The following is a 54,377-nucleotide window of genomic DNA, read 5'->3' on the forward strand; positions in this document are numbered from 1 at the left end:
GTCACCGATCCCGGCGGCCGGCTGCTGTGGCTCTCGCCCGCCCTGCCGGGCCGCACTCACGACCTGACCGCCGCCCGCACCCACCGGATCATCCGCATCTGCGAGCGCCAGGGCGTTCCCATCGTGGCCGATCTCGCCTACCAGGGCGCCGGTCCGTGGCTGACCACGGGCATCAAACGCAGGCCCCTGCAGGAACTGACCCCCACTGAGAAGACCCGCAACCGTGCCCTGGCCGCCACACGGGCACCCGTCGAACGCGGCGTCGCCCGCCTGAAGTCCTGGCGGATCTTCCGCAGGTCCCGATGCAGTCCCAACCGCATGACGTCAATCGCCAAGGCCGTCCTCACACTGGAGCTGCAACGCTGAAGAAGCTCAGTGATGAATTCGGAGGCCGGTCGGAGGCAGCGGACAGGCCGCCGGCCGCTGGAGGGATTTACTCGCAGGGAAGGTTGACGATGCGGACGGTGTACGCCGAGGAGACCCAGCGGTTGGTGCCCACCTTGCGGAAACCGTTGGTGGTGGACGCCGACGCGAGGATCGTGGAGCCGTTGGCGTAGGAGCCGACGACCGAGTAGCCGGTGCCGGGACCGCTGCGGATCAGCAGACCGCCGCTGGCGTTGACCTTGTAGTAGCACTGGGTGGCGAGCGCACCGGCCGGCGCGAGCTCCACGGCCGCGCCCGTCGTGCGGGCGGGTGCGGCGGCCTGGGCCGTGAGACCGCCGCCGAGGAGCGCGGCGGCGGACAGGGCCGCCACGGCCGCCGCGCGGGCGGCGGAGCGACGCGGTGACATGGTGCGGTGTGCTGCTGTGACGGTCATGGAATCGATTCCCCTTGCGTCGTCGGTTCTAGGTGCGGAACACGTACGTAGGAGCAGGCCCGGGCCGGCCGAGCGGTGTCACCGCTCAAAGACACCGGAGCCGCGCACGACGTTAGCGCCATCGGGGCGAAATCAGCCGCCTGTCACACGAGAACTCCCCAACCGGAACGGGGGAAGTGGCCCGTTCCGGTTGGGGAGTCCGTAAGACGCTAAATCAACGTAATTCAGACGTCAGACATCTCGATCAACAGCCCGGGGGCCTCGCTCGTTTCGCTTCACGGACCGTCACCCGATCGGTGGCCACATCGAAGAAGCTCAGTGAAGCAAGAGTCTGATCCTGCTGGGCATCAGCCAACGGATACGTCGAGCAGCTACTGGATGCTCCAGCGGTGCGGATGCCCGGGATCGGTGGGACAGGCGAAGAGGTTGAGCTCGCCGAAGCGGCCCACGATGATCTCGGTGGGGGTAGCGGCACCGTATGTGGGCCGGCGCCGGTCCTCCCACGGCCTCCAACTGCCGCTTCCGCCGTCCCACTCGGAGCTGTCGATGGTCAGCAGCAGGCGCATCGGTGTCCTGCAGGCCGGGCAGTCCATGGGGTACGGGTCGGTCGCGTGCCAGGAGGCGAAGCCGCCCACACGCCAGCCGGGCGGGATGGACAGGTCGTACTGGTAGGCGACGGGCTCGGCCGAGTCTTCAGCGGCCTCCTCCTCCCAGGCGTCGATCCGGGCGCACAGCTCCTTGGGCAGCAGACCGGCGAACGGGTAGGTGACCACCTGCTCCGGGTACAGCACGCAGGGCTCCGGCACGAACCTCGCCGCCCCAACGACCAACGGCTCCGGCGGCGAAGCCGGCACCTCGCCGACCTCCCAGGAGCGCCGCCAGCGGACGTGCAGATCCAGGTCGTAACGGCTCGGGCCGTGCGCGTTGAAAGGGCACCAGAACACCTGGAGCAGATCACAGTCGTCCGGCCCGGCCGCCAGATCGGGGACATCCCGCCGGTACAGCTGCGCGACGCCGATCAAGGGCAGCACATCCGTCTCGGACACCCCTGGCAGCCGGTGCTCCCGGCTCAACGCTTCCAGGAGACCGCGCTCCTCGTCCGTCGGACCCGGGTCTTCCTCGCGGTTCCATACGGCGGCCAGAACCCGCCGGTGCCGGCGGATGTCGGCCGGCTTGCGCCCCTGCCCGCGGCCGTGAGCCTCGCTGCACACCGGCCAGGGCTCGTCGGCCGGCCACAGCATGGGACCGCCGACGGAGCTGGCCGACACCTCCGGGCTGCCCGGCCGCGGGTGGAGCCGCGTCGTCGTGCCCCGGTACAGGGCCAGTTCCGGGAAGAGTGCCTCAACATCGAGCGGGCGCGGGGGAGTGGTCCTCGTCATGGACGCGACCTTAGACACCTGCCGGCCTCGGTCACCCGGCCGCAGGGCGTCGACGCCGAGTTCGACGAGGCGGTACGACGGCAACTGGCCTCGCTGCAAGCTACGGCATCGCCGTCCGCAGTCCGCGGTTGCTGCCCGGCTTCCCCGCTCGGACGGTCGTCCGGTGGGCCGACATCGCCGAGCTCACCTTCGTGGACGGACAGAACTACGCCCTCCACCTCCGCCTGCGCCACGGCGCGGAACTTCCGGGCCGGGAGTGGGGGGTGCGCCCGAGGACCCCGCACCGCGTCGTGATCCGGCTGCCGCCGCAGTTCGGCACCGGGAAGAAGCGGCAGCGTGAACAGACGGACTCCGCGCTCCGCCGCTTCGCGCCACACCTGGATGCCCACCTCCCCTGACCCGCCCCGGCCCCTTGCCGCGAGCACCAAGGGGCCGTTGACCGGCGTCGTGACCGGCAGGCCAGGGATGGAGGCTGGAGAGTCGGCGGTTTTCTCAGGAGAAACCCTGCCGCCGCGTCAAGGTCAAGCAAGGCCCATAACGAGCGGCAGCACCGACACCGTGCCCCCGTGGATAAGCCGCTCTGCCTCAGCGGAACTCGTGGACCACCTCGATCGCGCCGACGATGTGAGCGTTGAAGTCGTCCAGCTCCTCAGCAGGAACCCACAGCTCGAGGATCGTCCGCCCCCCGACCTGCTGGACGGGGTAGCGGCTCAAGAACTCCGACTCGACCTCGAAGCGGGTAACGAAGCCGACACCGCTGTGCTTGACGTTCCAGTCCCTCGCGATCTTGATCGCGTAGTCCTCGTTGAGGACGGGGTAGAAGATCGGCTGCTCGGGGAGCCGAGGCGGCCAAGCACGCCAGTTCAGCTCGCGGACCAGGTCCAGCTCCTCGGGGCCGGTGGGGCGCCATAGGGTCGTCGTTGCGCGCCGGCTGGTCATGTGAATCGCTCTCTGAACGCGGGAGGCCGCTGATGCGGCTGGTCTGAGACCGGACGATACCGGCGCCGGGAACTCAACAGCCACGCAGTTTCCGCACCAGGTCATCGCGTGGTTCGGGGAGGACGTCCTCCGCATGATCCCATCGGGCCGGCTCGGCAGACCTACACTGAGCTGCGAGAACGCGACGGGGGAGCAGAGTCATGGGCGTTGGCGAGGGTGCGAGCGGTTCGGCGGGCGGCGAGCCCGCCCTGATGTCCGCGGTGCGGACCGGAGACACCGCCCTGGTCGAGAGCCTTCTCCGGGAGGACGGCGATCACGATGCGCGGGACGTCGCGTTCTGTCTCGCGGTCCGGATGTACGCCGGGGACATCGCCCAGCTGCTGCTCCAGTACGGTGCAGATCCCGGCCAGTGCGGACCGGACGAGCTGCTGCCGCTGCGCGCAGCGGTCGATTCGGGCTCGCCCGCGCTGGTCGAGGCGCTCCTGGACAGCAGGATCCGGGGCAGGTACGGCGAGTCCGAGCTCCTGGAGATGCGGGATCTCGCGCGCCACTGGTACGAGACGGGCGTCGACACCGAAATGCGGCGCCGCACGGGTTGCCAGGACGGCCTCGTCCGCACCCGGGTCCAGGACGACGAGTACTGCAGCGTCGACGAGTACGTCCTCGGGGGGATGACCGTTCGCGAGGGACACGCGGCGATTCTCACGGACCTGGAGGAACTGCTCCGCATCCGCACCTCCTTCGAGGAGCTGACGGCACGCGCGCTGGCCCACGACCCGGACCACCCCGCATGGGGACGTGCCACCATCCTGCTGGCCCACCGTCGCGACCAGGAGACCTGGGCGGCTGCCGCGGCCCTGCGCACGCATCCGGAGGCGGCCCACCGGCTGTTCGGCGCCGAGTTGCTACGGCTGACCCACCTCTTCGACGACAGTGACGAGGACGCGTTCGCCGGCCCCGCCCTGGACCTCTTCACCGACTGGTCGACCGAGGAAGAGGACCTCGCCGTGCTCGCCGAAGTGCTGGTCGCTCTCGGAGAGCACGGCGATCCGCGCGCCGACGCGGCCCTCCTGCCCTACGCCGGCCACCCCGACGCCCGGCTACGGTGCGCGGTGGCGCGAGGGCTCGGCACATGGCCCGAGCTGCCTGCCTTCTCTGCCAGTGCTCGTGCGGCGCTGTTGGTACTGATGACGGACACGGACACAGTGGTGCGACGGAGCGCCTGCCTGGCGGTTGCCGAGGGCAGGGACCGCGATCCCGTCTTCACCGATGCCATGGCCGCTCTGCTGGACGACGCGGACCGCCGGGTCCGGGTCGTCGCCGTGTACGGGCTCGCCCTCCACGACGACGAGCGGTGCGTGGAAGGGGCGCGCCGCCTTCCGCCCGCGCCGCCCGGCACCCCGCACGAATACGAACTCGACGCGGTGTGGCGATACGAGCGGCGCCGCGACGGCCACTGAGCCACCGCCCGGGAGTACAACGGTCAGCGGCGTCACCAGGGGATGGGCGCCGGATCGCCGAAGAGGGCGAACGGTGCCCACGCGACCGGCTCCGGGTAGCGGCGGCGGACGGCCTGCTGGGCGCTGCGCAGGGCCGCGGTGCGCGGCCGGCCGCGCAGCAACGCGCGGTAGAACTCGCGCATCAGCAGGGCGGTCGGGGCGCTGGGGACGTCCCAGAGGCTGACGAGTACGGATCTGGCCCCGGTGATCTCGAACGCGCGGCGGAGGCCGAAGACGCCCTCTCCCGGCTGGTACCGGCCGAGGCCGGTGCCGCATGCCGACAGCACCACCATCTCGGTGCCGAGCAGGTCGAGGTCGTAGACGTCTGCGGCGGTGAGGATGCCGTCCCCGGCGGATTCCACGGGCTGCTGCGCGACCAGCCAGGTGTTCGCGCCGGCGAGTGCGAGGCCGGAGCACAGCATCGGGTCCGTCTCCGGGGCGGGCTCCGGTGGCGGGCCGTCCGTCGGCGGGTGGCCGCCGGGACGCAGCGGTTCGTGTGACGCGTACCCGTGGGTGGCCAAATGCAGCACCAGCGGCGCCCGCACCGTCCGGAGGCGTGATTCCGTCGCCTCCGGCCCGGTCCACAGGTCGGCGCCGATGCGCTCGGCGATCCACCGCCCCTCGTCGCGGGCATGGGGCAGCGGCTCGAACAGCGCGGGGCCGTCGCCGGTGCGGCCGGCGTCGTAGTCGGGGTCGGCGAACACCACGGGAGGCGACGGGCGGTGGTGGGAGCGGCCGCGGAGCAGGTCCCGGCCGGTGGTGACCAGCCCGATCTCGTACGTGTCGATCAGGCGGGTGCCGTCGCCCGAGGGAAGCGCGGCGAAGGGGAGGCGGCCGAAGCCGCTGTCCGGGGAGATGAGCAGCTTGGTGATGCCCGTGAGCGCGGGGGCGATCCGGTCGATGAGGACCCGGTGCAGCTCCGCGCCCAGGGCGGGCTCCCGGATGTCGCCGCGGATCAGGAGGTCCCGCCAGAGATCGATGGCTTTGTCGAGATTGCTGGTGACGTCGTGCAGGAAGAGGCGTGGCGGTGACTGGGCGGTGAGTACGAGGCTCAGGCACACCGCGTCGTCCTCGTCCAGTGTCATCTGGTGGTACTCGACGAGCGCGGTGTCCGGGGGCAGCGCCGCCGCGACCGCCTGCCAGGTCGGCAGGGTCGGTGCTTCGCCGGTGTCGGTCCGGGAGAGCCGGTCGGTCAGCAGCATCTCCAGGCGGCGCCGGCGGTCCCTCAGCCCGGCCTCTCGTTGTGGGTCCGGGCTGTTGAGCGCCAGGTGTTGCAACTCGTGGCGTATGACGGTCAGTTCGTCGGCTATGGCCGCGATCCGCTCGTCCGGGCCGTTCGTCAGCATGGTGCGGTCGCGGGCGACGGCCTCGGCGACGATCGCCTTCCTCCGCAGCACCGCGTTCGCCAGTACCTCCACCAGCTGGGGCGCCGGGTCGTAGTCGCTGGTGACCAGCAGCTCGGGGAGCAGGCGGTCGAGGTCGGCCTGCAACATGCGGGCGAAGGCGAGGCGTTGCTCCTCGGAGGATGATCCGAAGACCTTGAGGAGGTGGATGTCCTCGATGTCGAGGTGCTCCTGCAAGTACGTGGCTGCGGCTACGGACCGTCCTGTCCTGAGGCACAGCCGTCCGAGGAGGAACAGGGGTTCGGCCACGCTCCGCGGCGGGGCGTCCGTCCGCTCCCGCAGGCGCGCGGCCACCAGCCGGTACAACTGCTCGGCCTGGTCCGGCTCGCCGAGGGCCTCGTGGGCGGCGGCCAGCAGGGTGAAGGTCTTGAGTACCCGTGCGTCAGCCTCGCGCGGATCGAGGCCCTCGACGGCAGTCCTGAGGCATGCCATCGCGTCGGCGGCTCGCCCCTGGCCGAGGCGGTACGCTCCGACCGCGCCCCACATCGAACGCAGCAGACCGGGTGCGCAGTCGGGGTCGGCGGCCGCCGCCGCCAGCGCTTCGGCGAGCTGCTCGTCGGTGACCGGTCGGCCGTAGCCGGCGAGCATGACGGTGACGACCGCGGCCCGGTGCGGTGAGCGTGCGGGCATGTGCCGCTCCACCTCGGCGGCGCGCAGGATGAGATCGACGGCCAGAGGGAGGTTGCCGAGCGCGCTCTCGGACTCCGCCTCCATGACCAGGAGCTGGAACGTAACGGCGGGATCGTCCGGCCCGGCGGTGGGCTCCGCGGGCGCGTCGTGCGCGAGGTCGAGCAGCATCCGCTGCCGGGCGAGGTCGCCGGTGTCCTCCGACAGACTCGCGTAGTTGTGCAGCACGGACGCCGGCTGCGCCCCCGCCCCGAGCAGGTCCTGGTAGATCCCTCTCGCGGTGGCCGGGTCGCCGCTCGTCTGGTGGAACGCGGCGAGGTTGGCGCGCGCGCTGTTCAGGTACTCGGACACGTCGTAGCCGCCCGCTTCGGGGTGATCCGCCGCCAGGATCCGTATGGCTTCGAGCAGTACTGCCTCCGCCTCCGGCTCACCCGCCATCGCCAGCAGCTTGCCCAGGTTGCCGAGCATGACCCCCAGATCGGTCTCCCGTACGCCGCCCGTGCGCGCGAGCGCGACCGCCTCCTCGCAGAGCGACCGGGCAGCGGTGTCGTCGCCGATCCGGTGCAGGGTGAGGCTGAGTTCGTTGAGCGTTCTGGCCAGCTCCGCCGGTTCCCGGGCGAGGATCTCCCTGGCGTACCGTGCGGCGGCGGCCGCGTACTCGGGCACCCGGTCGGGTCCCTCGACGCGGCGCATGCCCTCGGTGTAGGTGGCGATCCAGTGCGGGAACAGGCGGGACGGTCCGTGTTCCATGGCGTGCTGCGTGGCCATGCCGGCGACGGAGAAGGGGTTCTCGGGGGACGCGCCCGGCGCGTCGGCGATCCGGTACATCTCCTGGATGCCGTGCATGCAGCCCAGGCCGTCGTGGCAGCGGTGGAACAGCTCCTGCGCGGTTTTGGCCCACCGCCACGCGTCCGCCGGCCGACCGAGGTGCCGGGCGGCCCGCCCCATGCGCAGGTGGCAATGGGCCAGGCCGAAGTCCGCCGGCTCGGACAGCTCCGTGCCACCGGACACCAGCTCGCTCAGCTTCGCGAGCACGGCCTCGTGCCTGCCCTGTCCGTGCAGCACGTCGCATTCGCCGAGGGTCCGCTCAAGCTCCTTGGAGATCTTGATCTGTGGCCCGGCGGCCATCTCAGACCCCCAGGTCTTCGTAGGTGAGTTCCGCGAAGACGTGGTCGCCCGCCCCGCCTCCGCCCTGCGGGGTAGCCGCGGTACCGCGGTTGCCGAACGCCTCGCCACCCAGCAGGCGCCGCCGGACCCCCGACACGCGGAACAGCGGCGTGAGGCCGTCCGGTGCGATCACCTTCACGCCGATGCCCTTGGACCGGATGACGTTGAGTCCGACCGACAGGGAGGCCAGCGGAAGCACACCGGCCACTGCGGTCAGATCCGCTTCGAGGTCCACCCGGGCGTCCTGCTGCTGGGAGATGAGCACCACCGCCGGGCCCGTGGTGACCACCTCGGTGATGACCACCTGACCGGCAGGCCAGTCGGCCGTACGCGACCGTTCCAGCACGCGTCTGCCGAGCTCCGCGCGGTCGGCGATCTCGCTGATCCGGCACGCCCTGGCCTGGAAGACGATCCCGTGGCGGCGCGTGAACGACACGCTGATCTGCGCCATGGCCGGGGCGGCCGCGCCCACCTCGGCGATGTCGATGCTGGCCGCCGAGCTGTACTCCAGGTCCACGCCCCGCTCGCGTACTCGCTCCTCGTACGGCATGCCCAACTCGGCGAGAGAGGTGACCCGTTCGAACCTGTCCCGGTGCAGTCGGCCGACATCGCCCAGTTCTATGGGGGAGTTGGGCAGCCAGGTGGACAGATAGTCGAACTCGGACCGCAACTCCTCCGAGTAGCGCTCGTGAATCGCAGGCACATGCCCTCCCGTGGCCGGTAGGCGGCCAGGCTACCTCCTGCCCATCTGGCAAGCGGATGGGGGCCGTAGCCGAGCATCGTCAGTTCCGTGATGCCGAGGATTGGCGGATGACGTATGACGTATATCGCGGGCGTATCGAAAATCGCATACGCCACCGCAACGGCCCTCCGTCTCCCATGGGGACATGAACCACAACGCACCGCTGCCGGCACCGCCCCGCCGCACGCGCAGGATCGTGCTCCTCGGCCTGGCGGTCCTCGCCCTCGCGAGCGCCGCGTTCGTCGTGCGGGGGCCGCTGATGATGTCCGCTCCGAGGTGCATGGCAGGGCGGTGGCACGGCTGCTTCGACACCTTCAACGGTGTGGTGCTCATGACGCTGATCGCGCTGCCGTTGGCCGTGCTGGTGGCGTGGGCTCTGGCGCGGCGTCGGCGTGCCGCCGGCGTCACATCGGCGTGGCCGATGTCGCTGGCCGAGGTGGGCATGGTCCACGGGACGGTGCCGTTCGTCTGGATGACCATGATGCCGGGCGGCGGGGCCGGCATCGTCCCCGCCCGGGTGAGCCTGGTACCGCTGCGGGACCTGGTCACGATGGGCTCGCTCGGGATCGTCGGCAACCTGTTGGTCTTCGCGGCGCTGGGGTTCTTCGCCCCGATGCGGTTCGCGGCGCCTGCGTCCTTGCCGCGGGTCCTGGCGCTCGGGGCGGGCTGCTCGGTCCTGGTCGAAACCGCACAGTACGTCCTGCGGCTGGACCGGGTGTCCTCCGTGGACGACGTACTGGTCAACGCCGCCGGGGCCGTGCTGGCCGGGCTGGCGTCGCGCCGCTGGTGGCGCACTACGGCGGAAGCGCCCTCGGACCGGCCTCGCCCCGTGCCGGCACCGGCAGGCTGAGCCGCGTGTCCGGCGTGCACACGCGTCTTTGAATACGTCGGCGATATGCCCTGGTGCTTAGGCTTCTGACATGCGTGTACTGATCGTGGAGGACGAGCCCTACCTGGCCGAAGCCGTCCGTGACGGTCTGCGGCTGGAGGCGATCGCCGCCGACATCGCCGGCGACGGCGACTCCGCCCTGGAACTGCTCAGCGTCAACTCCTACGACCTCGCGGTCCTCGACCGCGACATCCCCGGCCCCTCCGGCGACGAGGTCGCCCGCCGCATCGTCGCCTCCGGCAGCGGCATCCCGATCCTCATGCTCACCGCCGCCGACCGGATCGACGACAAGGCTTCAGGATTCGAGCTCGGCGCCGACGACTACCTCACCAAGCCGTTCGAGCTGCGGGAGCTCGTCCTGCGGCTCAGGGCGCTCGACCGCAGACGCGCGTACGCCCGGCCCCCGGTCCGTGAGATCGCGGGCCTGCGGCTCGACCCCTTCCGCAGGGAGGTCTTCCGCGACGGACGCTACGTCGCGCTCACCCGCAAACAGTTCGCCGTGCTGGAAGTCCTCGTCGCCGCCGAGGGCGGGGTCGTCAGCGCCGAAGAGCTGCTGGAACGGGCCTGGGACGAGAACGTGGACCCCCTCACCAACGCGGTGCGCATCACCGTCTCCGCACTGCGCAAACGGCTCGGCGAACCATGGATCATCGCCACCGTTCCCGGTGTCGGCTACCGCATCGACACGCAACCAGAGGCCGGACCCGGGGGAAGGGACCGTGGCTAGAGCGCGTGGGTTGAGCGTTCGCTCCAAGCTCGCCCTCAGCTACGCCGGATTCCTCATGCTCGCCGGCGTCCTGCTGCTCGCGGCGGTGTGGGTGTTCCTCCTGCGTTACGTCCCCGAGCGGGCGACGCTCATCGTCCCCTCCGGCATCCCCGGCGACGGCGTCTTCCCCATCCGGTCCAGCCTCCTGCGCGTCTTCGCGCCGAGGGCAGCCGCAGTCCTGGCGTTCCTGCTGGTGCTCGGCCTCGTAGGAGGGTGGATCCTCGCCGGCCGGATGCTCGCACCCCTCACCCGGATCACGGATGCGGCAAGGACGGCCGGGAACCGGTCGCTGTCCCACCGGATCCGCATGAAGGGCCGCCAGGACGAATTCCGTGAACTCTCCGACGCGTTCGACTCGATGCTCGAACAGCTCGAATCCCACGTCGCCGAGCAGCAGCGGTTCGCTGCGAACGCCTCCCACGAACTGCGCACCCCGCTGGCGATCTCGCGGGCGCTCCTCGACGTCGCCCGCAAGGACCCCGCGCGGGTCCGGGGCGAACTCGTCGAGCGCCTGTACGAGGTCAACGCGCGGGCGATCGACCTCACCGAGGCCCTCCTGCTGCTCAGCCGCGGCGACGGCGGAAACTTCGCGCGCGAGGGCGTCGACCTCTCCCTCATCGCCGAAGAAGCCGCCGAAACGCTGCTTCCCCTCGCGGAACAGCGCGGGATCACGTTCGACGTCACCGGCGGGGCGGCCCCGACCAGCGGCTCCGCAGAGCTCCTGCTGCGGATGGTGACGAACCTCGTCCAGAACGCCGTCGTCCACAACCTCCCGACCGGGGGCGCCGTGACGGTCCACACCGAGGCGCAGGGCGACACGAGCGTGCTGCGGGTCGAGAACACGGGCCGTCGGCTCCCACTGGAACTGGTACCGACCCTCACCGAACCCTTCCAGCGCGGAACGGAACGCGTACGCACCGACGAGCACGCCGGAGTCGGCCTCGGTCTGGCCATCGTGCACAGCATCGTCCGCGCCCACGACGGAACCCTCGACCTCGTCCCCCGCCCCGCCGGCGGCCTCCTCGTCACGGTCCGGCTTCCCGGTACGCCGTAGCCACCGTCCCCGGGCGGTCCCTTGTCGCCCACATCGTCTAGGCCATGTCTGCCGACCGCTCGGCTTCGGCCACCTCGTCGACGTACGGCGGTTGCGCCCCCGCCCGTGCGCAGGTGAGTGCGGCGGCGCGGGCCGCGAAGGTCAGAATGTCCTGCCAGTCCTCCGCGGTCGGCTCCGTGTCGCCGGTCAGGGCGCCGTGGGCGTCCAGTCGGTGCAGCAGCGCGGCGTTCACGGTGTCGCCCGCGCCGATGGTGTCCGCTACCTGCACGGGGTGGCCCGGCACCGAAAACGTCGCTCCCGCGGCGGTCAGGACGGTGAGTCCCGCGCCGCCGCGGGTCAGCACGATGGCCCGCGGTCCGGCCGTGCGCCACGCGTCGAGTGCCGTCTCCAACGGCGTGTCGCTCGCCAGCCATTCGGCGTCCTCGGTGGAGAGCTTCAGCAGGCTCACCGACGGAAGCCAGGACCGGAAGCGGGCGCGGTAGGCCTCCGGATCGGCGATGAGCCCGGTCCGGATGTTCGGGTCGAGCGCGGTGAACAGCCCGTCCCCGTACGCCCGGTGCAGCAGCTTCTCGTAGGCGCCGGCCCCCGGTTCGAGCACCAGCGAGCAGGTCCCGAACGACACGGCCCGTACCTGCGGGGGCAGGGCGTCCGGCAGTTCGAAGAGCCGGTCGGCGGTGCCTTCCGTATAGAAGCCGTACGAGGCCGAGCCGCTCTCGTCGAGATGCGCCACCGCCAGCGTGGTGGGCTCGGGGCCGCGCTGCACCAGTGAGAGGTCGACCCCGTCGGCGGCCAGCGCGTCCAGGAGCGCCTGCCCGAAGTGGTCGGTGGACACTCGGGAGCAGAACGCGGTGGGCGAGCCGAGGCGGGCCAGGGCGAGGGCGGTGTTGTACGGGCCGCCGCCGCGTCTGGGCTGCAGCGCGCTGAGCTCGCCACCGCCCAACGGCACGAGGTCGATCAGGGCTTCTCCGGCAATGATGATCATGGCCTGCCTTTCCACGGTTCGGCGAGCGCCGAGGCTACCGCCGGCTCGCGGGCCGAGCCACGGGACTGGAGGCGTCAACGCTCAGGACGACGCTCCATAGCGGGTGGCGATCTCGGCGGCGCGGTTGCGCAGGGAGGTGCGCAACTCCTGCGGGGCCAGGACTTCCGTGCTCGTGGCGACCTGCCACAGCGCCCATTCGGCGTGCCTCGAATCCTGGAAGGTCACCTCCAGCCGCAGCCGGCCGTCTGCCTCGGGTTCCTCGGCGAGGACGGCCAGCGCGGTGCCCACCAGGTCCTCCCGCCGCGCCGGATCCACCCGTACCAGCACGGCGACCTGGTCGTCGCCGCCGGTCCGAAACCGGCTGCTGCGTTCCTGCCAGGCCCGGTCCAGATCGACCCGGTCCGGTCGCTGTGCGGGTTCGTCGAGTTCCTCGGCGGCCATCACCCGGGACAGCCGGTAGGTGCGGTCCGCGCCGGACCGTGTGGCCAGCAAGTAGACCTGCTCGCGCACGGTGACCAGGCCGATCGGGTCCACCGTGCGCCACTTCGGGGTCTGGTCCACGGCCGCGTAGTGGATGCGCAGCTTGTGTCCGGCGAACACCGCGCGAAGGACCTCGGCCACGATGGCGTCGGGCACCTCCTCCGCAACCAGTCGACGCGAGAGGAGGTCGGTCTCCGGGTCGATGAGCAATCGCTGAGTCGCACCGGCCGCGGTGGCCCGATAGCTCTCGGGCAGCGCGTCGACCACCTTGCGCATGGCCGAAGCGAGCGCCGAGCCGAGGCCGAACACCTGCGCGCCGCGCCGTGATCCGGCGACCAGCAGGGCGAGCGCCTCGTCGTGGTTCAGGCCGGTGAGCTCGGTCTGGAAACCGGGCAGCAACGCGAAACCGCCGTGCCTGCCGCGTTCGGCGTAGACCGGGACGCCGGCCGCGGACAGCGCCTCGATGTCGCGCAGGACGGTGCGAGTGGACACCTCCAGCTCGTGGGCCAGCGCGGTCGCGGAGAGCCGGCCGTGCTGCCGGAGCAGCAGGACCAGGGAGACCAACCGGTCGGCGCGCATGCGAAAACCTTACAGAAATACGCGACACAGGATGTCGTGATTTGCTGGAAGGCTCATCAACACGACGTCGAAGAGGCGGCTACCGCGCCGATGGACGTACGAACTGTCGATGAATCGAATGGAGCTCAAGTGGCTGTGGAACGCACGACGGTCAACCCGTGGACCTGGTCGAAGGAGTTGGGGTACAACCAGGGCGAGATCGTCTCCGGGCACACACGGACCCTGTACATCTCGGGGCAGACCGCGATGAGCAGCGACGGCAAGCCCCAGCACGACGGTGACATGGCGGCGCAGTTGACGCTGAGCCTCGACAACCTGGAGGCCGTTCTCGGCGAGGCCGGCATGTCCCTGTCGAACCTCGTCCGGCTCAACGTCTACACCACCGACGTCGATCTGCTCTTCCAGCACTACGGCGTGCTGGCGTCGCGGTTGGGCGCCGCCGGGGTGGCGCCGACCACCACGATGCTCGGGGTGACACGGCTGGCGATCCCCACCCTGATGGTCGAGGTCGAGGGGACCGCCGTCGGGTGACGTGACCTCGCGCCTCCGCTGCTCGTGCCGGCTCAAGCGGCACGAGCAGCGTGCAGGCGGGTGAGTCCCGGATGCCGACCAGGTTCGGGGCGCCGCCCACCTGGCCACCCCGAGCAACGGTGTCAGACCTCACGACTAGGGTTACTGAGCACCTACTCAAGGGGGACCCCCGCCATGGGCATTCATCCTGACGTGGCCGTATTGCTCGATCTTGTGCCGGCAGACTTGGCGGGCGGCGAGCGAATGGACTGGAACGCGGCCGAAGTTGCGCTGGGCACCAAGCTGCCGAGTGACTACAAGGCTCTGCTGGATACGTACGGCGTGGGCGATATCGGAGAACTCGTCATTCTGCCTCCGCTCCCGAGTGATGTGCGCGGGTGGGAAACGTGCCACATCGGAAGCATGACGGTCGGCCTGCGCCGGCTCTGGGACGAGGACGCACGCGTCCCGGGCGTGACGCTTGGTGCAGAGGCCGTTCTGCCCTGGGGCTCCGGGATGAATGCCAACGAGATGGCCTGGCTCATGAACGACCCCGATCCGGACAAGTGGCCCGTCATAGCCTGGCGTCGGCACCACTCGTGCGGCGAACCACCGTGGGCCTTGTTCGACTGCGGCATGGTCCAGTTCATCACCCGCATGATGCTGGGGCGGTTCGACGCCTGCCCGCTCGGCGATGCGTCCCTCTGGAAGCGGACGGACACCTTCGTCAGCCGGCGCGTGCAACGGCGACGGCTTGTGGCCGGGCTGGACCCGCAAACCGGCGAACCCAATCCCTATGCCTCCATGTACCCCATCACTGATGACTAGGTCTGTTGCCCAACAGATCGCACCTGACCGGCATGAAGGGGCAGCCTGTGTTTGATCACGAGCAGGTACGCATACACGGATTCGAGCCGTACGAGGGAACCCCGCTCGACGTGCGTGCGGTGATCGCTGCGATGCCGAAGGACGTCAAGGACGGGTTCCGGTTCGGGGAGGTGCCCTGGAGCCGCTTCGGGCATGCCCACGGGTCGGGTGACGACGTACCTGAGCTACTGGCTCGATTGCGTTCCCCGGACGCCGAGCCGGCCGGGCAGGCGCTGGGGCAGCTGTGGGGCAGCGTGGTCCACCAGGGCACGGTTGGCTCCGTGGCACCGCTGACCGTGCCGTTCCTCGTGCGCCTCGCTGCCGACCCGTCGGTGCATCACCGCGCACGCATGCTCGACCTGGCCGCCGCGGCGGCCCGACGAGAGCACTGGGGATACGGCACTCGCGACACCTTCCTCAAGGTGGCCACGCAGGAGTCGCTCTGCGACTGCGGCGGCTACGCGATGAACTGGTCCATCGAGGCGTCACGCCACGCGGTCACCGCCGACGTCGACCTGCTTCTCCCGCTTCTCCACGACCCGGACCCCGGGGTCCGCGCCTCCGCCTGCTACGCCCTGGCCACTGCCTCGGGCGAGGCCGGGCGCATCACGGAAGCCCTTCGTTCCCGCCTCGCCACGGAACAGACCGCCGTGGTCCGCGCGAGCCTCGTGCTGGCCGTCGCGGAACTCGGCCGTGAGCACGCCGAGCCCCGGACCGCCGCCTGGGCCCATGCCCTGTGGGTTGATCCCGCGCAGCCCGCGGACGTCCGTGTGACCGCCGCGCTCGCCTGGCTCTGCCTCGTGGACGACCCGGTCCCGGACGAACTGCGCACGGCGCTCGATGCTTTGGTCACGGATGACCTGGCCGGCGTCCTCGATGGCGTTCCGTGGCTCGCACACGTCGATGAGAAGGGGCTCGCTCGTACCCTCGACCAGATGCTGAACAACGCCGAGCCGGGTGTCCTCTGCGACGACCCCTGGGCCTGACTCGGACGTCGCGGCGCGGGCGCACCGAGAACGATGGAGGACCGTCGCAGCCGACTGACCGCCGGTCCCGGGCAACCTGCCGGGAGCCGTTCCGCCGATGAGCGGGACGCAGTACGGCCGGTGCCGGTGCCGTGGCCTGGAGCAGGGCGGTCGCGTGGCCCGAGGCGCCGGGCCGCGGGTGCGCCCGCCCCGTCAGCCCGCCCCGTCAGCCCAACGCGTCCGCCAACAGCCGCGCGGCCCTGGCCACCAGCTCGTTGTCACGCGGCGCGGCCGGCTCCGCCTTGGTGGTGAGCACCGACAGGACGATCGGCGGCCGCCCCGGCGGCCAGGCGATCCCCGCGTTGTTGTTGGTCCCGTACGACCCCGCGCCGGTCTTGTCCGCGATGGCCCAATCCTTGGGAAGACCCTTCCGGAACCGCTCCCCACTGGTCGTGTTGGCCAGCATCCACCCCGTCAGCAGCTCTCGGTGCCGAGGGGCGAGCGAGTTGCCCAGCACGAGCCGTGCGTACGTCCGCCCGATGGCGCGCGGGCTGGTGGTGTCCGTGACCCGCGCGGGCTCGGCCGAGTTCAGCTTCGGCTCCCACCGGTCCAGCCGCGTCGTAGGGTCGCCCAGGGAACGGCAGAGCCGGGTGATCGCGGTGGGCCCGCCCAGCTCACGGAGCAGCAGGTTTCCGGCCGCGTTGTCGCTCTGGGCGATCGCGGCGGAACACAGCTCCGCCACCGTCAGACCCCGCGCGATGTTCGCCTCCTGCTGCGTGATCTCACCCCCGCCCGCCTTCGTGACGTCCTCCCGCGTGTAGAAGACGCGCTTCGCGAGGTACTCGCCGTCCCGGCCGAACTCCCGCATCACGGCCGCCGCGGCCAGTGTCTTGAACAGCGAGCACATGGGGAACGGCTCGTCGGCCCGGTACGCCACCGTCCTGCCGCTGGCCGTGTCCCGCGCGTACACCCCCAGACGCGCGGCGTGCTCCCGCTCCAGTTCCCGCAACTGCCGTACGACACCCGGGCCCGCGGCATGGGCGCCGCCGGCCGGCAGGGTGGCGGCCACCGCCGCCCCCGCCCCCAGAGCCAGTACTGCACGGCGTGTCTTCACGTCGGCCTCTCCTCACCTCGGCGATCACATACGCCCACGGAGACGCCAAAGGTGATCAAAAGGGTTCCCGGTCGGCGGATGGTGGCGTCCTCTGCCGGGGTTCGTTGGAGGCAGGCCCGCCGTCAGGCCTCGGTGACCGGGATGTCGTCCCCGAAGCCAAGGCGGTCCGCGCGGCCCCGGCCACGCGCCATGCTGCCCGACCCTGCCAGGCGCGGGACGGCACTCGCCAACCGGCCCCGCCGACGAGCCACTTACCTTCAGGGCGGTGGCGGGGTACGGGACCCACTCGGCCCGCCGGTACCCGGTCTGACTCCGAGCCCGTCAGATCTGGGCGAGGCGGGGGATGAGCAGTTCGGCGTTGCCGCGGTTGATGGCGTGCAGTTGTCCGTCCTGCCAGTGCTGGTACTCGTCCAGGCCGGTGTCGAAGCCCGTACTCCAGTCCTCGGGGAGCATGGGGAAGTCACTGCCGTACAGCACGTGTTCGGGCGCGGCGAAGGCGAGCAGGGACGGCAGGGCGGCAGGGCCGGCGGAGAGGGCGGTGTCGAAGTAGAAGCGCCGGAGCTCGCTCTGCAGGCTCTCGGGGGTGGATCCGGGGTGCAGGTGGGCGGCGACGGCGAACCGCTGGGCGGCGAACGGCAGAAAGCCGCCGGCGTGGGGGAGGATCAGCTTCATCCGGGGGTAGCGGCCCGGAACGCCGTTGACGGCCATGTGCAGGGCGGTACGGGCGGTGTCGTACGGGAAGTCGACCAGCGGGCTGGGCAGGCCCGGAACCATCGTGCCCGGCGGCGCCGTGGGGTGGACGAGGACGACGGCGGCACGGGCGTCCAGTTCCGCCCACAGCGGCTCGAACGCCGGGTCGCCGAGGTAGCGGCCCTGGGCGTTGGACAGGACCATCACACCGTCGGCGCGCAGTACGTCCAGTGCGTACGCGGCTTCGGCGAGCGCGCCGTCCACGTCGGGCAGGGGCAGTGCGGCGAAGTGACCGAAGCGGTCCGGCCGGTCCTTGACCAGCTCGGCGGTGAACTCGTTCACGCTCCGGGCCCCGTCCCGGGCGCCGGCGGGGTCGTCGGGGGCCGCGAGGGGGGCGGCGTACGACAGGACACCGGTGGCGATCGACCGCCGGTCCATCATCGCGATCGCACTCTGCTCGTCCCATGCGGGCGCGGGCCAGCCGAGGGCCGCGGCGCGGTCGGCGATGGCGCGACTGCGGTCCGGTGGGATCACGTGCTGGTGGACGTCGATGCGTGCGGGGGGCGTCATGTCTGACTGAGCCTCCTCGGATGCGGGGGACAGGCGGGGGCGGGGCAGCCCGTCCATGAGAAGGGACAGCGCGGGTGGCGGGGTCTGCCAGGCCGGAACGCGGGCGCGTCCGCCCCGGAGATCACCTGAACGGCCGCACCAAGACCCCGTCCCGCCCGTCCATCGAACGACTGTACGTGCCATCCGTATGCTCCAGGGATGAAGCTCTTCCGGCCGCCTCCGCAGCCCCAAAGGCTTGCCACGAAGCGAGGCAGTAGCCGTCAGATGGGCTTCAGCTGCCTGCGGCAAACGCCGAGGACATCGCACCAGAGCGCGGCCGGCAGGCCGGGGTCATCCGCGTCGATGACGAGTTCGCTGATTCGGGATGCCATGCCGCGAGCATGGGTGCGCCGACCCGGCCCCGGCCCGAGCGGTCGGAAGGCTCACTCTTCCGGCCGGATCCTGCGGTCCCCATGGTCGAAGCCGGAAGGCCGTCCGCGGCCTTGTCGGGTGGTCAGGAACTCCCGGAAGACTCGTGCGGAGCGCGGGTTCTGCCCGCACTGCCACACACCGTGCGGGCAGTAGTCGGTGATGCTGTGGTACAGCGGCCTGTGCTCGGCGATCCACGCCAGCATCCGCCGCATGTATTCGGGGTTGTCGCCGTTGCGGAACAGCCCCCATTCGGGGTACGAGATCGGTTTGCCGTGCGCCTCGGCGAAGTCGACCTGCTGCCCGAGTCCGTAGGGCTGCTCGACCTGCTCGTCGAAGGTATGGCCGGGCGGCTGGTCATAGGTGTCCATGCCGACGATATCGACCACGTCGTCGCCCGGGTAGCAGCTGGTCCAGGCGATCGCGTCGATGCCGCGGTTGGGAGCGAAGTCGAACTGGAACCGCTGCCCGTCCACGGAGCGCATGGCGGCCACGATGCGCCGCCAGTACCTCTTCCAGTTCTCGGGGTCGGGCCGACACCGGTGGGTGTAGTTGAAGCCGTTCATCTCCCAGCCGAGCACGATCACCGTGTCCGGCACCCCGAGGTCGACGAGCCGCTCGGCCAGCCGCCGGAAATGGTGGTCGTACTCACCCCGCGCCCCCGATCGGATCAGCTCGGCGACCCGCCCGTCGGGAACGCCGGCCTCGTTGCGCTCCTGCATGGGCACGTTCAGTACGAACAGCCGATCCGCTCTCGCGTTGCGCCACCGTGCCCAGCTGCCCAAGGAATCGGGCGCCCCCTCGATGTTCGACCAGGTGTCACCGGGCAGGTAGGTGTGCCCGGCGCGCAGCTCGGTGCCCCCGAGCCAGTGCGAGAGTTCCCGCATCCTCTCGACGCCGGGCGAGCCGTAGTGGAGATAGGCGCCCGTTGCGATCTCGGACCCGGCATCGTTGCCGGAACGCTCGTGCGGCGGTGGGGCGAGGGCGCCTCCCGTAACGAGCAGGCCGACAGCGACCGCGCTCATGCAGGCGCCCGCCAGCCGGCGGCCCCGATGGGACATGATGCCTCCACAGGCTTCGCGAACCGATCCGTCTGAGAGCGACGTTAGGCACCTCATCCGATTCCTGGCCTGTCGGGTGTCCCCATGCTGGGCCATTCGCGGCGACGGGCCGCCTTCGCTTGGCCCGACCAGGCGAATGCCGCGACCCCCGTGCCGGCCGTGTGCGGCAGCGGCTGCCTGCCACGGCCGGCGGGGTATCAGCGGGTGCGGCCGAAGAGGCGGCGCAGGAGGGAGCGGGGCTTTCGGTCCTGCGTGGCGTCGGTCGGGTGCGGTGCGGTCTGGCGGGCCTCCAGCGCGGCCGTGATGTCCGACCGGCGTTCCGCGTCGTCCGGCGGGGTCTCGGCGTGGAACTCCGTTGCAGCCGAGAGCATCTTCCCGGCCAGGTCGAGGAAGGTCTCGGGCAGCCACGGGCAGGCCAGTACGAGATGGCTCAGGGACGCGAGGATCGTCGCGTCGCGCTCCTGCCAGGCCTTGCCCACGGCCATCATGCGGTCGACGAGGCGGGCCCCGATGTCCTCTCGGGACGCGGGGTCGGTCCAGGCGATGGCGAGGAGTGCGAAGCCGGCGGCCTCGTTGGTCCAGTCCTCGGGGCCGAAGAGCAGGTCCAGGAGCAGGGCCCGGCGCCGGGACTCCTGCCAGGGCTCGTCCGCGCGGTGATGGGCCAGGCCCAGGCACGCGAAGGTCTGGACGGCCCGGACCCACATCTCGGGCCGGCGGCCCAGCAGATACGCCCCCTGCTCGTCCTCCCGGGGCAGCGGCGGGTGCACGCACACGGCCAGCAGATCCTCGGCGGACAGGCCGGAGAGCCGTACGGAGTGGTCGTACGCGGCGCCCGGCGCCGACCAGCTCAACGCGGCGACTTGGCGTACGAGTTCAGCGGCCTCGGGCGACGGCGGGTCGATCGCGGGGTGGGCCTCGACGCCGTCGAAACGCCACAGGACGGTGTCGACCCGGTACTGCGGAACCCGGGGATCGGGCTCGGGCACCCCTTGGTAGTCGATCGTCGAGCGAGGGAAGCCCATGCGCAGGGCAAGGCGCGTACTGGGCGCCTCCAGGGCGGAGCCCAGCAGTTCTATCTCGTGGTCGCGGGCGCTCTTGGGGTTGCCGAGCATCTGGTGCAGCACGTTGACGCTCGCCTCGAGCGCCTCGTGCACGTGGCCGAGCCACGGCTTGTCGTCGCAGAGCCTGTCCAGGAGGTGGGCCGCGTAGCCGTGGTCGGGGTGGGTGCGCAGGTGGTCGGAGAGCGCGAGCAGGTGCGCCGTACCGCCGTCGACGGCGTGGCGCAGGGCGAGTACGGCGGGTGCTGCCTTCGGGTGGTCGGGTTCCGCGGCCAGGGCGCGGTCGAGCCAGGCCAGGCCCTCGGCGGGGCGGCCGGTCTTGCCGTAGAGCTCGGCGACGTCGACGTACAGGTCGAGATCGGAGGGGTCGCGGGCTATCTCCGCCTCCCACACGGCCAGGGCGTCGTCGGGGCGTCCGGCGGCGTGCAGGGCGGAGCCGAGGATGACCGCCTGCGAGTGGCCCGGCTCGAGCTGTTGGGCGCGCTCGGCCCATGCGACGGCGTCGGCGGTGTCGCCGAAGCGGCGCGCGAGTGTGGAGGCCATCGCGTGCAGCAGTGTGTGCCCGGGGTGGGCGGCGACGCCGGCTCTGACCAGGGTGTAGAAGGGCTGGACGCCGTCGCGGAGCTGCGGTGGCAGTGGATCGGGCAGGTTGCGGGAGAGGCCGGCGACGGCTCGGGTGACGGCGTCGGGCGAGACCCGTCCGGGCAGGTCGGGGTCGGCCAGCCAGGCGACCTGCGCCCAGGGGCGTTCGGGCTCGGCGCCGATCACCGTGGCGAGCGCGGACAGAGCGGGTTCCCACTGTCCGGCGGCCGCGTGGAGCTGGGCGACGCAGGCGATCGAGCCGATGTAGGGCTCGTCCGCGGGGAACAGCTCCAAGGCGGCGGCGTGGCCACCGGCGGCCGCGACGAGCTCGGCCAGGGCCTCGTAGGCGTCGGGGCATCGGGGGTCGGCGGTCAGCGCGTTGCCGAGGTGCTTCGCCGCATGCCCCAGGTCCCCGCTGTCGATGGCGAGGCGGGCAACCGCCACCTCGCCTTCGGCTTCGAGCCGCTCGTCCATCTGTATGTCTCCCCCTGCCGTGGTGATCGCTACGAAGGTAGCTCTCGGCAGGATCGGCTCCACCACGGGGTCGGGCGCCGGACCTCCATCTGCCGGTTCGCCTCCGTGCCCGCATGGTGTTCAGTGTTCCAGTCGGCCGGCTGTTGACCCTCGACTTGGTGGAGGGCTCAGGGTTGTGGGTGTGGAGAGCGAGATGCGCAGTATTGGTGAGATGGCCCGGGACAGTGGACTGAGTGTGAGTGCACTGCGGTTCTACGACGGTGCCGGCGTGCTGGTGCCGACTTGGGTGGATCCGGTGAGCGGCTACCGCTGGTACGGCCCCGAGCAGCTTGAAGAGTCCCGGTTGCTGGCCCGGTTGCGTCGGGCGGGTATGCCGCTGGCGGACATTCGGCTGGTGCTGGCCGGCTGGTCCAGTGCGGACACCGACCTGGTGCGGAAGCTGCTTCAGGCACACCTGCGCCGTCTTGAGTCGGGGCTGTCCGATGCCCGCACCGAGTTCTCCACGCTCCGATTGCTACTCGAATGCAGGGAGAAACCCATGACCATGCTCCGTACCGCCACCGCCCGGCCGGCTGTCTCCGCGCCCGAGCTGGCCGCCGCGTTGGACGCGGTCCGCTTCGCCGCCAGTACCGATCCGGAGCTGCCGATGCTCGGCGGTGTGCTGTTCGACATCGAGGGTGAGGTACTGCGTGTCGTGGCCACCGACCGGTATCGGATGGCTGTCGCACAGGCCGGTGCCACCGGGCATGACGGGCCCCGGGTGCAGGCCATCGTGCCGTCCCCGCTCGTCGACGCGATGCGGGCGCTGCTGAGCGACGACGCGTCCGTACGGCTCACCGTGGACGGTGACCGCGTGGCTCTGGAGACGGGGGACCGGCAGGTGGCCGGCCAGTGCCTCGATCACGACTTCCCTGATTACCGGCGCCTCGTTCGGCTGCCGGCGGGGCGCCGTGCCCTCGTCGATGTCCCGGCCTTCCGGGAGGCGCTGGAGACCGGCCCCGTCCGTGCGAGCGAGGTGCGCGAGCAGGACGGCATGTCCTGCGACCTCAGCGTGCTCAAGGTGGCGGCCGACGGCTCGGTGACCGTCTGCGAGGACGGTGACGACGATCGGGACCGTGTCGCCGTCAACCGCGAGTACCTGCTGCACGCCCTCGCCGCCGGCGCCCAGGACCAGCTGATCCTGGAGTTCGGCGCCCCTACGGCGCCCATCGCGATCCGCCGGACCGACACCGAGGACACCTTCTCGATGCTGATGCCTGTGCGCCTGGAGAACTAGCCGGAGCACGCCGACCGACGCCGGGCGGGAGCGGAGCGTTCCCGCCCGGCGTCGGCCGTACTCAGTACAGCTTGGTCACCGCTTTCCGCAGGGTGTTCTTCCAAGCGGCCACGGGCGGCTCGCCCCAGTAGCTCGACCACAGGACCAGCGTGACGGTGTCCCCGTCGCGGCCCACACCCCACAGGTAGTTGAAGTCGGGGCGCTCTTGGGCGTTGGCATTGAAGGTGTGCATCCCGTGGAGGGTCGCACCCTCCTCCACGTCCAGCACGCCGTGGTCATAGCCGGTCGCGGTCACGCCCGGCTCCTGTGGGCCGTTCGCGCAGTTGGCATAGCGCTGCCGGGTGGCGTCCGCGAAGGCAATGGCCTCGGCCTCCGTGGCGAAGACCACCACCTTCTGCTGGGCGAACGCGGTCTCGGCGGTGGTGAATTCCCGGTTCCAGACGTTCACCTCGGGCCGACCCTCCGGCCAGCCCACCTGGCAGTCCTCGTACGCACTGCCCCAGCCGCGCGCGATCGGTGCGGCGCGCCACGACTCGGTTGTGGGGAGGTCGGAGATGTACAGGCTCCCCGGCCTCGGCCGCCACTGGTCGGCACCCGTCGCCGGGCCCGACGCCACCCCGACCGCCAGCACCGCGGCCCCCAGCGCGATGCCGCCCCCTCGCATCCGTGTACGGACCCCCATGGTTTCCCCTTCCCCCTGTGCGTTTGGATCGCGATGCCCCGTCCTGGCAGGGACGGGACGCCGTTCCAGCGTCGGCTGCCTCCGTCCCGGCGGCCGGGCCTTCGGTCACAATGACCTGAAATCCGTTCTCATTGACTGAAAACGACAAATGCCACTAAAGGGGAGTCGTACCCTCCGGGCAGGCCGAACCCGTGGGGGCCGGCAGGGGTGGTGCGGGCGCTCACGTGTCCTGCCCTGCGGTGCGCGCGGAGTCCAGGAACGCGGCGATCTGGGACGCCCCGGTGTGCCCCAGCCAGATGTCGAAATCCATCGCGGCGGGGTGGATCTTCCGGGTGGCGGAAATGTCGGCGCGGTAGCCGAGCGCGTTGAGCCATTCGTTGGCGTAGGCGAAGTCTTCGCTGAGGGCCCGGATCGCGTCGATCGGGACCTGAACGTAAGGCAGCGGTATGCCGAGTGCCGTGCCGATGGCCGCGGCGATCTGAACCGGCGTGAGTTCGTCCCCGGCCAGGGAGACGGCCCGGCCGATCCATTCCCCGGGCCGGGAGAACGCCAGCGCGGCGATGGCGCCGACATCGTCGACGGCCATGATCTGCTGGGGGACCTCCGGTGCGAGCCCGGTGGACAGGTTCCCGTTCCGCAGCGCGTATCCGCCGGTGAAGTTCTCCATGAAGGACACCGGCCGCAGGATCGTCGCGGGCAGGCCGAGCGCGGCGATGTGCTGCTCGATCCGCCACTTGCTGACCAGGTTCACCGGCACCTTCTCCGCAAGGTGCCGGTCCGCTTCGGCGACCGAGGTGAAGACGAAGTGCCCGATGCCCGCGGCGTGCGCGGCCTCGGCGACGTTCACGCCCCAGCGCACCTCGTCCTCGGCGGTGAAATCCGGCGCGGTGCCGGGCGAGCCGACGGTGGGCTGGACGCTGAACATGCCCCAGGCGCCCTCGGCCGCGGCGGTCAGGGAGCCGACGTCCTCCATCTGCGCCCGCACCACCTGCGCCCCGGCCTGCGCCAGCGCCCTGGCCCCTGCCCCGCTCGGATCCCGTGTCAGTGCGCGCACCTGCCAGCCGTCCCGGAGCAGGTGATGCGTCACGGCCCTGCCCTGCAGGCCGGTCGCGCCCACCACCACGACGCTCTTCTGCGTCAACTTCACATTCATCTCCATCGCATCCATGCGGAAGGGGAGCCATCCCGTAAGTGGGGTGGCCCTCCATTTCTCGTTCGCTACGATATGGAGGGCCACCCCACTTATCAAGTTTTCAGGAGCACCCGTGCCGAAGGACGCCACCACCCCGCCCCGCCGGCCGATGCGCGCCGACGCCCGCCGAAACCTCGAAAAGATCGTGGCCGCCGCCGGCGCCCTGATCGCCGAACACGGCGCCGACGCCTCCCTGGAGGAGGTCGCGCGCCGCGCCCAAGTCGGCTCGGCGACCCTGCACCGCCACTTCCCCTCCCGCCAGGCGCTCTTGGAGGCCGTCTTCAAGGACCGCGTGGAGACCCTGTGTGCGAAGGCCGGCGATCTACTCGCCGAACCCGACCCGGGCCAGGCCCTGTTCACCTGGCTCCGCGCCGTCGGCGCACACGCCGTGGCCAACCGGGGACTGGGAGCGTCCCTGATGCGCGACGCGGCCCCGACACTGGGCGAGACCTGCCACGACATGATCACCACCGCCGGAGACGCCCTCCTCGCGCGCGCCCGGGCGGCAGACGCCGTCCGCCCCGAGATCACCATCACCCAGCTGCTGAAACTCGTCGGCGCCATCGCGCTGGCCACCGAGCAGGACGTCGACGGCCCGGCCGAGGCCGACCTCCTGCTCGCGATCGCCATCGACGGCGTACGCCCGCGCTGACCCCCCCCCTGGGATTCCGGAGAGGCTCTGAGGGCCCAGTGCAACTGGTAACAGCGCACTGAAGGGAGCCCGTCAGCAGCACACGGGCGGGCACCCACGCCGGCCCGTCACCCGCGAGGCTCCTCGGGAGAAGCGGACGGCAGCGAGGGGCCCGCGGGCGCCGTCCCCCGCCGGTTGAAGGGAAGCCTGCCGAGCACGACCGCCATGCCGCAGGTGTTGGTGAGGGCGGAGAAGACCAGGCCGGCTGCGATACCCGCGGACAGCAACAGGAAGGCCGGATGCACGAGGAAGCCGAGGGCCAGGCCGAGGAGTACGACGGAGCCCGCGGTGAACCGGACTTGGCGCTCCATGGCCCAGACGGTCCGCAGATGGCCTTCGGGGTGGTCGAGCGGGTGCCCCGCGGCCGCCCAGGCGGTGGTGCCGCCGGTGAGGATCGACGCGTCGACGCCGTGGGAGGCCAGGGTGGCAGCGGCGTTCTCCGCCCGTGCGCCGGAGGCGCACACCACCAGCAGGGGCTTGTGTTCGGCGGACTCCCGGAGGTCCGGCAGCGCCCGCCCGATGCGGTCGAGGGGGATGTTGACGGCGTCCGGCAGATGGCCGGACGCGAACTCGCCCGGAGTACGGACGTCGACGACGGTCAGCTCGTGGCGGCGTGAGAACGCCTCGCTCACGCTCAGGGCGGCGGAAACAGTCATGGTGGATCGTGGTCCTTGGCATAGGGGGGAGGGCTTGTGCGGAAGGCCGGAGGCACGTGCTGGGGATCCTGTGATCCTGGACCTCGCAGCACCCTTGCGGCCGCTGCCCGGCACGACTGCCATACGGTTGCCATGCTGTGGCAACAACGGACGGCACGGTCGCCTGGTAACGCCGGGATCCCCGGGGCCGCCTTGCGGGTTGCGAGGCCGAAAGGAAACGACCTCGCGGTGTCGGGTCGGTCAAGAGGTCACCAGCCGGGGCCTCATCTACTACCCCAGACGGGTACACCCATCCCTGCGGAGAGGTGCAAAGGATGTCGATGGACCGACGACCGATGGATCTTGAGGCGTATGTGGAGCGCACGCGGAGTGGCCCGTGCTTCGTCTGTGCGTTCCTCGCCGGGGACCCGGGCTACGCGCACGAGACGGTTTTCGAGGATGCCGCTCACGTCGCGTTCCTGGACAGGTGGCCCACGCTGCCGGGCAAGGTCCTCGTCGCGCCGAAGGCGCACGTCGAGCATGTCGTGCGTGACCTGGACGAGGGGGCCTACCACCGGCTCATGCTGTTCGTCCGGGAGATCGCCCTCGCCGTCGAGGCCGTCTGCGAGCCGGAGCGGACGTACCTCTACTCGCTGGGCAGCCAGCAGGGCAATGCGCATCTGCACTGGCACGTCGCCGCTCTGCCGTCCGGCGTCCCCTATCCACACCAGCAGTTCCACGCTCTGATGACGGAGAACGGTGTCCTGCCGCTGCCGCCGGACCAGGCGGTCGAGATGGCCATACGTCTGCGCGAGGCGGTCAAAGCCCGGGGCGTCCTCAAGGAGGGATGACCGGCGGTGTCCTGCCTGCTCCCAGCCGGCCGCACGGCTCACCGGCCGGCGGCTGCGCCACTGTTCGCGTCCGCGGCGACGCGGAAGCCGATGTTGCCGGTGGAGCTGTCGGGCGTGTTGGAGCTGCGGGCCGCGACGCGGTAGCGGTTGCAGTACGAGTCGTGGCAGAGGTAGGAGCCGCCGCGCATCACACGGCTGGTTCCGGGTGCGAACCAGTCGGCGCACCATTCCCATACGTTGCCGACGGCGTTGTAGAGCCCGAAGCCGTTGGGGCGGAACGACTTCGCCGGTGCCGTGCCCTCGTAGCCGTCCTCCGCGGTGTTCAGGGTGGGGAAGTCGCCCTGCCAGATGTTGCACATGTGCCGGCCGCCGGGGGTGAGGTCGTCGCCCCACGGGTAGCGCCGTTGCTCGAGCCCGCCGCGGGCCGCGTACTCCCATTCGGCCTCGGTGGGCAGGCGGGTGCCGGACCATGCGCAGTACGCCTGGGCGTCGTTCCAGGAGACGTGGACGACGGGGTGGTTCTGGCGTGCGGTGACGGACGAGCCGGCGCCCTCGGGGTGCCGCCAACTGGCGCCCTGGACGGCCCGCCACCACGGGACGGCCGCCACGGGCGGGGACGCGGCGGCGACGTCCTCGGTCAGGAAGCCGCCGAAGACGAAGGAGAATCCGAAGTGTTCGGCTTCGGTGACGTGGCCGGTGGCCTTGACGAAGGTGGCGAACTGGGCGTTGGTCACCGTCGTGGGCGCGATGCGGAACGGGTCGACGGCGACCTCGCGCACCGGCCCTTCGCCGTCGGCCGGGAAGGAGTCCGGGTCGTCGGTGCCCATGAGGAAGCGTCCGCCCGGCAGGTCGATCAGCCGGCGGGCGGCGGCCCGCTGGGCGTCGGCGACAGGTGGCCGCGGTGCGAGGGAGAGCGCGACGGGGGTGGCGTCGCCGTGTCCGGGGGTGCAGCAGGAAAGCATGGCGGCTCCGTCGGTGTGAGGTGCGGGGGCGGGGCCCGGGCCGGGGGGGCCCCCGGGGGTTCGCCGCCGGGCCACACCCCCAACAACAATCCGGGGGGGGGGGGGGGGGCTTGGTGGGGGGGGGGGGCCCGGGCGGGGTGCCCCGCGGGTGATGCCGGGGGGCACCCGGCCGAGTACCGCTAGGCGGTGCGGTCGGCGGCGAGTTGTGCCGCCAGGGCGGGGATGCCCAGGTTCTGCTCGTCCGCCGGGGTGGCCTGGTACAGCTTGTTCGTCAGCTGGTGGGGGTCGCCCGCCAGGTCGTAGTACTCGCGGAACTTCACCTGCCCCGTGCCGGATACGTTGCCGTTGCCGTCGGTGGTGAGGTCGTAGTACTCCGTGTACTGCTTGTTCTTGGCGACATACGACGACCAGGTGGGCGGCCCGCCCGCGTTCGCACCCTGCTGCCACCACTCGACGAGCAGGTGGTCGCGGCTGTACGAGGAGAGGAGGGACCTGCCGTCCACCGAGTGGGTGGGCGTGATGCCGGCCGCGTCGAGGACCGTGGGGGCGATGTCGATGTTGGCGGTGATGCGGTTGTCGGTGGTCCCCGCGCCCAGGCCGCCGGCCGGCCAGGAGAGGTAGAACGGGACCTCATGCGCCGGGCTGTAGGGCACCGACTTCTTGGTCCAGCCGTGGTCCGCCCAGGTGAAGCCGTTGTCGGCGATGTAGATCACCAGGGTGTTGTCGAGCTGTCCGAGCGCCTGGAGCTTCTCCTTGAACGCCTGGACCGTGTCGTCGACGGTGAGCAGCGTGCGCAGCTGTTCCCCACGGATCTGCTTCCCGTCGGCCAGGGTCCCGGTCGCGTTGCGGATGTAGGCCGGTTTGTCGCTGCGGTCGTTCTCCGGGACGGAGGGCCTGCCGCTCCAGTCCGGGACGGCCGTGCCGGCGTACTTCGCCTCGGGCGTGCGCGGACCGTGGGAGGCGTACGGGGTGACGTACGCGAACCAGGGCCGGGAATCGGCTGCCGCCTTGTCGAGGAAGTTCAGGGTGCGGTTCTTGATGATGTTGGTGGTGTACCCGTTGATCGTCTGGACCGTGCCGTTGACGTTCCACTGCGCGTCGACGTAGCCCGGCTGGAGCAGGGCGAACTCCTCGAAGTGCGGGGGATTGTCGGAAAGGGTCCAGGAGTTGAGCCACTTGCCGAACAGGCCGGTGCGGTAGCCGGCCTGCTTCAGGTACCGGGGCAGGGTGGTGCCCTGGTCGAGCCGGTACGAGGCCTTGTTGTTGCGGACGCCGTGGTTGTGGGCGTAGCGGCCGGTGAGGACCGACGATCGGGAGGGCGAGCAGAGCGGGGTGGTGACGTGCCCGTTGGTGAACTTGACGCCCTGGTCGGCCAGCCAGGCCGTGGTCTTCGGCAGTGCCCATTCGGTGTGCTTGGGCTGGTCGTCCGTGACGATGAGCAGGATGTTGGGCCGGGTCGCGGCAGCGGCGGGGGTGGCTGCCGCCACCTGGGCGATCGCGGGAACGGCCGCGGCGGCCGCGGCGGCCGCCGTGCCGGCGAGGAATCCGCGGCGGCTCACCCGGGGTCTGCTGTTGTCGCTCATGGGATGTCTTCTCCTGGTTCCGCAGCTCGTACGGGGACGGCAGCTCAACTGCCGTGAAGGGGTGGAAGAGAGACGAGGCGCGATTACTGTCGTGCCCGGGCGATCGGACACAGAGCGCTCGCCAGCCTGCCCAGATCGAGGTGGCGGCGCGTGGTGAGAAGGCTTCCTGCTGCCATGCCGATGAGGTTAGGGGCGGGCGTCAGGTCGATCCATGTACGGCATATGAAATGTCCAACTCCGCTTGCACGGCCCTGGGTTCGCTCGGACACTTCGGCATGCCCAGGATGGTGACGAACTCTTCGGGAGCGACACCGAGGTTCGTCACCTCCTGGGATTGCCGGGTTGCGGGACTACTTGGTGCCGAGGCCGGCGTCGGAGACCTCGGGCTTGCCGGCGGCCTTCAGGACCTTGTTCAGGAGCGTCAGGTCGTAGATGCCGGCCAGGTCGGGCTGCTCGATGAGCTTGGCCTTGACGGCGTAGTCGGCCTGCTTCTTCAGCGTGTCGGCCAGCGGGTCGTCGGTGACGAGGATGCTGGTCCAGGCCGGGTCGATGATCTTCGCGTCGAGCGGCTTGCCGCCTTCGGCTTCCAGCTTGGCGTTGGCGGAGGCCTTGGCCTTGTCCGGGTTGGCGTTGATCCACTCGTTGGTCTTCACCGTGCCCTTGAGCACGGCCTCGACCACGTCCGGGTGCTCCTTGAGGAACTTCTGCGACACGATGATGTTCGTGATCACGAACTTCTTGTCGGGCCACAGGGCGGTCTCGTCGAGGAGGACGGAGCCGCCGTCGGAGACGAGCTTGGAGGCCGTGGGCTCGGGCACCCAGGCGCCGTCGATGGAGCCCTGCTTGAAGGCGTCGGGGGTGACCTTGTTGTCGGTGCGGACGACGGAGACGTCGCCCTTGCCGGACTCGGGGTCGACCGTCCAGCCCTTCTCGGAGATCCAGTTGAGGAACGCGACGTCCTGCGTGTTCCCCTTCTGGGGGGTGGCGATCTTCTTGCCCTTGAGGTCGTCCAGGGTCTTGATCTTGTCCGGGTTCACGACGAGCTTGACGCCGCCGGAGGCGGAGCCGGAGATGATCTTCAGGTTGGAGCCCTTGGACTTCACGTAGCCGTTGATGGACGGCGAGGGGCCGATGAAGCCGATGTCGAGAGAGCCGCCGTTGAGGGCTTCGATCTCGGACGGGCCGGCGTTGAAGGACTGCGGCTTGATCGCGGTGGCGCCGAGTTCCTTCTGGATCAGGCCCTCCTGGAGGCCGACCAGGGCGGTGGCGTGCGTCAGGTTCGGGAAGTACCCGATGCGGACCTCGGAGGCGGACAGCTTCGTGTCACCGGCGGCCGCGACCTTGCCCTTGTCGTCTTCCTTCTTCGCCTCGGAACCATAGCCGCAGGCGGTGAGAAGGAGGGGAAGCGTTGCGGTGACGGCGATGGCGCGCAGGGTGGTGAGCGGTCTTGCAGCAGACACGGAGGTGTCCTTTCACGGGATGGTGTTCAGGGAGATGCGGAGATGCGGAGATGGGCGACTCGAAGCCATCGGCACGCACGGCACCCACGCCCGGCCGTCGGCGGCGGGATCGCGGTCGCAGGCTGAGGAACTGATGGGTGCCGGCTGTCCGGGGAACGGACGTAGAGCCCGTATGTCGGACGCCCGCGTTCGAAGGCACGCGGTCGGTGGGGGCGGCGCAGGTGCCCGCCCGGCCGACGGAGAGCGAAGGGGGACAGCGCCCAGTGGTGCACTACGCGCGGGCCCGGCCCGCCGAGGGGTATCAGCCGGGCTGACAGATGGCGCTGGACGTACGGACCAGGTCGATGTGTCGGCGGGAGGTCAGAGGCAGCATCCGGCCCGCGTGGTGCAGTGTTCGCATGGCCGGCCACCTCACTGAATTCCTAGTTTTCCCACCTGGTTGGTAGGCATCTTGGCAGAGGCGGACACGCGCCCCAAGGGGCTGACCGCATGGTGGACGCTGAGCTCTCAGGATGTGAGAAAGTGCAGGTGGGGCGGGTGGGGCGGGGCGGGGCTCAGGGATTGGCCCAGGCGCCGGGGGTGTCGGCCAGTGCCGATACGTCGGCGGGCAGGTCGGACGACGCGACGTCGGCGAGCGTCACGCCGTCGAGGATCTCGCGCACGTTGGCCCGCAGTGCGACCCACAGGGGGAGCAGCGACTGGGCGGGGCCGGTGTAGGACAGGTCCGGGGGGCGGACCCCCCGCACCGAGACCAGCGGTCCGTCCACGATGCGGATGACGTCCGCGATGCTGATGGACTCGGCGGGCTTGGCCAGCCTGTAGCCCCCGTTGCCACCGCGCTGGCTCAGCACGAGACCGCCTCGGCGCATGTCGTTCAGGATGCCCTCGAGGAACTTGTGCGGGATGTCCTGGGCGTCGGCGATGGCTTCCGCCTTCACCGGCCCGTCATCCTGTGACGCGGCAAGCTGCAGCGCGGCACGTACCGCATAGTCCGCCCTGGCTGAGATCCGCATACGGTCATTATCCTGCATGGCGCCGGCCGCCGGGCAGGTACTCGGGCCCGGCGGCCGAGAGGCTCAGGTCGCGGACCCGAGTCCGGTGCGGTGGCCCTCCTCAATGGAAGGCCGCCGCCACCGCGCGGTGGGAGCCGTTGAGGTAGTGCTCCCCGATGGAGCGCAGGCGGTGCGCGACCGGGCGGTGGGCCGTCAGGACGCGGGCGTTGCGCCAGAACCGGTCCAGGCCGGGGGCATCGGCGAGTTCCAGCACCCGGGTGGTGATGTGCAAGGTGGCCTTCGACATCACGGTCTCGGCGGTGGCGACCAGGGCGGCGATGCCCGCGGGTACCTCGGCATCGAGCTGCGCACCTGTGGCGAGTGCCTGCGCCATCACCTCCGTCGCCCGGTCGACCACGGCGGTGGCCGTCTGCGCGGCAGAGGCGAGTTCCCCGTACGTCAGGAAGAGGTCCGGGTCCCCACCGGCCGGCTGGTGTGCGCGGCCGCGCCTGCTGAGGTCGCGTGCCTCGGTGAGGGCGCCCTCGGCGATGCCGAGGCCGACGTGGCACAGGGCGAGCCGGAGCGCCGGCTCCGCGAGCGCGGTGAAGGGTGCGGTCGATTCCTCGTCGTGGGGCCGACGGCCCAGCACCTGCCCGGGCGTGACGGCGACTCGGTCCAGGACGACTTCACCCGCGCCGGCGACGCGCTGCCCGAGGCGGTCGTGGGCGGGTTCGATGGTCACGCCCCGTGAGCCGGGCGGGATCCGTACGACCAGGACGTCACCGGTCGCGGTGCAGACGGCGTCCACCACGATCTGGTCGGCGACGGCCACCGCGGTGTCCACGGACCGGCGCCCGTTCAGCAGGTAGCCGGGGGCGCGCGGCCTCAGCGTGAGGTCCGGTACCGCGGTGTCCTCGTTGGGTGCAGGGGTGCGGATCGCCCCGGTCCACAGCCACCGCTCGCGCACCGACTCCTCTTCGAGGGCGTTCGCGTGGTGGTGATCCGCGTAGAAGCGTCCGCTCCAGGCGTGTACGTAGTGGCGGGCGAGCACGTCGCCGACAGAGCTGTCCGCTGCGGCGATCTCCCGTATGACGGCGCATCCGGTACGCCAGTCAGTCCCACGGCCGGGCCCGGGCGGGGTGAGGGCCGCCGGCAGGCCGGCCTCGCGCAGCCGGGCCGTCTCGTCGGTCGGCGGTTTGCCCGCCTGGTCGCGGACGATTGCGTCCGCGGCGAGGTCGTCCGCCACGTCGCGGACGGTACGCAGCAGCGCGCGGCGCTGCTCGTCGGCGGTTCGGCGGCCGGCGGGGCTCGGTGTCGTCCGCATGGGCGTCACCGGCACACCCGAGTGCCGCGGCGTGGCGCAAGGGCTGGGCGGGCTGCGGTGCCATGGGGGGTGGCGGTGGTCATGTCGGCTACTCCGGAACGTTGTTGGGTGGCGTTGGCCGGTTGCTGGGAGGTGCGGGAAGCGCACGGGGCTCATGAGCCGGGCACCGAGCCCCGGCGACCACCGACAGCATCAGCGTCTTGGTCGACCGGACTTCACTGAATCCCTACTTTTCCCATCGGATTGATAGGGATACTCGCCCGAAGTGACCTTCCCGGCAAGAGCGTGACCGAATGGCGGACAGTTCGATCTCGGGATGAAAGACGGCGCAGGTCGGCGGCTGGGATGTGGGGCCGGTTCGCAGCCGGACCCTCTGTCAGGGAAGGGGTGAACTCGGGGAGTTCACGAGCGACAGCGCGGCCTAGGCGTTCGCGATGACCAGCAGAGTGCGGGCGGAGGCCGGGCCCGTCAGACGGCAGCGGTGCGGGACTTCGCCCCGGTGGTGGGCGCTCTGGCCGGCGTGCAGGGTCAGCGGTTCCTCGCCCTCGACCTCCAGGACGATCTCGCCCTCCAGTACGTAGAGGAAGTCCTCGCCGGGGTGCTCGAACCAGCCGCGCTCGCCCTGGCCGGGCTCGAAGTGGTGCTCGTAGGCCTCCATCAGCGTGCTGCGCCCGCCGGGGATGAGGACCTGGGCGATCTGCCCGGCGGCCTCGCTGACGCGGATCACCTGAGGGTCGCTCTCGTGGCTGACCGCACCCGGTCGGGCGGGCGGTCTGAGGAAGGTGCCCGGGGTGACGTCCAGCGCTTCCGCGATCCGGTAGATCGAGCTGAGGCTCGGGGTGGCGAGGCCGCGTTCGAGCTGGCTGAGGAACGGCTGGGAGAGACCGGAGCGGGTGGCGAGGACGGCCATGGAGACGCCGCGCTGTTTGCGGCAGCTCCGGATCACCCGTCCGACCTCGATCGCCTCGGGCGTGGGTTCGGGTCGAGACACGCAGGCGAACGTACCTCATCACCGATCAAGGGCCCGGGGGCCAGGCGAGGTTTCGTACTGCCGCAACACTTCCTTCATAAGCGTGGTCAATTATTGACCTCACTTATCAACGTGTGAGAACCGAACGAGGAGTCCCCCGTGCACGCCACCCCCTCACCGCCCGGCCGGGCTCTCGGCCGACTCGGCCCCGCCCTGGGCGCGGCAGGTGCTGTGATCGCGCTGTGGTGCCTGCTCGCCTGGTCCGGTGCGGTGGCGCCGGGACTGCTGCCCACGCCCGGTGAGACCGCGGCCGCGCTCGCGGACAGCGCACGGAGCGGCCTCTTGGCCGCTGATCTCGGTGCCAGCCTGGCCCGTGCAGGGCAGGGTTTCCTGCTCGGCGCCCTCGTCGGCAGTGTGCTGGGCTTCGCCACCGGGTATCTGCCGAGGCTGTCCGCCGCGGTCACCCCGGTGATCTCCTTCCTGCGCCCGATCCCCGCCATCGCGCTGGTGCCGCTCGCGACCGCGTGGTTCGGCATCGGGGAGACCGCCAAGCGCCTGCTCATCGCGTACGCCGTGCTGCTCGCCGTCTGGCTCTACGTCCACGACGGGGTGTCCCGGGTGCCGGCATCCCACTTGCGGGCGGCCCGGTCGCTGGGGGCCCCGTTGCACCGGCGGTTCACCGAGGTGCTGCTGCCCGCCGCCGCGCCCGCGCTGCTCGCCGCGTTGCGGTACGGGGCCTCGGTGGCGCTGCTCGCCCTGGTGGCGGCGGAACTGGGCGGCGCGGACAGCGGGTTGGCGTACCGGCTCCAGGTGGACGGCCAGTTCCTGCGCGTGGACCGGATGTTCGCGGGGCTGCTCGTGCTCGGGCTGCTCGGCGTCGCCGTCGACCTCGTACTGGCCGCGGTCGGCCGCCGGTTCGTGCACTGGAGTGCCTCATGAGCCTGGAGGTACGACTGGAGGGGCTGTCAGTCCGTTACGGGGCCGCTCCGGTGCTGGAGCGCACCGATCTGGAGGTCCCGGCGGGTTCGTTCACGGCGCTGCTGGGGCCCAGCGGATGCGGCAAGTCCACGATTCTCAACCTGGTGGCCGGTTTCGTGCGGCCCACCGAAGGGCGAGTGACGGCGGGTTCCGCTCCGGTGCGCGGGCCCGGACCGGAACGGGGCGTGGTCTTCCAGCACTACGCGCTCTTCCCCTGGCGCACGGCCGTCGGCAACGTGGAATTCGCCCTCAAGCGGCTCGGACTGCCGCGTCCGGAGCGCCGTCGGCGCGCCCTCGCGGCATTGGCCGAGGTGGGGCTGGCGGAGGGTGCCAACAAGTATCCGGCGCAGCTGTCCGGCGGCATGCAGCAACGCGTCGCACTCGCCCGCGCGTTGGCCGCCGAGCCCGAAGTGCTGCTGATGGACGAGCCGTTCGGAGCGCTGGACGCACTGACCCGGTCCCGGATGCAGATCCTGCTGCGGGAGCTGTGGCAGCAGCGCGGTACCACCGTCCTGTTCGTCACGCACGACATCGACGAGGCACTGGCCCTGGCCGAGCGGGTCGTCGTCCTCGGCGGGACTCCCGGACGGGTGCTCGCCGACCACGCCGTGCCCGCCGGGCCGCCCGACCCGGACCTGCGCTCACTGATCGCACGTCACCTCGGCTCCGATTGAAGTCCCCTGATTCCCACCCCTGTTCGCACCTCCGTCCCCGGAAGGACTTCCCCATGCACAGACCCCGCGCAGTGGCCGCTCTGTTGACGGCCGCCCTGCTCTGCGCGCTCACCTCGGCCTGCGCCGGCGGCTCCGGCCCCGCGGGTGGCGGCCGCCCCGCCGTTTCCCTCGCCGCGAGCGACCACCTCGGCGGGGCGCCCGTCTACGTGGCCCAGGAACGCGGGCTGTGGTCCGCCGAGGGCATCGACGCCACCGTGACCACCCAGCCCAGCGGGCGGGACGCACTGAACGCCGTGCTCGGCGGTCAGGCGCAGCTCGGCGTCGTGGGGGACCTGCCCGCGGTGACGGCCGTGCTGGGAGGGCGCGAGCTGCGGATCATTGCCGACCTGTCCCGTTTCGACGACTGGCGCCTGCTCACCCGGACCGACCGCCACATCACCGGCTTCGCCGCGCTCAAGGGCCGCAAGGTCGGAGTCCCGCAGGGCACGAACGTCGAGTACGCCCTGTCACGGATGCTCGCCTCCGTACAGCTGACGTCCGCCGACGTGACCGTGGTGAACCTCGCCCCCAACCAGGTCACTTCGGCGCTGACCCGAGGCGACATCGATGCCGGGGTCACCTTCCCCAGTTTCTACGACTCCGCCCGCACCACTCTCGGCGAGCGCTACGCCGAGCTCCCCTTCACCGGCTACACGGCACGGACCCTGCTCGTCGCGGGTCCGGCGGCGACCGAGGAGACCACCACGGCCGTGCTCCGGGCGCTGCAGAAGGCGCAGCGCGAGATCGCCGCCGAGCCGGCCGCCGCGCGGAAGGCCGTACTCGCCCAGTCCAAGGGCGCGCTCCAGGCCGACTACGTGGACGCCTTCCAGCCCCGCTACGGCTACGGCGCGACCCTCTCGCCCGAGCTGCTGTCCCAGCTGGAGCAGGAGGCCGGCTGGGCGAAGGCAGCCCAGAGCCTGCCGGGCTCCGCCGACCGCGCCGCGCTGCTGCGGCATCTGCACCCCGGGCCCCTGACGGCCGTCGACCCGGCCGCCGTCACCGTCCACTGACCGCACCCACACCACACAGGAGATCCTCATGACCGTCGACCAGAACACCCTGCGCCGCCGCGGAGTCGGCCTGATCGCCCATGATCCCGCCCGCAGTTACGGCGGCTACACCCTCTACACGCCCATCACCAGCGCCGGCGAGATCCACCTCGTCGACATCGAGGGCCGGCCCGTCCACACCTGGAACTCCCCGCACCCGCCCGGCCGCCAGGCGCAGCTCCTCCCGGGCGGCAACCTCTTCTACGCGGCGAAGGACACCAGCAGCCCCACCCTCTTCCCCATCTGGGACGTCTACCACGGCGGCATCTTCCAGGAGCTGGCCCCCGACTCCACGGTCCTGAGGGAGGTCCGGCACCCCTTCCACCACCACGACGCCTCGATCCTGCGCAACGGCAACCTCATCGTCACCGTCGTCGAACCGCTGGACCCGGCCGACGCGGCCCGCATCCGGGGCGGCATCCCCGGCTCCGAAGCCCCGGGCGGGGTGATCTACGGAGACGTGGTGTACGAGCTGACCTGGGACGGGGAGGAGGTGTGGCGCTGGGCCGCCATCGAGCACCTCGACCCCGAGGAGTTCCCGCTCAACCCTCACTTCGCCCGTGAGCACTGGCCCATGGCCAACACCGTCAACGAACGCGCCGACGGTTCGATCGTGGTGGGCTTCCGCAGCGCGTCCTCCACCGTGGCCGTCGACCGCGCCGACGGGTCCGTGCTCTGGCACATCGGCCCCGACGTCCTGGCACAGCAACACCATCCGCACGAGCTGGCGGGCGGCAACATCCTGGTCTTCGACAACGGAACCTATCGCGACACCACTTCCGTGCCGTACTCGCGGGTGCTGGAGCTCGACCCGCGCACGGGCAAGGAGGTGTGGTCGTACGAGGACAACCCGCCGCAGAACTTCTACAGCCCGTACATGTCCAGCGCGCAGCGCCTGCCGAACGGGAACACCTTCATCGCCGAGGGCTCCTTCGGGCGGCTCTTCGAGGTGACCCCTGGCGGGGACGTGGTCTGGGAGTTCGTGGTCCCGCAGTTCCGGTCCTTCGGCGAGGGCGTGGGCCTGGAGTCCTCGGCCGGCGCCCAGAACTCTGTCTTCCGCGCCCACCGCTACTCCGCCGACCAACTGCCCTGGCTGTGAACGACAGCCCGGTGCGTTTCACCGCGCCGGCACCGCTTCCCGTCAACTGAACGCGCGGCGGTAGGTGTGAGGGCTGACCCCCGTGGTGCGCTTGAAGCGATCGCGGAAGGCGGTGGGTGAGCCGAAGCCGACCTGGGAGCCGATGCGTTCGACGGAGTGGTGTGTGGTCTCGAGGAGGTGCTGGGCTTGGCGGACGCGGGCTCGGTGGAGCCACTGGAGCGGGGTGGTGCCGGTCTGCTCGCGGAAACGGCGGATCAGGGTCCGGGTGCTGGTACCGGCGTGGGCGGCGATGTCGGCGAGCGTGAGGTCGGCGGCCAGGTTGTCCTGCAGCCAGTTCAGCAGGGGTTCGAGGGCAGAGCCCTGGGGGGTGGGCACGTGGTCATGGACGATGAACTGCGCCTGTCCGCCCTCGCGTTCCAGGGGCATGACCGACAGTCGGGCGGCATCGGCGGCAACGGCCGAGCCGTAGTCCTTGCGGATCATGTGCAGGCACAGGTCGAGGCCGGCGGCAGCGCCGGCGGAGGTGAGGATCTGGCCGTTGTCGACGTACAGGACGTCCGGATCGACGTCGATGTCGGGGTGGGTGGCGGCCAGGAGGTCGGCCGCGATCCAGTGGGTGGTGGCACGCAGGCCGTCGAGGAGCCCGGTGGCGGCCAGGGGGAAGGTGCCCGAGCAGATGGAGGCGATGCGCGTGCCGTTCTCGGCCGCCGTGCGCAGCGCGTCGCGGACGGCGGCGGTGAGCGGGGCCGCGGGGGCGTCGGTACCGGGCACGATGATCGTGTCCGCGCCCGTGAGCCCCTCCAGTCCCCAGGGTGCGCGCAGGGTGAAGGTGCCCGCGTCGATCTCCGACGTCTCCGCGCACACGCGGATCTGGTAGCCGGGGCGCCCGTCGGGGAGGCGGGTACGGGTGAAGACCTCGATCGGGGTGGACAGGTCGAACGGAATCACCCGGTCCAGTGCGAGGACGGCGACAGTGTGCATGGCCGGAAGATACCTGCCCGCCAGGTGCCCACTCGTGGTCTCAACGCGCTGATGTCGCTTCTTTGCCCAGGTCAAGGGCCTCTTCACGGCGATGTCGTTATTCCGTTGGAAGGTGTCACTATTGCCACTGGGGTGGCGGGGCAGCCGGTTAGCGTCGGGAGTGAGCCGGGCGCGGACCGGACCCGTCGCACGCGAAGGAACCCTTCATGCACGCCCAGATCGTGCTGTTCGATGGCTTCGATCCGCTCGATGTCGTCGCCCCCTATGAGGTGCTGTATGCCGGGGGCACCGCCTCCGGCGGCGCGGTGAGCGTGGAACTGGTCTCCGCCGAAGGGCCGCGCGAGGTGGTCAGCGGCACCGGGGGTCTGGTGCTGCGCGCCACGGGCGCCCTCGACGCCGGACGTGCGGGGCTGATTCTGGTTCCCGGTGCCTCGGGCCGTGTCGGGGAGCCCGGTGAGGTCCCTGACCATGACGCGGGCGCAGGGGAGTGGCAGAAGGACGAATTCATCCCCGTGCTACTGGGTCGCACCTTGACCACCGAGCTGCCCGCGCTGTTGAAGACGGCGATGGACAACCCGGAGGTGACGGTCGGCGCGGTGTGCGGCGGCTCGCTCGTATTGGCCATGGCCGGCCTGCTGGAGGGCCGCCATGCCACCACCCACCACCTGGGCCTGGACATGCTCGATGCCACCGGCGTCCACGCGGTGAGCGCCCGCGTCGTCGATGACGGCGACCTCGTCACCGGCGCCGGCGTCACCTCCGGACTCGACCTGGGCCTGTACCTGCTGGAGCGCGAGGTGGGCCCCCGGATCGCTCACGCCGTCGAAGAGCTGTTCGCTCACGAACGCCGCGGCACTGTCTGGCGCCATCAGGGCCCGGCGCCTACCCGCCTCTGACCACGCGACCCACCCCCGCACCGTGAGGAATCAGCAGCAGCATGTCCGTTGAAGGCACCTGGGACCTGTCCATCTCCACCCCCATCGGCACAATCAAGGCCGTCGTCGAACTCCTATGGCAGGGCGGCGTTCTGGCCGGTGTCGCCCACGGGGCGGGAGAGGAAGTCCCCCTCGGCGACGTCACCCTCGACGGCGACCGGCTCACCTGGCGGCAGGCCGTGACCAAGCCCATGCGCCTGAACCTGGCCTTTGCCGTGACGGTCACCGGCGACACCTTGACCGGCACCTCCAAGGCCGGACGCCTCCCTGCATCCAAAGTCACCGGTCACCGCCGTGCCTCGGCGTCCTCGGGAGCGGATGGCTGATCACCTCGATTCCGCTCACCGCCGTTACCGCCGGCAACCTTGCGCCGCTGGTCCTTCCCGCCCAGGCTCCACCACAGGTGTATGACCGCACGCCTTCCGTCACGCCCCGCCGAGCCAGCTCGTGGCGTCCAGCCGGTACGCCGTCTCCGCCGGTACGACGGTCCGTAGCGCGGCCTCCATGTCCCGTACGCGATCGGCGCCGAGGGTCGCGGCCCACTCCGCCCGCAGCTCGTCGAAGATCGCGGCTGAGCGGGCCAGGGCGTCGTAGCCGCGCGGGGTGAGGCGGACGAGCTTGCGGCGGGCGTCGGCGGGGTCGTCGGTGCGTTCGGCGTAGCCGACGGCGAGGAGGCGGTCCACGGTTTTGCCCGCGGCTTGCTTCGAGACGCCGAGTCGGCGCCCGATGTCGCTGGCGGTCGCCCCTTGCGTGCCGATGGCCTGCATGGCGAAGCCGTAAGCGGGACGCAGATCGGGGTGGCCCTCGGCGGCGAGGCGGGTGTGGAGGCGATCGATCAGGGTGCGGAAGCCGCCGAAGAGGAGCAGCGGCAGCTCGTAGCCCGGCTCGTACCCCTTGCCATCATCGACAACCTGGTTTACGTTTTTCTCGTCGGCATGGTCAACCATGTTGTCGATTCTAGTCCACTCTGGCCCACCCTGCCTGGAGCTCCCTTGCGCAACGATCTGACCACCCGCACCGCCAACGCCGTCGCCCTCCTGAAGGACTCCCCGCACACCCTGGACGGCTTCCTGAAGCTCAGCGAGATCTTCGAGTCCACGACCCTGGACCCGCACTCCCGCGAGACGGTCATCCTGACCGTCGCGGCCCGCAACCAGTGCCACCTGTGCGTGGACATGCACGAGGCGAAGCTCGCCGAGCTGGGCCCGGCCCCGCACCCGGAACGGCTGGAGGCCGTACGGCAGTTCACCCTCCAGATCCTCGCCTCGTCGGGTGCGGTGAGCGACGACGAGCTGGAGCGGTTCCATGGCTTCGGCTACACGCGCCAGAACGCCCTGGAGGTGGTCCTGGGCATCGGCACGTACACGATGTCGACGTTTGCGAACCGGCTTACGCGAGCCGCCTGATGCGGGGCCGACCGTCCGGCGCCTAACGCTCGGGCGCGCCGTACGGACGCAGGATCATGAGCGAGTCCTCCAGGGCCGCCACCATGGCAAAGGGGAACCGGTCGAGCTCAAGACAGAGTTCAACGTCATCGGGATGGACCCCTTGACGCACACCCTCCGCCAGCTCGGCGGCGGCACGCGACTCGGCGGCTCGGCGGAGGAACCCGGCAGCATCCGTCTCGGCCTCGGTGGCTCGACGGGCGATGTACTGGGCGCACGCCAGATCTTCATCGGCTTGCCCATCCTCGCCGGTGACGACGAACGTGACACCGTCACCCGTGCGTGTCCGCAAGAGCCGAGCCGTTGCCTCCGCCACCACGAAGCCGGCGCACAGCACCAGCGACGCCTCCTTGACCGCAAGGGCGCCGACCGTCCCTGCCGTGGTCTTCTGCACAACGGTCCGTCCGCCGAGGTCAACGGACCGCATCAGACCCGGCGAGTTGACCATGTCGAACCCGGGGGCGGGCGGCCCGTCTTTGAGGGCCACCCAATCCGGGTGGCGACCCTTGAGCGCCAGAGCGTCGTCCAGCGACTCGGCAAGAACGATTTTCTCTGCCCCTTGGCCAAAGGCCCAGGCGGCCACGGTGAAGGCACGCATGACGTCGACCACGACCGCCACGGACGGGGCCTCGACCACCTCGGTGATGCCAACGAAACGAGTGTCCATGCCGATCATGATCGCGCACACCCGACCCTCAGTACATCTTCCCGATCTCCAGTGCTCGTGCCCGCTCTCCGGTGTTCTCCGGGCGGATCCGCTCGGCCAGGCAGTGCCGGTGGGAGATGATCGTGTGGCTTCCTGGACCGTCGTTGCTCCGCGAGTCCAGCACGAGGGCGTCTCCACCCGGGCTCAACGTGGCCGGTTCACCGCAGAAGTCGCAGTTCCGGGCCGGCGACGCCAGGTCGGCGGGTCGGATGCTGAGCCGCACTGATACCGGCGGGTGCCAGCGATGGATCTGCTCGATCACCGCATCGATCTGCGAGCCGACGGGTGGAAAGAGCGCGAGCAGTTCGTCATGACTGCTCGTGGTCCGGGAGAACTGCTCGATCATGTCGATCGAGGCCGACAGGCGGGCGTTCTCGTAACCGACGATCGCGACGAGCACACCCCATGGGTGATGGCTCAGGACCTTGGCCTGAACCTGCTGGCCAGGCATGAACGCCAGACTCTCCGTCTCGAACCTTTCCATGAACCGCATCCCCATCCTTTGGCCTTGCAGGCCGCGCCTGTAGCGCTCCTGCGCGCCCGCGTCGTCGTCGACGTCGGACCAGATCGCCGCGGGGCCGTGCCCCGGGCCCCGCTGATCAGCGTGGCGTCGTCGGCCAGGCAGACAGCGCCAATTCGGCTGCCGCGGCCAGCTGGTTGGCAGTGGCACCGTCCTGGGCGCGCTGCGAGAGCCCCTGAAGGACCGTGGCGAAGTAGTCGGCCAAGGCGCGGGGACTGGTCTCGGCGGGCAGTTCCCCCGCCCGCTGTGCCTCTCGCAGCCGTGTCTCGAACTCGTCCACGTTCTTGTTGCGCAGATCGCGGAGGAATGCCCGCACCCCCGCGTCCTGCCGAGTGACGTTGGTCGCGGCGCTGATGGCCAGGCAGCCGGCGGGGTGGGCGGGGTCCGGGTAGATGGCCGCGGCCTCCCGCAGGATGCGCGCGAATGCCCCGTACGCGGTGGGCTCCTCGCGGAGCGCCGCGGCCGCGAAGTCGCCGACGGGTGATTGGCCGTAGTGGCTGACCACCTCCTCGAACAGGGACTTCTTGTCCCCGAAGGCCGCGTACAGGCTCCCTGAGCGGATGCCCATCGCGTCGGTCAGCTCGCCGATGCAAACGCCTTCATAGCCCCGCTCCCAGAACAGACGTGTGGCGGCGGTCAGCGCCGCTGCGCGGTCGAAGGAGCGTGGGCGGCCCCGCTTGGGTGTCTCAGCCATACGCCACATTTTAGAGTGCTCGACCAAGAAATCGTGCTAGCTTCTTTCTTGGTCGATCACTCAACAAATGAAAGGCGGCCAACCATCATGGGTCTGCAGCGACTTGACGGAAAGATCGCGCTGGTCACCGGTGGCAGCAGGGGCATCGGGCGAGCCATCGCGGAGCGCCTCGCCCAGGACGGCGCGCTTGTCGCACTGACCTACGCCCGCGACGAGAGCGCGGCGCACGACGTCGTGGAGCGCATCCGAAAGGACGGCGGGCGGGCCTTCGCCCTGCACGCGGAGCTAGGCCGTCGCGGAGACGCCGCCGCCTTGTGGTCGGCCTTCGATGCCCAGATCGCCGACCACGCACCCGAGCGCGTCGTCGACATCATCGTCAACAACGCCGGGATCGGGCTCAGTGCGGACCTGGCATCACTGACCGAGGACGGCTTCGACGAGGTCTTCGCCGTGAACGTGCGAGCACCGTTCTTCGTCGTGCAGGAGGGGCTGAGGCGACTGCGCGATGCCGGCCGGATCATCAACATCTCCAGCGGCGCGGCCCACCTCGCCATGCCGGAAATCATCGCCTACGGCGCGACCAAGGGCGCCCTGGACAACTTCACCCTCAACCTCGCCAAGGAGCTGGGCGGCCGGGGCATCACAGCCAACTCGGTCGCCCCTGGCATCATCGACACGGACGTCAACGCGGGCTGGCTGCGCGGCAACCCGGAGGCCGAAGCCCACGCGGCCTCCTTGGCCGCGTTGGGCCGGGTCGGCCGGCCGGAAGACGTGGCCGACATCGTGGCCTTCCTCGCCTCGGATGACGCACGCTGGGTCACCGGCAAGGTGATCGACGCGACCGGGGGCTCCGGACTGTGAGCCTTCTCCCTCGGGCGGGAGTGTCCGTCGGTGACCTCCACCCCGAGGGAACTCGCCGGCGGGACATGTTCGAGAGCCTGATGGAACGGAAGGGCACGCACACGGTCGGCGTCCAGCGCCAGGACACCGGCACGCGCGGAGACCGATCCCCTGCGGAAATCGGGTTTTCGCCGCGGATGCGGCCTGGGAGGCTGTGGGGGTGACTGAGACGACCCCTTACGATGCCGACCGTGCCCGATTCACCCGCCAGGCTCTGGCACGCCTGGTCCTCTGCGATCACGCCGTGGACGTTGCGGATGGCGCCGCCGGCCTGGTCGCCACAGAGAACGACCCTGACACCGGTCCCGGGGGCCGGGTAAGCCAGGCACTCCAGCTCGTCGAGCTCGCAGAGCGCGCTCTGGCCTCGGCCGTGATCTACGAACGCGAGCAGGGCAGTTCCTGGGCGGAGATCGCCCAGTACCTGGGAATCGGTCCGGCGGAGGCGGAAGAGCGTTTTGCCGCGCACCTGGAAGGCTGGAACACGGCCTTCGACGTCCCCTACCGCCTCGACGCAACCGGCCGCAAGCGCATACCGCAGCTGCCCACGGCGGCGTACGACCCCGCCTGGGCCTGCGAGAACCTCGACCGTTGGGCGTCTCTCCAACACATCGGGATCGAGGCCGTGAGCTCCGGCTTGGTCATGGCCGCGCCGGAGGCGGAGTCTTCGTCAGCCACCCCGTAGTGGCGTTCGCGGCCTTCGAATGGGTGAGGGTGGCGGAGGTACACAGGTTGTCGGCGTGGTGGAGCCGGTTGTTCCTCACGAAGCGCCGTCCGGCGCCTCCGGTCAGCGCCCTCACCCAGGCGGGCGTCGCAGCTGGTGAAGTCCCGCGGCTGGCACGAGCCCTTCTCCTCGACCACCCCCTGTGGGAGCCGGCCGCATGGGCGATGCCCGCGCCTTCCCCGCTCTCCGGCAGTCGAGCCCACTTCCCCGGCATCCTGCACTGCGACGAACCCGGCAGCCCCCGGTGCGGAATCCACCTCGCCCAGGGCATCACCCGAGACCACAGCGACCGACTGGCCCGAGCCCTGGGCACCTGGCCCACCACATGACCCGCCGGCACGACGGTAGTGTGGACGCACCGAGGAGGGGTGGGGTGGATGGCCGGCATACGGGTGACGGTCTGCTTGCCGGCAGAGGCCGCAGACGACATCGAGGGCGCGCTCGACGAGGCCCTCGCCCCCTTCTACCTCGACACGGATGACAACCCCGTCGATCGTGGCGTGTGGGATTCGCGCCGCATCCTCGGGGGCAGCGACGGCACCGGGTTCGCCATCGCCTCCAGCCATGAGAACGACCCCAGGCTCATCCACGACGACCCCTGGTACGACGGCACGCCCTGTCCCAGCGCCCCCGGAGTCTGCGCCGGGGGACCGCGCGCGCTGCTCGACTTCTCGCAGCCGCTCGCTGCGTCCGAGCGCACGGTCGCAGCCTCCTGGGATCTGTGGCACCACCTGTCCGCCGTACATCCTCCGGCCCTGCCCCTCGCGGACTTCGTGGATCGTTGGTGGAACGACCCCACCGCCTTCCCGGACGACCGCTGGGGCGACGACATGTTCGCCGCCTACCGCGCCCAACCGCTGATCCGTGCCTACCTCGGCCACCCCCACAGCCTCGGCATGGGCGCCCTGTGGTTCCCGAGCCCCACAGAGCACCCCGTCATCAACTACGACGGCGACCGGCACGCCTACATCCGCGAGTTCACCCACCGGTACCCGCCGGACACGGACGTGCTCACCCTCGACGGCTGGTGGCTGGAGGGAGGCAGCAACGCCCTGCACGCCACCTGCGACCCGGCCCTGTGCCCCCACGAACGTCCGGGGCCCACCCCGTGGCCGGGCAGTGAGGCGTACCTCGCATCCCTGCCCGGCGACACGATCCTGGTCCGGCTCCGCTGCCACGGCTGACCTCTCAGGCGACGCCGGCCCGGTCCCGGCTCAGGCCCGTGGTGCGATCGCTTCGAGGTCGTCGATGGTGCCGGACATGATGGCTCGGATGTGTTCGGTGATGTGCTCTGCCGGCCAGTCCCACCAGGCCACGGCGAGCAGGCGGGCGATCTCGTCGTCGTTGTAGCGGGTACGGATGAGTTTCGCCGGGTTGCCGCCGACGATGCCGTAGTCGGGGACGTCGTCCGCGACCACGGCGCCGGACGCGATGATCGCGCCGTGCCCGATGCGTACTCCCGGCATGACCATGGTGTCGTAGCCGAACCAGACGTCGTTGCCGACGACGGTGTTGCCCCTGCCCGGCAGGCCGGCGAGCAGGTCGAAGTGCTCGGCCCAGGCGCCGCCCATGATGGGGAAGGGGAATGTGGAGGGGCCGTCCATGCGGTGGTTGGCGCCGTTCATGATGAACCGCACCCCGGTGCCCAGCGCGCAGAACTTCCCGATGACCAGCCTCTCCGGACCGTAGTGGTAGAGCACGTTGCGGGTCTCGAACGCGGTCGGATCCTCCGGGTCGTCGTAGTAGGAGTACTCCCCGACCTCGATCAGCGGCGAGGTCACCAGCGGCTTCAGCAGGACCACGCGCGGCTGGTCGGGCAACGGGTGAAGCACCGTCGGGTCCGCGGGAACGTGATTCATGGCGGTCGCTCTCGGTTCGGCTGGTGTCGGTGAACGCGTAGTAGCTGCTCTGCCTCCCGTTCGTGTGGTGGGTCCGGGAGGCGAGCATCATGATGCTACGACCGGACGCCTGCTTGGCCGGATGGGCCGACTGGACCGTATGGAGCCGGGTTCCGTCGCGGCGATGAGTCTGCGGGCATCCGCAGGTCTATCTCTTGACGGAGACAATCGACGCATCGGGAGTAAGCCATGGGCCTCATCCACATCGAGATGTTCGCGACCCTCGATCTCGTCGGGCAGGCGCCCGGCGGCCCCGACGAGGACCCGGTGGGGTTCCCGTTCGGCGGCTGGCAGGCACCCCTGCTGGACGAGGTCGCCGGGGCGCAGGTCGGTGCCGCCTACGAGGACACGGACGCCCTCCTGCTCGGTCGGCGGACGTATGACATCTTCGCCGCCTACTGGCCCCACCAGGAGGGCGGCGAGGACGACGAGATCGCCACGCTCTTCAACCGCGTCCCGAAGTACGTGGCCTCTCGCGGCAGGCCCGACCTCTCGTGGGCCGGGTCCACACAGCTCGGTCCGGACCTCGCCGACGCGGTGCGTGAGATCCGCGACCGGCACGAGCACGTGAAGGTCGTCGGGAGCCTGAACCTCGTGCAGACCCTCCTGCGCGAGAAGCTCTTCGACCGTCTCGACCTGTGGCTGCACCCGATCGTGCTCGGCGTCGGGAAGAAGGTGTTCGACGAGGGCGCGGTGCCCACCAACGTCACGCTCCTCGCGCCCCCGGAGGCCGGCCCGAAGGGCACCGTGTACCTGCGTTACGGGCTCGCCGACGGCACTCCCGCGACGGGGGACATGAGCGCACCCGATCGCGGTGTCGGAAGCGGCGACTGAGGCCACCCCGCGCCGGGTGGGTCCGTGCCGGGGGTGGGGACGGTCCGGAGGTGTCGGCCGGCTTTGGAGCGCTCGCTGCGAGCTCGGACGCGGGAGTGACGCGCCGTCAAACGAGGGAATGTCGTAGACCAAGACGCGCACGGCACTTCAATGGTGATCACGGAGACCCGCCTGAGGGAGAGCCTCGTGTTGGTCCGAAGTCACCGAGCAGCAGATCTTACGGACAGCTCGGCGACCGGGCCGCAACGTCTACTTCCGGCCGTGTGGCGAGGCGCAAACAGAAGGCGGGGCATCGCGGCCTCGGGACGGTGATGCGGTGCTTGCCGTCCCGTCTGTGGCCGTGGCGGAGACCTCGTCGAGAGAAGGACGACCATGGGTTGGTCCAAGGATTACCCCGACAGCGAGTGGCCCCGGTTCAAGAAGAAGGGCCAGGAGGGCTTCCCGAAGGGAGCCAAGTGCACGTACAAGGACATGGCGTGGGAAACGGCGGCCTGGTCGCCGGGCAACCTTCCGCCGGGCGATGGTGATCCCGCCGCCAACGCCTGGCGCCTGAAGGACGAGCTCTACGACCTCACCAGCGAGCCGCACAAGGGACCGGTCAACATCGCCTGCTACGTGCCCACCTGGCGCAAGGCGGAGCAGTACCTGGAGAACACCGAGCAGTTCAACCACATGACGCACGCGATCGTCGCGTTCCTGATGTTCGACGAATCCGGCGGTTTCAGGCCGGACTCGGTCAGGGCGGTGGAAGAGACGATCGTCGCCTTCCGGGACGCTGCGCGGGACCGTGACGTACGGCTCATGGTGGCCGTCGGCGGTACGACGGACTACGAGTTCCGCCGGTTGTGCGAGAAGGGCGGTGCGTCGGCGGAGGATCCGGCCTTCGTCAAGATGTGTGAGAACGTCGCCGGTTTCGTGCGGGAGCATCAGCTCGAAGGCGTGGGCCTAGACCTCGCATGCTGGTGGGACGAGAAGGGTGCCGCCGCCGGTGACCTGGGCGGCAGGAGCATCGCCAAGGGTCCCCACGCCGCCGGGACGGGCCTGGTCCACCTGGCCGGCTTCCTCCGCAAGGGCCTTCCGTCGCCGGACTACACCGTCTCCTGCGCCGTCCCGGCCACCGCGTGGTACGGGAACAACTTCGATGCGAAGGGACTGTCCCGGCACGTCGAATGGATCGGCGTGATGACCCACGACTTCACGGGAGCCCGGGAAACGAGCCCCTGCGGTCCGCATTCCGAGACCCTGCGGATCAAACGGCAGAAGGACTACCTGGGCGAGCAGCAGGGGGAGTGGCCGTCCTTGGTGCCGGACCAGGGCGGACCGGGGGAGAATCCGATCCTCAGCGTCGAGGATTCGGTCTGGTACTACTCCAATCCCCACTACATCAACTGGCAGGGCAAGGGGCCGGGGCACGGCGTCCCGAGGAACAAGATCGCCGTCGGAGTGCCGTGCTACGGCTACAACTTCTCCTACGGCGAGGAATCCGACCGACCCACGCGGCAGGGGCCTCCCGGCTACAGGGTCGAACGCTGGTGGGAGATCGTGGAGGACTACGGTCCGTCCCGTGCCATGGACGGGAAGCCGAACATCAAGGACATCGGCGAGACGGAGCGGCCGGCGTTTCGGAAGGGGCAGCCCGGCACGTACCCGTTCAAGAACAACGTGTGGTTCGAGACCCCGAGCACAGCCACCGCGAAACTGGAGTTCGCCAAGGGCGTCGGCATCGGCACGGTGATCGTCTGGGACGTCTCGGACGACGACTGGTGGACCTCCGACGCGTCGATCGTGAAGGCGCTCTACAAGGCGTCCGGACACCCTGAGAAGCCGCTGGCCGGCACAGTGCCGGCGAAGCCGCGGCGGTCGTAGGCAACTTCCGCGCCGTGGGGTTGACAGACCGTCCGCCTCGCGCGCCCAGAGGACGGCCCAACTGCCGGGCCTGCGGCTCGCAGGCCCGGCAGTTGCTTGGTGGTCCCCTCAGGGGGAGGCGGTGAACTGGCTGTCAGTCATGCTCGGCCGTGCCGCACCCGTCGGGGTACTGCTCGCGGCCCTGCTGTTCGCCGTCGCCGAAGCGGTCGGCTTCCGCCTGCAGGGCCTCGGCCTGCCGCAGCAGGCCACGGACGCCGCGCCGTACGCCGTCACACTCGCGGCCCTCTTCCTGACCACGGCGGGCCGGCGCCGTGCCGCCCGTACCACTGGAGCTGTCGTATGACGCAGGACCTGCTGCCCCTCACCCGCATCCCGCGCACCGGCCTCCCGGCCTCTGCGCTCGTCGTCGGCGACCCGGCGCGGGCCGAAGCCGTCGCGGGACCGCTCGACGATGCCAAGGAGGTGTCCCACCACCGCGAATACCGCCTCTTCACCGGGAGTCGGCGGGGATTGCCGGTGGCGGTCGCTCACACGGGGTCGGCGGTCCCGGGGCGATCCTGCTGTTCCGGGAGCTGGCCGAGGCGGGCGTGCGCACCTTCATCAGACTGGGCACGGCGGGGGCGATCCGGCCCGGCATAGCCGACGGTGACCTGGTGATCGCGGAGGGAGCGGTGCGCGACGACGGCGTGACCGGGCAGCTGCTGCGACCCGAGTATCCCGCGGTGTCCACGCCCGAGGCGGACTTCCCGGAGGCCTCGACCGTGCAGGGTCGAGGCGTCGGGCCGGCGCCGGCCGTGGACCAGCAACTCGCCCTCCCGCCAGCGACCCCTCACCGCCTGGCCTTCGAGCCGCTGATGTACGGCTGCTGGGACGCCGCCGCCCGGGCGCACGCCGCGGCGGACCCCGCTCAGCGTTCCCTCCCGGTGAGCGAGGCCTTCTACGACGGCTACACCCCCGACCCCGCCGGGCTACATCCCCGACCCCGCCGGGCTCCACGCCCGCCTCGCCGGGCTCCCGGCCCCCGTCCTGATCCTGGCCGGAGAAAGAGACCTCTGGCCCACCGCGGCGTCGGCGGCGCGAGCGGCCGCGCTCTTCCCGGAGGCCCGTCTCATGGTTCAGGCGGATGCCGGCCACTACCCGTGGCTGGACGATCCGCCGGCCTTCGCCTCGGCCGTCGCCGGCTTCCTTGCGGATGCGGGCACGCGCTTCTGATGCGATGCGAACCGCGGGGAACGGCGAAGGTGTTCACCTCACCCAGGGGGTGGACACCTTCCCGCGTGACCGGGGCCGCCTCAGCCGCGCATGATCCCCGTCAGACGGCCGCGCAGCCGGGCGAACTCGGGCGAGGCCCGCAGTGCGGAGACATCCGTGCCCGGCTCTCGGTCCAGGCCTACCGGCAGCTCCGCCACCACCCGGCCGGGCCCTGCCGCCATGACCAGTACCCGGGAGCCCAGCAGTACCGCTTCCTCCGCCGAATGGGTCACGAACAGCACAGTCGTGCCGAGGCGCCCGGCCAAGGTCCGTACCTCCTCCTGGAGCCGCTCCCGGGTCAGCGCGTCGAGCGCGGCGAACGGCTCGTCCATGAGCAGGAGTTCGGGTTCGGCCGCCAGTGCTCTGGCGAGCGCCACCCGCTGCTGCTGGCCGCCCGACAGCTCCCACGTCCGCCGGCCCCCCATGCCGGGCAGGCCCACCCGGTCCAGGAGCTCCGCGATCCGGCCGCTCCGCTCGGCGCGCGGGATCCCGAGCCGGGCCAGCGCGAAGCCGAGGTTCCCGCCGACCGTGCGCCAGGGGAACAACCGCGGCTGCTGGAAAACCACCCCGGCCCCCGCACCCGGCCGCGGGGGCGTGCCCCGGACCAGGGCGTGGCCCGAAGCGGGCCGTTCGAAGCCCGCCACCACGCGCAGCAGGCTCGTCTTCCCGCAGCCGGACGGCCCGACCAGGACGACGAACTCCCCCGCGTGAATCCGTAGGTCCACGCCTTCGAGCGCCGTCACCGGCTGCTTGGCCGAGCCGTATCTGACCGACACCCCCGCCAGGTCGACGACCGCGACCTCCGTATCCGGGGCGTCAGTTCGCGGCACGGCCGAGCTCCTCCACCGCGAGCGCCCGCCCGAACACCGCCTCGTCCGGCACCGCGTCGACCGCCTTCTGCCCCTTCAGGAACACGGCGGCGTCGTGCAGGTTCGCCGCGAGCTTGCCGGGAGCGCCCGGCGTGCCCAGGTACTCGGCACCGGTCTGCTCCTTCGCACTCAGCAGCACCAGTTCCGACAGCTGCCGCTTCGCCTCCTCCGCCGGCAGCCCGAGCTCCGCACCGATGGACTTCGCGGCCTGGTCCGGTGCGGTGCGCGCCTGCGCGACGGCCTGGTCCTGCGCCTTGATCCAGGCGGTGACCACCTCCGGGTGCTTGGCCGCAAAGTCGTTCGTGACCACACCCAGGTCGGCCGTGGGCTTGCCCTGCCTGGCCAGTTCACGGCTGCTGACGAGCACCTTGCCGTCCTTGGTCAGTTCGCTCAGCGTCGGCGTCCACACGTAGGCGGCGTCGATGTCCCCGCGCTTCCACGCGGCGAGCGCGTCCTGCGGCTGAAGGTCGATGGTCTGCACCGCCGACGGCTCGACACCGGCAGCGGTCAGCGCGGCGAGCAGCGAGTAGTGGGCGGTCGACCCGAAGGGAGTGGCCACCTTCTTGCCGGCCAGGTCCTTCACCGAACCGATCCCGGACTTGGCGACGAGTGCCTCGTTGTCCCCGATCAGGTCATGGATCCACACCACCTTGTACGGGATGTTCAGCGGCGCGGACAGACCCTTGGTGACCGGGCTCGACCCGGCCAGACCCAGATCCACCGCCCCTGCGATGACGGCGGTGTTGACATCGCCCCCGGACTCAAACTTCACCCATTTCACGTCGACTTGGGGGAGGGCCTTCTCCAGCAGCTTCTGGTTCTTCACCACCAGATCGGCGTTGGGTATCGCCTGGTAGGCGATCCGTACGGTGGTCCGCCCGGCGGAGCCCTCGGCCGAGTCCCCGCCACCTCCGCACGCGGCGGTGGCGGAGGCCGTCAGGGTGACGGCCGCGGCGAGCAGGAGGGAACGGCGGGACAGGGTTCCGGGCATGGATGATCTCCGGTCTGAACTCGGACGGCGAAAAGGGGGGAGAGCGGGGCAGAGCAGGGTGGAGTGAAGGGCCAGGGGGTCAGGCGCGCCCGCGCCACGGGACGGCGATCCGCTCGACGAGCCGTAGGAGCGCGTCCAGCACGATCCCGGACAGGCCGATGGCGAGGATGCCCGCGATCACCAGTGCGGTCTGGTTGTAGCGCTGCGCGTCGCGGATCATGCCGCCGATGCCGGGCACGCCGTTGATGGTCTCCGCCGCGACGACCGAGGTGTACGCGACGCCGATGGCGATACGGACGCCCGTGAGGATCTCGGGCAGGGCGGAGGGCAGCCGGACGGAGAGCAGCAGCGCGACCGGACCCGAACCCAAGGCCCGGGCCCCTTCGACGAGTTGGCCGGGGACCGTGCGGACGGCGGCCGCGGTGGCCGCGGCGATCGGTGGCAGGGCCGCGATCACCAGCAGCCAGATCTTCGGGGGCCGGATTGCCGCTGCCTCCGCTGCGCAGTGGTGACACCCTGTTCGGGCCCTGTGTCGGCGAGGTCGTTGCCGCCCCGGCCGACAGCCCACTGCGCAGGGGCGACGTCGTGGCACACCTGCACGGCTGGCGGGAGTACTCGCTGGTGTCCGTCGTCGAGTGCAGTGTCCTCGACGATGTGTTGCCCGATCCGATGGCGTACCTGGCCCAGGGATCAGCGGCCTACGGTGCGCTGACCCGCCTTGCCCACGTCCGTGCGGGTGACGTGGTCTTCGTCACCGGTGCAACGGGAGCGGTGGGTTCCCTGGCGGGGCAGATCGCCCGGCTGCTGGGTGCCGGGAAGGTGATCGGCAGCACCGGCTCGCCGCACAAGGCGGAGCGGCTGGTGTCCGAGCTGGGCTACGACGCGGTCGTGCTGCGAGGGACCACGCCCCTCGCGGACCAGCTCGCCGAGGCGGCGCCCGAGGGCATCGACGTTCTGGTCGACACCGTCGCGGGCGAGCAACTGATCGCGGCGCTCGGTGCGGCGCGCCACGGCGCGCGCTTCGCCCTGGTGGGGACTTTGTCGGGGCAGCTGGCGGCGCAGCGGGCCGGTGGCAGCGCGCCGGTGGAAATCGATGCTTTCCGCCTGGTGGCCAAGGGCATCTCGCTGCGCGGATACAGCGGTGCGGACCACCCTGATGTGGAGACGGAATGGAACGCTCGCTTCGGCGAGTGGCTGCGCGCCGGCAAGATCAGCTTTCCTCACGCCCGGATCTCGGGCATCGATCGGGCACCGCAGGCGTTGCAGGAATTGATCGAGGGCCGGCACTTCGGGGCTGTCGTCGTGGAGTTGTAGCTCGGTGGTGCGGTGGCGGCCCGGCAGCCGTGGGCGGGCAGAGACGGGGAGTGGGAGACAGTGCGGATCGGCGAAGCGGCGGCAGCGGCCGACACCACGGCCAGAGCGCTGCGGTTCTACGAGCAGTGCGGGTTGCTGCCCCCGCCCGCACGCACGGCCTCGGGGCAGCGGGAGTACGGGCTCGGCGAAGTCGCGCGAGTCCGCATCATCCGCGACCTGCTGGCCCTCGGCCTCACTGTTGAGGATCTGCGCAGTCGCGCCGACCGTCTCCACCTGCTCGCCGAGGACCCACCGCCCCGTTGCGGCGCTGCCGAAGCCGGCGCTGCCGAAGCCGGCGCTGCCGAACCGGGGATCGTCGGCCACAGACTCGCTG

At 70.7% G+C, this 54,377-nt stretch carries 56 protein-coding genes and 4 pseudogenes (1 of these 60 running past the window's edge); 30 read left to right on the forward strand and 30 right to left on the reverse strand.

All coding sequences use genetic code 11. The features are described from left to right. On the forward strand, positions 1–366 hold a 366-nt coding region (locus ACFWBN_RS08205), incomplete at its 5' end, for a transposase family protein (RefSeq protein WP_385172439.1). 67 nt (positions 367–433) lie between these two features. Here the strand turns inward: ACFWBN_RS08205 and ACFWBN_RS08210 are convergent. Then, positions 434–817, reverse strand: a complete 384-nt coding sequence (locus ACFWBN_RS08210) for an SH3 domain-containing protein (RefSeq protein ID WP_385172442.1) — start codon at positions 815–817, stop codon at positions 434–436. Between the two features lie 371 nt (positions 818–1,188). Next, entirely contained in the window at positions 1,189–2,196 is a 1,008-nt protein-coding gene (locus tag ACFWBN_RS08215; protein ID WP_385172445.1) for a hypothetical protein, read from the reverse strand. Between the two features lie 128 nt (positions 2,197–2,324). Here ACFWBN_RS08215 and ACFWBN_RS08220 point away from each other — a divergent pair, with 128 nt between their 5' ends. Then, positions 2,325–2,594, forward strand: coding sequence for a hypothetical protein (locus tag ACFWBN_RS08220; protein WP_385172447.1), 270 nt, complete (start codon positions 2,325–2,327; stop codon positions 2,592–2,594). Positions 2,595–2,781: 187 nt separating this feature from the next. Here the strand turns inward: ACFWBN_RS08220 and ACFWBN_RS08225 are convergent, their stop codons facing one another. Beyond that, complete coding sequence (locus ACFWBN_RS08225) at positions 2,782–3,135, reverse strand: hypothetical protein (RefSeq protein ID WP_385172450.1); 354 nt, start codon at positions 3,133–3,135, stop codon at positions 2,782–2,784. Positions 3,136–3,335: 200 nt separating this feature from the next. Between ACFWBN_RS08225 and ACFWBN_RS08230 the strand changes: the two genes are divergently transcribed. Beyond that, complete coding sequence (locus ACFWBN_RS08230; protein ID WP_385172453.1) at positions 3,336–4,595, forward strand: HEAT repeat domain-containing protein; 1,260 nt, start codon at positions 3,336–3,338, stop codon at positions 4,593–4,595. A gap of 32 nt (positions 4,596–4,627) precedes the next feature. Here ACFWBN_RS08230 and ACFWBN_RS08235 read toward each other — a convergent pair whose 3' ends face one another. Together ACFWBN_RS08235 and ACFWBN_RS08240 are read right to left on the reverse strand one after the other, a co-directional pair. Continuing rightward, the gene (locus tag ACFWBN_RS08235; protein ID WP_385172456.1) at positions 4,628–7,792 is read right to left on the reverse strand and encodes a CHAT domain-containing protein; all 3,165 of its coding nucleotides are present in this window, start codon (positions 7,790–7,792) and stop codon (positions 4,628–4,630) included. 1 nt (position 7,793) lies between these two features. Beyond that, positions 7,794–8,534: a hypothetical protein gene (locus ACFWBN_RS08240; RefSeq protein ID WP_385172459.1), complete on the reverse strand. Its 741-nt coding sequence runs from the start codon at positions 8,532–8,534 to the stop codon at positions 7,794–7,796. A 184-nt stretch (positions 8,535–8,718) separates the two neighbouring features. Here ACFWBN_RS08240 and ACFWBN_RS08245 point away from each other — a divergent pair, with 184 nt between their 5' ends. From ACFWBN_RS08245 to ACFWBN_RS08255, 3 genes are all read left to right on the forward strand, one after another. Further along, positions 8,719–9,423, forward strand: a complete 705-nt coding sequence (locus tag ACFWBN_RS08245; RefSeq protein ID WP_385172462.1) for a VanZ family protein — start codon at positions 8,719–8,721, stop codon at positions 9,421–9,423. Positions 9,424–9,493: 70 nt separating this feature from the next. Continuing rightward, the gene (locus tag ACFWBN_RS08250) at positions 9,494–10,189 is read left to right on the forward strand and encodes a response regulator transcription factor (RefSeq protein WP_385172465.1); all 696 of its coding nucleotides are present in this window, start codon (positions 9,494–9,496) and stop codon (positions 10,187–10,189) included. A 10-nt stretch (positions 10,190–10,199) separates the two neighbouring features. Next, entirely contained in the window at positions 10,200–11,282 is a 1,083-nt protein-coding gene (locus ACFWBN_RS08255) for a sensor histidine kinase (protein ID WP_385172469.1), read from the forward strand. Between the two features lie 37 nt (positions 11,283–11,319). Here ACFWBN_RS08255 and ACFWBN_RS08260 read toward each other — a convergent pair whose 3' ends face one another. Further along, positions 11,320–12,264 (reverse strand): carbohydrate kinase, encoded by a 945-nt coding sequence (locus ACFWBN_RS08260; protein WP_385172472.1) that lies wholly within the window; start codon positions 12,262–12,264, stop codon positions 11,320–11,322. A gap of 81 nt (positions 12,265–12,345) precedes the next feature. Continuing rightward, a complete protein-coding gene (locus ACFWBN_RS08265; protein ID WP_385172476.1) occupies positions 12,346–13,323 on the reverse strand; it encodes a helix-turn-helix transcriptional regulator in 978 nt (325 codons plus the stop codon). A 135-nt stretch (positions 13,324–13,458) separates the two neighbouring features. Here ACFWBN_RS08265 and ACFWBN_RS08270 point away from each other — a divergent pair, with 135 nt between their 5' ends. The 3 genes from ACFWBN_RS08270 (at position 13,459) to ACFWBN_RS08280 (ending at position 15,686) form a co-directional block, all read left to right on the forward strand. Continuing rightward, on the forward strand, positions 13,459–13,854 hold the full coding sequence (locus ACFWBN_RS08270) for a RidA family protein (RefSeq protein ID WP_385173079.1): 396 nt from the start codon (positions 13,459–13,461) through the stop codon (positions 13,852–13,854). Positions 13,855–14,028: 174 nt separating this feature from the next. Then, positions 14,029–14,661: a hypothetical protein gene (locus ACFWBN_RS08275; protein WP_385172479.1), complete on the forward strand. Its 633-nt coding sequence runs from the start codon at positions 14,029–14,031 to the stop codon at positions 14,659–14,661. A gap of 47 nt (positions 14,662–14,708) precedes the next feature. Next, on the forward strand, positions 14,709–15,686 hold the full coding sequence (locus ACFWBN_RS08280; RefSeq protein WP_385172482.1) for a hypothetical protein: 978 nt from the start codon (positions 14,709–14,711) through the stop codon (positions 15,684–15,686). 205 nt (positions 15,687–15,891) lie between these two features. On the opposite strand, the gene bla is transcribed toward ACFWBN_RS08280, so the two are convergent. From bla to ACFWBN_RS08300, 4 genes are all read right to left on the reverse strand, one after another. Further along, positions 15,892–16,779 carry a class A beta-lactamase gene (gene bla / locus ACFWBN_RS08285; protein WP_385172484.1) on the reverse strand — a complete coding sequence of 296 codons (888 nt, stop codon included), beginning with the start codon at positions 16,777–16,779 and terminating at the stop codon, positions 15,892–15,894. 321 nt (positions 16,780–17,100) lie between these two features. After that, positions 17,101–18,039 carry an amidohydrolase family protein gene (locus ACFWBN_RS08290; protein WP_385172487.1) on the reverse strand — a complete coding sequence of 313 codons (939 nt, stop codon included), beginning with the start codon at positions 18,037–18,039 and terminating at the stop codon, positions 17,101–17,103. 422 nt (positions 18,040–18,461) lie between these two features. After that, positions 18,462–19,508, reverse strand: a complete 1,047-nt coding sequence (locus tag ACFWBN_RS08295) for a glycoside hydrolase family 26 protein (protein ID WP_385172490.1) — start codon at positions 19,506–19,508, stop codon at positions 18,462–18,464. Positions 19,509–19,705: 197 nt separating this feature from the next. Further along, a complete protein-coding gene (locus tag ACFWBN_RS08300) occupies positions 19,706–21,622 on the reverse strand; it encodes a tetratricopeptide repeat protein (RefSeq protein WP_385172493.1) in 1,917 nt (638 codons plus the stop codon). A 181-nt stretch (positions 21,623–21,803) separates the two neighbouring features. On the opposite strand from ACFWBN_RS08300, the gene ACFWBN_RS08305 reads away from it, so the two are divergent. Continuing rightward, the gene (locus tag ACFWBN_RS08305) at positions 21,804–22,898 is read left to right on the forward strand and encodes a MerR family transcriptional regulator (protein ID WP_385172496.1); all 1,095 of its coding nucleotides are present in this window, start codon (positions 21,804–21,806) and stop codon (positions 22,896–22,898) included. Between the two features lie 61 nt (positions 22,899–22,959). Here the strand turns inward: ACFWBN_RS08305 and ACFWBN_RS08310 are convergent, their stop codons facing one another. Continuing rightward, a complete protein-coding gene (locus tag ACFWBN_RS08310; protein ID WP_385172499.1) occupies positions 22,960–23,580 on the reverse strand; it encodes a hypothetical protein in 621 nt (206 codons plus the stop codon). A 220-nt stretch (positions 23,581–23,800) separates the two neighbouring features. Next, positions 23,801–24,727 carry an NmrA/HSCARG family protein gene (locus ACFWBN_RS08315; RefSeq protein WP_385172502.1) on the reverse strand — a complete coding sequence of 309 codons (927 nt, stop codon included), beginning with the start codon at positions 24,725–24,727 and terminating at the stop codon, positions 23,801–23,803. A gap of 118 nt (positions 24,728–24,845) precedes the next feature. Here ACFWBN_RS08315 and ACFWBN_RS08320 point away from each other — a divergent pair, with 118 nt between their 5' ends. Then, positions 24,846–25,424 carry a TetR/AcrR family transcriptional regulator gene (locus ACFWBN_RS08320; protein WP_385172505.1) on the forward strand — a complete coding sequence of 193 codons (579 nt, stop codon included), beginning with the start codon at positions 24,846–24,848 and terminating at the stop codon, positions 25,422–25,424. A gap of 107 nt (positions 25,425–25,531) precedes the next feature. On the opposite strand, the gene ACFWBN_RS08325 is transcribed toward ACFWBN_RS08320, so the two are convergent. Further along, positions 25,532–26,119, reverse strand: coding sequence for a rhodanese-like domain-containing protein (locus ACFWBN_RS08325; RefSeq protein ID WP_385172508.1), 588 nt, complete (start codon positions 26,117–26,119; stop codon positions 25,532–25,534). A 320-nt stretch (positions 26,120–26,439) separates the two neighbouring features. Between ACFWBN_RS08325 and ACFWBN_RS08330 the strand changes: the two genes are divergently transcribed. Next, positions 26,440–26,949, forward strand: coding sequence for an HIT family protein (locus ACFWBN_RS08330; RefSeq protein WP_385172512.1), 510 nt, complete (start codon positions 26,440–26,442; stop codon positions 26,947–26,949). 38 nt (positions 26,950–26,987) lie between these two features. On the opposite strand, the gene ACFWBN_RS08335 is transcribed toward ACFWBN_RS08330, so the two are convergent. From ACFWBN_RS08335 to ACFWBN_RS08365, 7 genes are all read right to left on the reverse strand, one after another. Further along, positions 26,988–27,911 (reverse strand): formylglycine-generating enzyme family protein, encoded by a 924-nt coding sequence (locus ACFWBN_RS08335; protein ID WP_385172515.1) that lies wholly within the window; start codon positions 27,909–27,911, stop codon positions 26,988–26,990. Between the two features lie 179 nt (positions 27,912–28,090). Next, the gene (locus ACFWBN_RS08340; RefSeq protein WP_385172518.1) at positions 28,091–29,494 is read right to left on the reverse strand and encodes a sulfatase; all 1,404 of its coding nucleotides are present in this window, start codon (positions 29,492–29,494) and stop codon (positions 28,091–28,093) included. Between the two features lie 350 nt (positions 29,495–29,844). Further along, positions 29,845–30,954, reverse strand: a complete 1,110-nt coding sequence (locus ACFWBN_RS08345) for an aliphatic sulfonate ABC transporter substrate-binding protein (protein WP_385172521.1) — start codon at positions 30,952–30,954, stop codon at positions 29,845–29,847. 301 nt (positions 30,955–31,255) lie between these two features. Beyond that, positions 31,256–31,354, reverse strand: coding sequence for a putative leader peptide (locus ACFWBN_RS08350; RefSeq protein WP_327739082.1), 99 nt, complete (start codon positions 31,352–31,354; stop codon positions 31,256–31,258). Between the two features lie 154 nt (positions 31,355–31,508). Then, positions 31,509–31,967, reverse strand: a complete 459-nt coding sequence (locus tag ACFWBN_RS08355) for an RrF2 family transcriptional regulator (RefSeq protein WP_385172525.1) — start codon at positions 31,965–31,967, stop codon at positions 31,509–31,511. A gap of 100 nt (positions 31,968–32,067) precedes the next feature. Next, on the reverse strand, positions 32,068–33,270 hold the full coding sequence (locus ACFWBN_RS08360; RefSeq protein ID WP_385172528.1) for an acyl-CoA dehydrogenase: 1,203 nt from the start codon (positions 33,268–33,270) through the stop codon (positions 32,068–32,070). 421 nt (positions 33,271–33,691) lie between these two features. Beyond that, the gene (locus ACFWBN_RS08365) at positions 33,692–34,261 is read right to left on the reverse strand and encodes a helix-turn-helix domain-containing protein (RefSeq protein ID WP_385172531.1); all 570 of its coding nucleotides are present in this window, start codon (positions 34,259–34,261) and stop codon (positions 33,692–33,694) included. Positions 34,262–34,399: 138 nt separating this feature from the next. Here ACFWBN_RS08365 and ACFWBN_RS08370 point away from each other — a divergent pair, with 138 nt between their 5' ends. From ACFWBN_RS08370 to ACFWBN_RS08385, 4 genes are read left to right on the forward strand one after another with little or no spacing between them, the layout of a single operon-like run. Further along, positions 34,400–35,179, forward strand: a complete 780-nt coding sequence (locus ACFWBN_RS08370) for an ABC transporter permease (RefSeq protein WP_385172533.1) — start codon at positions 34,400–34,402, stop codon at positions 35,177–35,179. Then, on the forward strand, positions 35,176–35,892 hold the full coding sequence (locus ACFWBN_RS08375) for an ABC transporter ATP-binding protein (RefSeq protein ID WP_385172536.1): 717 nt from the start codon (positions 35,176–35,178) through the stop codon (positions 35,890–35,892). Before ACFWBN_RS08370 ends, ACFWBN_RS08375 begins: the two co-directional genes overlap by 4 nt. A gap of 53 nt (positions 35,893–35,945) precedes the next feature. After that, a complete protein-coding gene (locus ACFWBN_RS08380; protein WP_385172539.1) occupies positions 35,946–36,941 on the forward strand; it encodes an ABC transporter substrate-binding protein in 996 nt (331 codons plus the stop codon). Positions 36,942–36,969: 28 nt separating this feature from the next. Beyond that, positions 36,970–38,079, forward strand: coding sequence for an aryl-sulfate sulfotransferase (locus ACFWBN_RS08385; RefSeq protein WP_385172542.1), 1,110 nt, complete (start codon positions 36,970–36,972; stop codon positions 38,077–38,079). Between the two features lie 42 nt (positions 38,080–38,121). Here ACFWBN_RS08385 and ACFWBN_RS08390 read toward each other — a convergent pair whose 3' ends face one another. After that, positions 38,122–39,060, reverse strand: coding sequence for a GlxA family transcriptional regulator (locus tag ACFWBN_RS08390; RefSeq protein ID WP_385172545.1), 939 nt, complete (start codon positions 39,058–39,060; stop codon positions 38,122–38,124). A 206-nt stretch (positions 39,061–39,266) separates the two neighbouring features. Between ACFWBN_RS08390 and ACFWBN_RS08395 the strand changes: the two genes are divergently transcribed. Continuing rightward, positions 39,267–39,956 carry a DJ-1/PfpI family protein gene (locus tag ACFWBN_RS08395; protein WP_385172549.1) on the forward strand — a complete coding sequence of 230 codons (690 nt, stop codon included), beginning with the start codon at positions 39,267–39,269 and terminating at the stop codon, positions 39,954–39,956. Positions 39,957–39,997: 41 nt separating this feature from the next. Then, positions 39,998–40,321 carry a hypothetical protein gene (locus ACFWBN_RS08400; RefSeq protein WP_385172552.1) on the forward strand — a complete coding sequence of 108 codons (324 nt, stop codon included), beginning with the start codon at positions 39,998–40,000 and terminating at the stop codon, positions 40,319–40,321. Positions 40,322–40,420: 99 nt separating this feature from the next. On the opposite strand, the gene ACFWBN_RS08405 is transcribed toward ACFWBN_RS08400, so the two are convergent. Next, positions 40,421–40,942: a MarR family winged helix-turn-helix transcriptional regulator gene (locus tag ACFWBN_RS08405; protein ID WP_385172555.1), complete on the reverse strand. Its 522-nt coding sequence runs from the start codon at positions 40,940–40,942 to the stop codon at positions 40,421–40,423. Between the two features lie 45 nt (positions 40,943–40,987). Between ACFWBN_RS08405 and ACFWBN_RS08410 the strand changes: the two genes are divergently transcribed. Continuing rightward, positions 40,988–41,401 carry a carboxymuconolactone decarboxylase family protein gene (locus tag ACFWBN_RS08410; RefSeq protein WP_385172557.1) on the forward strand — a complete coding sequence of 138 codons (414 nt, stop codon included), beginning with the start codon at positions 40,988–40,990 and terminating at the stop codon, positions 41,399–41,401. A gap of 22 nt (positions 41,402–41,423) precedes the next feature. Here the strand turns inward: ACFWBN_RS08410 and ACFWBN_RS08415 are convergent, their stop codons facing one another. The 3 genes from ACFWBN_RS08415 to ACFWBN_RS08425 form a co-directional block, all read right to left on the reverse strand. Beyond that, on the reverse strand, positions 41,424–42,107 hold the full coding sequence (locus ACFWBN_RS08415; protein WP_385173082.1) for a 2-phosphosulfolactate phosphatase: 684 nt from the start codon (positions 42,105–42,107) through the stop codon (positions 41,424–41,426). A gap of 28 nt (positions 42,108–42,135) precedes the next feature. Further along, positions 42,136–42,639 (reverse strand): hypothetical protein, encoded by a 504-nt coding sequence (locus tag ACFWBN_RS08420; RefSeq protein ID WP_385172560.1) that lies wholly within the window; start codon positions 42,637–42,639, stop codon positions 42,136–42,138. Positions 42,640–42,745: 106 nt separating this feature from the next. Continuing rightward, positions 42,746–43,369, reverse strand: coding sequence for a TetR/AcrR family transcriptional regulator (locus ACFWBN_RS08425; protein ID WP_385172562.1), 624 nt, complete (start codon positions 43,367–43,369; stop codon positions 42,746–42,748). 78 nt (positions 43,370–43,447) lie between these two features. Here ACFWBN_RS08425 and ACFWBN_RS08430 point away from each other — a divergent pair, with 78 nt between their 5' ends. The 4 genes from ACFWBN_RS08430 to ACFWBN_RS08445 all read left to right on the forward strand — a co-directional run bounded on the left by ACFWBN_RS08430 (position 43,448) and on the right by ACFWBN_RS08445 (position 46,165). Next, positions 43,448–44,221, forward strand: a complete 774-nt coding sequence (locus ACFWBN_RS08430) for an SDR family oxidoreductase (protein ID WP_385172565.1) — start codon at positions 43,448–43,450, stop codon at positions 44,219–44,221. Between the two features lie 199 nt (positions 44,222–44,420). Further along, positions 44,421–44,942, forward strand: a complete 522-nt coding sequence (locus tag ACFWBN_RS08435; RefSeq protein WP_385172568.1) for a hypothetical protein — start codon at positions 44,421–44,423, stop codon at positions 44,940–44,942. Between the two features lie 68 nt (positions 44,943–45,010). Further along, positions 45,011–45,310 carry a hypothetical protein gene (locus ACFWBN_RS08440; protein WP_385172571.1) on the forward strand — a complete coding sequence of 100 codons (300 nt, stop codon included), beginning with the start codon at positions 45,011–45,013 and terminating at the stop codon, positions 45,308–45,310. Between the two features lie 48 nt (positions 45,311–45,358). After that, positions 45,359–46,165 carry a hypothetical protein gene (locus tag ACFWBN_RS08445; protein WP_385172574.1) on the forward strand — a complete coding sequence of 269 codons (807 nt, stop codon included), beginning with the start codon at positions 45,359–45,361 and terminating at the stop codon, positions 46,163–46,165. A 30-nt stretch (positions 46,166–46,195) separates the two neighbouring features. Here the strand turns inward: ACFWBN_RS08445 and ACFWBN_RS08450 are convergent, their stop codons facing one another. Beyond that, positions 46,196–46,840 (reverse strand): CatB-related O-acetyltransferase, encoded by a 645-nt coding sequence (locus ACFWBN_RS08450; protein WP_385172577.1) that lies wholly within the window; start codon positions 46,838–46,840, stop codon positions 46,196–46,198. A gap of 228 nt (positions 46,841–47,068) precedes the next feature. Between ACFWBN_RS08450 and ACFWBN_RS08455 the strand changes: the two genes are divergently transcribed. The 5 genes and pseudogenes from ACFWBN_RS08455 (at position 47,069) to ACFWBN_RS08475 (ending at position 50,791) form a co-directional block, all read left to right on the forward strand. Further along, positions 47,069–47,713 (forward strand): dihydrofolate reductase family protein, encoded by a 645-nt coding sequence (locus ACFWBN_RS08455; protein WP_385172580.1) that lies wholly within the window; start codon positions 47,069–47,071, stop codon positions 47,711–47,713. Between the two features lie 372 nt (positions 47,714–48,085). Next, positions 48,086–49,579: a glycoside hydrolase family 18 protein gene (locus ACFWBN_RS08460; RefSeq protein WP_385172583.1), complete on the forward strand. Its 1,494-nt coding sequence runs from the start codon at positions 48,086–48,088 to the stop codon at positions 49,577–49,579. A gap of 130 nt (positions 49,580–49,709) precedes the next feature. Continuing rightward, positions 49,710–49,922 (forward strand): annotated as a pseudogene (locus ACFWBN_RS08465) (ABC transporter permease); the annotation flags it as partial. Continuing rightward, positions 49,919–50,319 (forward strand): annotated as a pseudogene (locus tag ACFWBN_RS08470) (purine-nucleoside phosphorylase); the annotation flags it as partial. The pseudogenes ACFWBN_RS08465 and ACFWBN_RS08470, both read left to right, overlap by 4 nt. A 232-nt stretch (positions 50,320–50,551) precedes the next feature. Then, positions 50,552–50,791 carry an alpha/beta fold hydrolase gene (locus ACFWBN_RS08475; protein WP_385173085.1) on the forward strand — a complete coding sequence of 80 codons (240 nt, stop codon included), beginning with the start codon at positions 50,552–50,554 and terminating at the stop codon, positions 50,789–50,791. A gap of 80 nt (positions 50,792–50,871) precedes the next feature. Here ACFWBN_RS08475 and ACFWBN_RS08480 read toward each other — a convergent pair whose 3' ends face one another. The 3 genes and pseudogenes from ACFWBN_RS08480 to ACFWBN_RS08490 all read right to left on the reverse strand — a co-directional run. After that, positions 50,872–51,660, reverse strand: a complete 789-nt coding sequence (locus tag ACFWBN_RS08480; protein ID WP_385172586.1) for an ABC transporter ATP-binding protein — start codon at positions 51,658–51,660, stop codon at positions 50,872–50,874. Beyond that, positions 51,647–52,690 carry an ABC transporter substrate-binding protein gene (locus tag ACFWBN_RS08485; protein WP_385172589.1) on the reverse strand — a complete coding sequence of 348 codons (1,044 nt, stop codon included), beginning with the start codon at positions 52,688–52,690 and terminating at the stop codon, positions 51,647–51,649. Before ACFWBN_RS08485 ends, ACFWBN_RS08480 begins: the two co-directional genes overlap by 14 nt. 79 nt (positions 52,691–52,769) lie before the next feature. Continuing rightward, positions 52,770–53,165 (reverse strand): annotated as a pseudogene (locus tag ACFWBN_RS08490) (ABC transporter permease); the annotation flags it as partial. Between the two features lie 5 nt (positions 53,166–53,170). On the opposite strand from ACFWBN_RS08490, the pseudogene ACFWBN_RS08495 reads away from it, so the two are divergent. Beyond that, positions 53,171–54,004: pseudogene (locus ACFWBN_RS08495) on the forward strand (MDR family NADP-dependent oxidoreductase); the annotation flags it as partial. 60 nt (positions 54,005–54,064) lie between these two features. Beyond that, positions 54,065–54,377 carry the 5' portion of a MerR family transcriptional regulator gene (locus ACFWBN_RS08500; protein ID WP_385172591.1) on the forward strand. It continues 71 nt past the right edge of the window, so the window shows 313 of its 384 coding nt (coding positions 1–313); the start codon lies at positions 54,065–54,067; its stop codon lies off the right edge, out of view.

Source organism: Streptomyces sp. NPDC059989, assembly GCF_042736975.1.
Taxonomy (GTDB): domain Bacteria; phylum Actinomycetota; class Actinomycetes; order Streptomycetales; family Streptomycetaceae; genus Streptomyces.

Coding starts and splice junctions, on each gene's coding strand:
- ACFWBN_RS08210 (WP_385172442.1), bottom strand. CDS start 817: ATGACCGTCACAGCAGCACACCGCACCATGTCACCGCGTCGCTCCGCC.
- ACFWBN_RS08215 (WP_385172445.1), bottom strand. CDS start 2,196: ATGACGAGGACCACTCCCCCGCGCCCGCTCGATGTTGAGGCACTCTTC.
- ACFWBN_RS08225 (WP_385172450.1), bottom strand. CDS start 3,135: ATGACCAGCCGGCGCGCAACGACGACCCTATGGCGCCCCACCGGCCCC.
- ACFWBN_RS08230 (WP_385172453.1), top strand. CDS start 3,336: ATGGGCGTTGGCGAGGGTGCGAGCGGTTCGGCGGGCGGCGAGCCCGCC.
- ACFWBN_RS08235 (WP_385172456.1), bottom strand. CDS start 7,792: ATGGCCGCCGGGCCACAGATCAAGATCTCCAAGGAGCTTGAGCGGACC.
- ACFWBN_RS08245 (WP_385172462.1), top strand. CDS start 8,719: ATGAACCACAACGCACCGCTGCCGGCACCGCCCCGCCGCACGCGCAGG.
- ACFWBN_RS08250 (WP_385172465.1), top strand. CDS start 9,494: ATGCGTGTACTGATCGTGGAGGACGAGCCCTACCTGGCCGAAGCCGTC.
- ACFWBN_RS08260 (WP_385172472.1), bottom strand. CDS start 12,264: ATGATCATCATTGCCGGAGAAGCCCTGATCGACCTCGTGCCGTTGGGC.
- ACFWBN_RS08265 (WP_385172476.1), bottom strand. CDS start 13,323: ATGCGCGCCGACCGGTTGGTCTCCCTGGTCCTGCTGCTCCGGCAGCAC.
- ACFWBN_RS08275 (WP_385172479.1), top strand. CDS start 14,029: ATGGGCATTCATCCTGACGTGGCCGTATTGCTCGATCTTGTGCCGGCA.
- ACFWBN_RS08290 (WP_385172487.1), bottom strand. CDS start 18,039: ATGACGCCCCCCGCACGCATCGACGTCCACCAGCACGTGATCCCACCG.
- ACFWBN_RS08295 (WP_385172490.1), bottom strand. CDS start 19,508: ATGTCCCATCGGGGCCGCCGGCTGGCGGGCGCCTGCATGAGCGCGGTC.
- ACFWBN_RS08300 (WP_385172493.1), bottom strand. CDS start 21,622: ATGGACGAGCGGCTCGAAGCCGAAGGCGAGGTGGCGGTTGCCCGCCTC.
- ACFWBN_RS08310 (WP_385172499.1), bottom strand. CDS start 23,580: ATGGGGGTCCGTACACGGATGCGAGGGGGCGGCATCGCGCTGGGGGCC.
- ACFWBN_RS08325 (WP_385172508.1), bottom strand. CDS start 26,119: ATGACTGTTTCCGCCGCCCTGAGCGTGAGCGAGGCGTTCTCACGCCGC.
- ACFWBN_RS08330 (WP_385172512.1), top strand. CDS start 26,440: ATGGACCGACGACCGATGGATCTTGAGGCGTATGTGGAGCGCACGCGG.
- ACFWBN_RS08335 (WP_385172515.1), bottom strand. CDS start 27,911: ATGCTTTCCTGCTGCACCCCCGGACACGGCGACGCCACCCCCGTCGCG.
- ACFWBN_RS08340 (WP_385172518.1), bottom strand. CDS start 29,494: ATGAGCGACAACAGCAGACCCCGGGTGAGCCGCCGCGGATTCCTCGCC.
- ACFWBN_RS08350 (WP_327739082.1), bottom strand. CDS start 31,354: ATGCGAACACTGCACCACGCGGGCCGGATGCTGCCTCTGACCTCCCGC.
- ACFWBN_RS08355 (WP_385172525.1), bottom strand. CDS start 31,967: ATGCGGATCTCAGCCAGGGCGGACTATGCGGTACGTGCCGCGCTGCAG.
- ACFWBN_RS08360 (WP_385172528.1), bottom strand. CDS start 33,270: ATGCGGACGACACCGAGCCCCGCCGGCCGCCGAACCGCCGACGAGCAG.
- ACFWBN_RS08375 (WP_385172536.1), top strand. CDS start 35,176: ATGAGCCTGGAGGTACGACTGGAGGGGCTGTCAGTCCGTTACGGGGCC.
- ACFWBN_RS08380 (WP_385172539.1), top strand. CDS start 35,946: ATGCACAGACCCCGCGCAGTGGCCGCTCTGTTGACGGCCGCCCTGCTC.
- ACFWBN_RS08385 (WP_385172542.1), top strand. CDS start 36,970: ATGACCGTCGACCAGAACACCCTGCGCCGCCGCGGAGTCGGCCTGATC.
- ACFWBN_RS08390 (WP_385172545.1), bottom strand. CDS start 39,060: ATGCACACTGTCGCCGTCCTCGCACTGGACCGGGTGATTCCGTTCGAC.
- ACFWBN_RS08395 (WP_385172549.1), top strand. CDS start 39,267: ATGCACGCCCAGATCGTGCTGTTCGATGGCTTCGATCCGCTCGATGTC.
- ACFWBN_RS08400 (WP_385172552.1), top strand. CDS start 39,998: ATGTCCGTTGAAGGCACCTGGGACCTGTCCATCTCCACCCCCATCGGC.
- ACFWBN_RS08405 (WP_385172555.1), bottom strand. CDS start 40,942: ATGGTTGACCATGCCGACGAGAAAAACGTAAACCAGGTTGTCGATGAT.
- ACFWBN_RS08415 (WP_385173082.1), bottom strand. CDS start 42,107: ATGGACACTCGTTTCGTTGGCATCACCGAGGTGGTCGAGGCCCCGTCC.
- ACFWBN_RS08420 (WP_385172560.1), bottom strand. CDS start 42,639: ATGCGGTTCATGGAAAGGTTCGAGACGGAGAGTCTGGCGTTCATGCCT.
- ACFWBN_RS08425 (WP_385172562.1), bottom strand. CDS start 43,369: ATGTGGCGTATGGCTGAGACACCCAAGCGGGGCCGCCCACGCTCCTTC.
- ACFWBN_RS08430 (WP_385172565.1), top strand. CDS start 43,448: ATGGGTCTGCAGCGACTTGACGGAAAGATCGCGCTGGTCACCGGTGGC.
- ACFWBN_RS08445 (WP_385172574.1), top strand. CDS start 45,359: ATGGCCGGCATACGGGTGACGGTCTGCTTGCCGGCAGAGGCCGCAGAC.
- ACFWBN_RS08450 (WP_385172577.1), bottom strand. CDS start 46,840: ATGAATCACGTTCCCGCGGACCCGACGGTGCTTCACCCGTTGCCCGAC.
- ACFWBN_RS08455 (WP_385172580.1), top strand. CDS start 47,069: ATGGGCCTCATCCACATCGAGATGTTCGCGACCCTCGATCTCGTCGGG.
- ACFWBN_RS08460 (WP_385172583.1), top strand. CDS start 48,086: ATGGGTTGGTCCAAGGATTACCCCGACAGCGAGTGGCCCCGGTTCAAG.
- ACFWBN_RS08485 (WP_385172589.1), bottom strand. CDS start 52,690: ATGCCCGGAACCCTGTCCCGCCGTTCCCTCCTGCTCGCCGCGGCCGTC.